Source organism: Sorangium sp. So ce426 (assembly GCF_051475585.1).
Lineage (GTDB): Bacteria > Myxococcota_A > Polyangia > Polyangiales > Polyangiaceae > Sorangium > Sorangium cellulosum_B.
This window is the reverse complement of sequence record NZ_CP150341.1, coordinates 2,532,620-2,588,711: the sequence shown is the minus strand read 5'-3', so window position 1 is coordinate 2,588,711 and position 56,092 is coordinate 2,532,620. Positions and strand designations below refer to the sequence as shown.

48 protein-coding genes and 1 pseudogene (2 of these 49 cut by a window edge) are annotated in these 56,092 nt (G+C 72.2%); 21 read left to right on the top strand and 28 right to left on the bottom strand.

The genetic code is table 11. From position 1 onward, the window contains the following. The 3 genes from WMF44_RS09905 to WMF44_RS09895 all read left to right on the top strand — a co-directional run. Positions 1-641 carry the 3' portion of a LysR family transcriptional regulator gene (locus WMF44_RS09905; RefSeq protein WP_437298875.1) on the top strand. Its footprint begins 280 nt before the window's first position, so only the last 641 of its 921 coding nucleotides appear in the window; the start codon falls outside the window, past its left edge; it ends in the stop codon at positions 639-641. 154 nt (positions 642-795) lie between these two features. Beyond that, on the top strand, positions 796-1,890 hold the full coding sequence (locus tag WMF44_RS09900) for a 2Fe-2S iron-sulfur cluster-binding protein (protein WP_437298874.1): 1,095 nt from the start codon (positions 796-798) through the stop codon (positions 1,888-1,890). 32 nt (positions 1,891-1,922) lie between these two features. After that, positions 1,923-2,825 (top strand): sterol desaturase family protein, encoded by a 903-nt coding sequence (locus tag WMF44_RS09895; RefSeq protein WP_437298873.1) that lies wholly within the window; start codon positions 1,923-1,925, stop codon positions 2,823-2,825. A 34-nt stretch (positions 2,826-2,859) separates the two neighbouring features. Here the strand turns inward: WMF44_RS09895 and WMF44_RS09890 are convergent, their stop codons facing one another. Both WMF44_RS09890 and WMF44_RS09885 read right to left on the bottom strand, forming a co-directional pair. Further along, positions 2,860-6,219, bottom strand: coding sequence for a HEAT repeat domain-containing protein (locus WMF44_RS09890; RefSeq protein ID WP_437298872.1), 3,360 nt, complete (start codon positions 6,217-6,219; stop codon positions 2,860-2,862). Positions 6,220-6,461: 242 nt separating this feature from the next. Further along, on the bottom strand, positions 6,462-7,787 hold the full coding sequence (locus tag WMF44_RS09885) for a glycoside hydrolase family 30 protein (protein ID WP_437298871.1): 1,326 nt from the start codon (positions 7,785-7,787) through the stop codon (positions 6,462-6,464). 643 nt (positions 7,788-8,430) lie between these two features. On the opposite strand from WMF44_RS09885, the gene WMF44_RS09880 reads away from it, so the two are divergent. Then, positions 8,431-9,216 (top strand): hypothetical protein, encoded by a 786-nt coding sequence (locus WMF44_RS09880; protein ID WP_437298870.1) that lies wholly within the window; start codon positions 8,431-8,433, stop codon positions 9,214-9,216. Between the two features lie 47 nt (positions 9,217-9,263). On the opposite strand, the gene WMF44_RS09875 is transcribed toward WMF44_RS09880, so the two are convergent. Next, positions 9,264-10,085, bottom strand: coding sequence for a metallophosphoesterase (locus WMF44_RS09875; protein WP_437298869.1), 822 nt, complete (start codon positions 10,083-10,085; stop codon positions 9,264-9,266). Between the two features lie 18 nt (positions 10,086-10,103). After that, positions 10,104-11,498: a radical SAM protein gene (locus WMF44_RS09870; protein ID WP_437298868.1), complete on the bottom strand. Its 1,395-nt coding sequence runs from the start codon at positions 11,496-11,498 to the stop codon at positions 10,104-10,106. Between the two features lie 201 nt (positions 11,499-11,699). Here WMF44_RS09870 and WMF44_RS09865 point away from each other — a divergent pair, with 201 nt between their 5' ends. Further along, complete coding sequence (locus tag WMF44_RS09865; RefSeq protein WP_437298867.1) at positions 11,700-12,041, top strand: putative metal-binding motif-containing protein; 342 nt, start codon at positions 11,700-11,702, stop codon at positions 12,039-12,041. Positions 12,042-12,292: 251 nt separating this feature from the next. Here the strand turns inward: WMF44_RS09865 and WMF44_RS09860 are convergent, their stop codons facing one another. The 4 genes from WMF44_RS09860 to WMF44_RS09845 form a co-directional block, all read right to left on the bottom strand. Beyond that, positions 12,293-13,714 (bottom strand): hypothetical protein, encoded by a 1,422-nt coding sequence (locus WMF44_RS09860; RefSeq protein ID WP_437298866.1) that lies wholly within the window; start codon positions 13,712-13,714, stop codon positions 12,293-12,295. An 11-nt stretch (positions 13,715-13,725) separates the two neighbouring features. After that, positions 13,726-14,121: a nucleotidyl transferase AbiEii/AbiGii toxin family protein gene (locus WMF44_RS09855; RefSeq protein ID WP_437298865.1), complete on the bottom strand. Its 396-nt coding sequence runs from the start codon at positions 14,119-14,121 to the stop codon at positions 13,726-13,728. Next, positions 14,067-14,372 carry a DUF6922 domain-containing protein gene (locus WMF44_RS09850; RefSeq protein WP_437298864.1) on the bottom strand — a complete coding sequence of 102 codons (306 nt, stop codon included), beginning with the start codon at positions 14,370-14,372 and terminating at the stop codon, positions 14,067-14,069. Before WMF44_RS09850 ends, WMF44_RS09855 begins: the two co-directional genes overlap by 55 nt. Before the next feature lie 154 nt (positions 14,373-14,526). Next, positions 14,527-15,726, bottom strand: coding sequence for an SMP-30/gluconolactonase/LRE family protein (locus WMF44_RS09845; RefSeq protein ID WP_437298863.1), 1,200 nt, complete (start codon positions 15,724-15,726; stop codon positions 14,527-14,529). A 219-nt stretch (positions 15,727-15,945) separates the two neighbouring features. Between WMF44_RS09845 and WMF44_RS09840 the strand changes: the two genes are divergently transcribed. Further along, a complete protein-coding gene (locus WMF44_RS09840; RefSeq protein WP_437298862.1) occupies positions 15,946-16,926 on the top strand; it encodes a 2-dehydropantoate 2-reductase in 981 nt (326 codons plus the stop codon). Positions 16,927-17,044: 118 nt separating this feature from the next. On the opposite strand, the gene WMF44_RS09835 is transcribed toward WMF44_RS09840, so the two are convergent. Next, positions 17,045-17,554: a hypothetical protein gene (locus tag WMF44_RS09835; RefSeq protein WP_437298861.1), complete on the bottom strand. Its 510-nt coding sequence runs from the start codon at positions 17,552-17,554 to the stop codon at positions 17,045-17,047. 387 nt (positions 17,555-17,941) lie between these two features. Between WMF44_RS09835 and WMF44_RS09830 the strand changes: the two genes are divergently transcribed. Both WMF44_RS09830 and WMF44_RS09825 read left to right on the top strand, forming a co-directional pair. Further along, positions 17,942-19,090, top strand: a complete 1,149-nt coding sequence (locus tag WMF44_RS09830; protein ID WP_437298860.1) for a multiheme c-type cytochrome — start codon at positions 17,942-17,944, stop codon at positions 19,088-19,090. A 148-nt stretch (positions 19,091-19,238) separates the two neighbouring features. Then, the gene (locus tag WMF44_RS09825) at positions 19,239-20,870 is read left to right on the top strand and encodes a hypothetical protein (protein ID WP_437298859.1); all 1,632 of its coding nucleotides are present in this window, start codon (positions 19,239-19,241) and stop codon (positions 20,868-20,870) included. A gap of 90 nt (positions 20,871-20,960) precedes the next feature. Here the strand turns inward: WMF44_RS09825 and WMF44_RS09820 are convergent, their stop codons facing one another. Next, entirely contained in the window at positions 20,961-21,365 is a 405-nt protein-coding gene (locus tag WMF44_RS09820; RefSeq protein ID WP_437298858.1) for a GFA family protein, read from the bottom strand. 318 nt (positions 21,366-21,683) lie between these two features. On the opposite strand from WMF44_RS09820, the gene WMF44_RS09815 reads away from it, so the two are divergent. Then, a complete protein-coding gene (locus WMF44_RS09815) occupies positions 21,684-22,253 on the top strand; it encodes a hypothetical protein (RefSeq protein ID WP_437298857.1) in 570 nt (189 codons plus the stop codon). Positions 22,254-22,286: 33 nt separating this feature from the next. Here the strand turns inward: WMF44_RS09815 and WMF44_RS09810 are convergent, their stop codons facing one another. The 9 genes from WMF44_RS09810 to WMF44_RS09770 all read right to left on the bottom strand — a co-directional run bounded on the left by WMF44_RS09810 (position 22,287) and on the right by WMF44_RS09770 (position 32,966). After that, positions 22,287-22,790 carry a hypothetical protein gene (locus tag WMF44_RS09810; protein WP_437298856.1) on the bottom strand — a complete coding sequence of 168 codons (504 nt, stop codon included), beginning with the start codon at positions 22,788-22,790 and terminating at the stop codon, positions 22,287-22,289. A gap of 95 nt (positions 22,791-22,885) precedes the next feature. Next, positions 22,886-23,869: a hypothetical protein gene (locus tag WMF44_RS09805; protein WP_437298855.1), complete on the bottom strand. Its 984-nt coding sequence runs from the start codon at positions 23,867-23,869 to the stop codon at positions 22,886-22,888. 38 nt (positions 23,870-23,907) lie between these two features. Further along, complete coding sequence (locus tag WMF44_RS09800; RefSeq protein WP_437298854.1) at positions 23,908-24,972, bottom strand: hypothetical protein; 1,065 nt, start codon at positions 24,970-24,972, stop codon at positions 23,908-23,910. Beyond that, the gene (locus tag WMF44_RS09795; protein WP_437298853.1) at positions 24,969-25,682 is read right to left on the bottom strand and encodes a hypothetical protein; all 714 of its coding nucleotides are present in this window, start codon (positions 25,680-25,682) and stop codon (positions 24,969-24,971) included. Before WMF44_RS09795 ends, WMF44_RS09800 begins: the two co-directional genes overlap by 4 nt. 410 nt (positions 25,683-26,092) lie before the next feature. After that, the gene (gene purK, locus WMF44_RS09790; protein WP_437298852.1) at positions 26,093-27,304 is read right to left on the bottom strand and encodes a 5-(carboxyamino)imidazole ribonucleotide synthase; all 1,212 of its coding nucleotides are present in this window, start codon (positions 27,302-27,304) and stop codon (positions 26,093-26,095) included. Positions 27,305-27,359: 55 nt separating this feature from the next. After that, complete coding sequence (gene purE, locus WMF44_RS09785) at positions 27,360-27,863, bottom strand: 5-(carboxyamino)imidazole ribonucleotide mutase (RefSeq protein WP_173427451.1); 504 nt, start codon at positions 27,861-27,863, stop codon at positions 27,360-27,362. A gap of 114 nt (positions 27,864-27,977) precedes the next feature. After that, positions 27,978-28,304 carry a TerB family tellurite resistance protein gene (locus WMF44_RS09780; protein ID WP_012234447.1) on the bottom strand — a complete coding sequence of 109 codons (327 nt, stop codon included), beginning with the start codon at positions 28,302-28,304 and terminating at the stop codon, positions 27,978-27,980. Positions 28,305-28,496: 192 nt separating this feature from the next. After that, on the bottom strand, positions 28,497-30,254 hold the full coding sequence (locus WMF44_RS09775; RefSeq protein WP_437298851.1) for a hypothetical protein: 1,758 nt from the start codon (positions 30,252-30,254) through the stop codon (positions 28,497-28,499). A 30-nt stretch (positions 30,255-30,284) separates the two neighbouring features. Next, positions 30,285-32,966 (bottom strand): HEAT repeat domain-containing protein, encoded by a 2,682-nt coding sequence (locus tag WMF44_RS09770; RefSeq protein ID WP_437298850.1) that lies wholly within the window; start codon positions 32,964-32,966, stop codon positions 30,285-30,287. Between the two features lie 208 nt (positions 32,967-33,174). On the opposite strand from WMF44_RS09770, the gene WMF44_RS09765 reads away from it, so the two are divergent. Next, positions 33,175-34,176, top strand: coding sequence for an LLM class flavin-dependent oxidoreductase (locus tag WMF44_RS09765; protein WP_437298849.1), 1,002 nt, complete (start codon positions 33,175-33,177; stop codon positions 34,174-34,176). Positions 34,177-34,763: 587 nt separating this feature from the next. Continuing rightward, complete coding sequence (locus WMF44_RS09760) at positions 34,764-35,339, top strand: hypothetical protein (RefSeq protein WP_437298848.1); 576 nt, start codon at positions 34,764-34,766, stop codon at positions 35,337-35,339. A gap of 18 nt (positions 35,340-35,357) precedes the next feature. On the opposite strand, the gene WMF44_RS09755 is transcribed toward WMF44_RS09760, so the two are convergent. Both WMF44_RS09755 and WMF44_RS09750 read right to left on the bottom strand, forming a co-directional pair. Continuing rightward, complete coding sequence (locus tag WMF44_RS09755) at positions 35,358-36,761, bottom strand: hypothetical protein (RefSeq protein WP_437298847.1); 1,404 nt, start codon at positions 36,759-36,761, stop codon at positions 35,358-35,360. Then, positions 36,758-37,285, bottom strand: coding sequence for a hypothetical protein (locus WMF44_RS09750; RefSeq protein ID WP_437301712.1), 528 nt, complete (start codon positions 37,283-37,285; stop codon positions 36,758-36,760). The genes WMF44_RS09755 and WMF44_RS09750 overlap by 4 nt, the downstream gene beginning before the upstream one ends. Between WMF44_RS09750 and WMF44_RS09745 the strand changes: the two are divergent. Both WMF44_RS09745 and WMF44_RS09740 read left to right on the top strand, forming a co-directional pair. Continuing rightward, a pseudogene (locus WMF44_RS09745) lies at positions 37,233-37,421 on the top strand (LLM class flavin-dependent oxidoreductase); the annotation flags it as partial. The gene WMF44_RS09750 and the pseudogene WMF44_RS09745 overlap by 53 nt on opposite strands. A gap of 46 nt (positions 37,422-37,467) precedes the next feature. Continuing rightward, entirely contained in the window at positions 37,468-37,611 is a 144-nt protein-coding gene (locus tag WMF44_RS09740) for a hypothetical protein (RefSeq protein ID WP_437301711.1), read from the top strand. Positions 37,612-38,040: 429 nt separating this feature from the next. Here the strand turns inward: WMF44_RS09740 and WMF44_RS09735 are convergent, their stop codons facing one another. After that, the gene (locus tag WMF44_RS09735; protein ID WP_437298846.1) at positions 38,041-38,829 is read right to left on the bottom strand and encodes an FkbM family methyltransferase; all 789 of its coding nucleotides are present in this window, start codon (positions 38,827-38,829) and stop codon (positions 38,041-38,043) included. A 466-nt stretch (positions 38,830-39,295) separates the two neighbouring features. On the opposite strand from WMF44_RS09735, the gene WMF44_RS09730 reads away from it, so the two are divergent. Continuing rightward, complete coding sequence (locus WMF44_RS09730) at positions 39,296-40,162, top strand: alpha/beta hydrolase family protein (RefSeq protein ID WP_437298845.1); 867 nt, start codon at positions 39,296-39,298, stop codon at positions 40,160-40,162. A gap of 63 nt (positions 40,163-40,225) precedes the next feature. On the opposite strand, the gene WMF44_RS09725 is transcribed toward WMF44_RS09730, so the two are convergent. Then, positions 40,226-41,659: a PQQ-dependent sugar dehydrogenase gene (locus WMF44_RS09725; RefSeq protein WP_437298844.1), complete on the bottom strand. Its 1,434-nt coding sequence runs from the start codon at positions 41,657-41,659 to the stop codon at positions 40,226-40,228. On the opposite strand from WMF44_RS09725, the gene WMF44_RS09720 reads away from it, so the two are divergent. Together WMF44_RS09720 and WMF44_RS09715 are read left to right on the top strand one after the other, a co-directional pair. Then, positions 41,639-42,886, top strand: coding sequence for a hypothetical protein (locus WMF44_RS09720; protein ID WP_437298843.1), 1,248 nt, complete (start codon positions 41,639-41,641; stop codon positions 42,884-42,886). The genes WMF44_RS09725 and WMF44_RS09720 overlap by 21 nt on opposite strands. Positions 42,887-43,197: 311 nt before the next feature. Next, the gene (locus tag WMF44_RS09715) at positions 43,198-44,511 is read left to right on the top strand and encodes an inositol-3-phosphate synthase (RefSeq protein WP_437298842.1); all 1,314 of its coding nucleotides are present in this window, start codon (positions 43,198-43,200) and stop codon (positions 44,509-44,511) included. 35 nt (positions 44,512-44,546) lie between these two features. Here the strand turns inward: WMF44_RS09715 and WMF44_RS09710 are convergent, their stop codons facing one another. Next, positions 44,547-45,335 carry a calcium-binding protein gene (locus tag WMF44_RS09710; protein WP_437298841.1) on the bottom strand — a complete coding sequence of 263 codons (789 nt, stop codon included), beginning with the start codon at positions 45,333-45,335 and terminating at the stop codon, positions 44,547-44,549. A gap of 222 nt (positions 45,336-45,557) precedes the next feature. Next, positions 45,558-46,676, bottom strand: a complete 1,119-nt coding sequence (locus tag WMF44_RS09705; RefSeq protein ID WP_437298840.1) for a diacylglycerol/lipid kinase family protein — start codon at positions 46,674-46,676, stop codon at positions 45,558-45,560. 473 nt (positions 46,677-47,149) lie between these two features. Between WMF44_RS09705 and WMF44_RS09700 the strand changes: the two genes are divergently transcribed. Beyond that, on the top strand, positions 47,150-47,833 hold the full coding sequence (locus tag WMF44_RS09700; RefSeq protein ID WP_012234436.1) for a hypothetical protein: 684 nt from the start codon (positions 47,150-47,152) through the stop codon (positions 47,831-47,833). Between the two features lie 19 nt (positions 47,834-47,852). Here WMF44_RS09700 and WMF44_RS09695 read toward each other — a convergent pair whose 3' ends face one another. Beyond that, entirely contained in the window at positions 47,853-49,367 is a 1,515-nt protein-coding gene (locus WMF44_RS09695; RefSeq protein ID WP_437298839.1) for an ATP-binding protein, read from the bottom strand. Between the two features lie 99 nt (positions 49,368-49,466). On the opposite strand from WMF44_RS09695, the gene obgE reads away from it, so the two are divergent. Together obgE and WMF44_RS09685 are read left to right on the top strand one after the other, a co-directional pair. Further along, positions 49,467-50,507, top strand: a complete 1,041-nt coding sequence (obgE, locus tag WMF44_RS09690) for a GTPase ObgE (protein ID WP_437298838.1) — start codon at positions 49,467-49,469, stop codon at positions 50,505-50,507. Positions 50,508-51,000: 493 nt separating this feature from the next. Further along, a complete protein-coding gene (locus tag WMF44_RS09685; protein WP_437298837.1) occupies positions 51,001-51,783 on the top strand; it encodes a hypothetical protein in 783 nt (260 codons plus the stop codon). Here WMF44_RS09685 and WMF44_RS09680 read toward each other — a convergent pair. Continuing rightward, entirely contained in the window at positions 51,775-53,868 is a 2,094-nt protein-coding gene (locus tag WMF44_RS09680) for a CotH kinase family protein (protein WP_437298836.1), read from the bottom strand. The two genes, WMF44_RS09685 and WMF44_RS09680, sit on opposite strands and share 9 nt — an antisense overlap. 186 nt (positions 53,869-54,054) lie before the next feature. Between WMF44_RS09680 and WMF44_RS09675 the strand changes: the two genes are divergently transcribed. Then, a complete protein-coding gene (locus WMF44_RS09675) occupies positions 54,055-54,684 on the top strand; it encodes a Uma2 family endonuclease (protein WP_437298835.1) in 630 nt (209 codons plus the stop codon). Positions 54,685-54,742: 58 nt separating this feature from the next. On the opposite strand, the gene WMF44_RS09670 is transcribed toward WMF44_RS09675, so the two are convergent. After that, complete coding sequence (locus WMF44_RS09670; protein WP_437298834.1) at positions 54,743-55,642, bottom strand: NAD-dependent epimerase/dehydratase family protein; 900 nt, start codon at positions 55,640-55,642, stop codon at positions 54,743-54,745. Between the two features lie 233 nt (positions 55,643-55,875). On the opposite strand from WMF44_RS09670, the gene WMF44_RS09665 reads away from it, so the two are divergent. Then, positions 55,876-56,092 carry the 5' end (the start) of a hypothetical protein gene (locus WMF44_RS09665; RefSeq protein ID WP_437298833.1) on the top strand. It continues 455 nt past the right edge of the window, so only the first 217 of its 672 coding nucleotides appear in the window; the start codon lies at positions 55,876-55,878; the stop codon falls past the right edge of the window.

Here is a 56,092-nt window from a genome sequence, read left to right as displayed (position 1 = left end):
GCGCCTTCGATTGCACGGCGAGCCGTACCTTCAGGCTGGGGATCAGCGACATCGGAGAGGCCCTCCTCTTGCCTCGTTTTCTGCAGTGGCTCGAGCAGCTCGGCGCCCGCGTCCGGCTCGATTTCTGTAGCGAGCCCGGGACCTCGCTGCAAAACGAGATGCGGCTCGGCAAGATCGAGCTCGTCCTGGATCACATCGCCATCCCGGGCGAGGAGTTCCGGCGAACACGCGTGCTCGACCTCGAGTTCGTCTCGCTGGTGCGCCAGGATCATCCGACCGTCGGACCCTCGCTGACCCTCGACGAGTACATGGCGCTCGAGCACGTGATCATCGAGCCGCGCGAGGGCCAGACCAACCTGGCAGAGCAGATTCAGGCCGCCGTCGGGCGATCGCGGCGCGTGCGGGTGCAGGTCCCCCGCTATCTCTCGATGCCGTTCATCGTCTCGCAGTCGAACGTCGTCTGCACGTTGCCGCTCCCCCTGGCGCGGCTGTTCGAGCAGCACTTCCCCGTGCGGGTGGTGAGCTGTCCGCTCCCCATCCAGCCGATCCCGCTGTTCATGATGTGGCATGCCTGTCAGGACGGCGACCCGGCCCACGAGTGGCTCCGGCGATCCCTCATCGAGCTCTGCAGCCGCGTCTGACGCGTCCGCTGCGGGCGGGCTCGGCCGGGTCAGAGGCGGGCGGCCGTGGATTCGGCGGAATATTCACGCCGGCAATCTGCCTCATACCATTTGCTGATTGGGCTTTTCGGTGGCCGCCTCCATGAAGCTGCGTGCAACAGGGAGCCATGACATCGTGAAAGCCATCTCATTCGGCGGCCGGACGAGGGGTCGAGCCGGGACCCTTCAACTCCTGGGCAGCGATCGCGCGGTCCGTATCGAGGCAGGAGAAACGCTGCTCAGCGCAGCCGTGCGCGGGAACATCCCGTTTCCACACATGTGCAGGGTGGGCGAGTGCGGCACCTGCAAGTGCCGCCTCATCAAGGGGCATATCCGCCTCAAGAGCGATATCTCGCGCCACGTCGCGCCCGAGGAGATCTCTGCCGGCTTCGTGCTCGCCTGCCAGAGCCTGGCCGTGTCGGAGGAGGTGGCGGTCGAGGTCCCGGGGATGGGCCGCGGGCGCTCGACGGATCGAGCGCCGGTGCGGATCGACGCGCGCGTCGCGCGCGTGACGCGGCTCGCGCCCAGCGTCGTCGCGCTCGAGGTCGACCTCGCCTCGGACGTCCGCTACGTGGCCGGGCAGGTTGCGCAGCTCACGGTTCCCGGCGTCCCGGGGCTCGGCGAGCCGCGCTGTTACTCGTTCGCCGAGGCGCCGGATCGGGCCTCGCCGCGCAGGGCGCTCTTTCATATCCGCCACGTGCCGGGCGGCGCCTTCACCGGTTGGCTCTTCGGGGCCGATCGCACGGGTGCGCGCCTCTGCTTCTCGGGGCCCCACGGCAGCTTCCGCTATCACGAGGCCGATCGGCCGCTCCTCTGCGTGGCAGGAGGCACGGGGCTCTCTCCGATCAAGGCGATCCTGGAGCAGGGGCTCTCGGATGGGCTCGCCCGCGATGTGACGCTGGTCGTCGGCGCGCGCACCCGGCAGGATCTCTATGCGCTCGACGCCATCGCCTCGATCGAGGCGCGATGGCGAGGTCGATTCGTCTTCATCCCCGTGCTCTCGCACGAGCCCGAAGGCTCGAGCTGGACAGGGCGTAAGGGGCACGTCACCGACCACCTCCGCGAGGTCGCCGCGGGCCACGCCGATTGCGCGGCCTACGTGTGCGGGCCGCCCGGGATGATCGACGCCGTGCTCGACGTGCTGCGCGGCGAGATCCCGCCGATGCACTTGCATCACGACAGATTCCTGGACCGCGGCTCGGTGGCTCGCGCCGCCGCTGCGGTCGCCTGAGCCAGGCCACGACGCTCGAAAGGAGAGCCCTCATGCTCCACGGCACGGTGTTCGTCCTCGTGTTCCTCGCGCTCTTTGCCGCCCTCGAGCTCGCGCTCGGCCTGTATCGGCGCACAGGCGCGCTCACCATGCGGGAGCTCGGCGCGAGCCTCGTGTCCGTCGGCGCCTACCTCGTGATCCGCGGCGCGTCCTTCGTCGCCGTGACCTGGGCGCTCGGGGCGCTCTGGCCCGGCTCCGAGGGCGCGCTCGCCGGCGTGAGCTCCCTGGTGGTGTTCCCGATCTACGTGCTCCTCGATGAGTACGGGATCTACTGGGTACACCGCAAGAGCCATGAGCTACCCTGGCTCTGGCGGCTCCACAAGCCGCACCACGTGCCGCGCAACATGAACATCGCGGTCACGTACCGGGAGAACTGGCTATGGCATGTCCTGTTGCCGGGCACGTGGATGGCGCCGCTCGTCGTCTGGCTCGGCCACCCTGGCGCCTATGTCCTCGGACTGGCCATCAGGACGATGATCGTGCTGGCGGAGCACAGCGATCTCCGCTGGGACCTGCACCTGCAGCAGAGCCGCTTCACGCGCCATGCCATGCGGGTCCTCGAGCGCATCGTCTCGCTGCCCGACACGCACCATGTGCACCACGGGGTCGGCCGCTTCGGCAATGCCACGAAGAACTATGGCGCCGCCCTCATCTGCTTCGATTGGATCCATGGCACGCTCATGATCCCGCACGCGCGCCAGGAGGGCTTCGGGCTCCCCGAGGGCGCGCCGGTCGAGCCCTGGGCCGAGCAGCTCTTCTGGCCGTTCGTGCGCTCGACGAAGCACGAGAGGGCGGATCGCCGCCGCCCGATCGAACCGACGCCACCGACGGCCGACCTCGCCATGGCGGAGGCGGTGATTTACACCGCCGATGGCCGCGCTGTCGTCGTGAGGTGAGCCCTGCCAGACGGCGCGCCCGGCGCGCCCCGCCTCACGGCGGCATGACGAACGACGCCGGCCCCGCCACGGCGGGGGACGGGTCCTTCCGGTAGCGCTCCAGCAGCTCGCGCCGCTCCGCGGTCCAGCCGTTCTTCGGCGACGCCGCCTGCACGAGCGCCTCCAGCGCCAGCCGGCGCAGCCGCGGATCCGGGCTCCCCCGGAGCTCCTGCTCCAGCTGCGACGGGTGGACGCAGCCGTGCACAGCGGACATCGCCGCGACCATCGCGTCGTGGTGCAAGAGGTCCCGCCGGCCGAGCTCGACGAGCGCCTGCCCGAGCGCCTTCCAGGGAAGGAGGCGCGCCGCGAGCCCCAGGTACTGGGGCACGGCCAGGGCGTCCGCCTCGAGCGCGGCGAGCAGCCCCTCGCCGACGGCGACGTGGTGCTTCGCGGCATACGAGCCGAGCCGCGCCGAGAGCGCGGGCAGGAACGCCACGAGGTACCGGCGCCTCGGCGAGAGCTCCGCGAGCCGCTGGACGACGGTCGCGACCTCCCCGTGCTGCATCCTGGCGAGCGCCGCGGACAGCGCCTCCGCCGCCTCCTCGGGCGCGGGGGCGGCCATGTGCTCGAGCAGCCGGCGGAAGAGCGACCGCGCCTCGTCCCGGAGCGGCAGGTGCGCCGCGCGCCGCAGCAGGTCGAGCCGCGCCTCCGGCTCCGCCCGCCCCAGGATCGCGGCGAGCAGGTCCACCACGCGCCGCTCGGCCTCGGTCGACAGCCTGCCGAGCGGGATGTCCGCGAGCTTCGAGGCCACGATCCAGTCGGGATCCCGCGCGGCGCGGCCGAAGACGTCCCACGTCTCGGGCTTGTCCAGGTGGTCCCAGAGCGCCCGGAGCAGCGCGATCCGCACGTCGCGGTGCGTCTTCGGGGCGTCCAGCCGGAGCAGGTCCCGGTAGGCGTCGTCGCCGCCCAGCTCGCCGAGCAGGCGCACGACCTCCTTGGCCACGGTCACCTTCGTTGTCGGCACCGCCCGGAGCTCGGCGAGCACCCGCTCCCGGGACATCTCGGAGAAGGCCTTCCGGAGCGCGTAGATCGCCCAGCGCGCGCGATCGTCGCCCAGGCACTCGATCAGGACGGGGACGCCCTGGCCGGCGTCGAGCCACGGCAGGCCCCGGATGGCCATCTCGCGCAGGGGCGGCCTCGGATCCGAGGCGAACGGGGTGATCGCCGACGCGTCGACGTACGCGAGCCGGACCAGCGCGGAGATCGCGAACCGCAGCGTGGGGACATCGCTGGTCTCGTCGCCGAGCAGCGCGCGGAGGCCGGCGGCGTACGTCTCCTGCTGCCTCGCCGTCCAGCGGCCGTGGCCCCCGCCGAAGTCGAGCACCCAGCGCGTCTTGCCCGTCGCGAACCTGCCGGTCATGGGCTGCGCCCGGTCGAGCAGGGGGTCCAGGAGATCCTGACGCTTCTGGCTCACGTGCTGGGCGACAGCGCCGATCAGCACGAAGCTCCTGTCCTCGCGCAGCAGCGCGGGCACGAGCCGCGCGAACCGCGGCCTGTCGTGGGCGCGCAGGAGGCCGAGCGCGCCCGCCGCGACGCCGACGAACGGGAGCTCGCGGGACAGCCGCTCGAGCGCCTCGAGCAGCGGCGTGACCACCTTGAGGCGGATGCCGAGGCTCTGCGCGAGCGAGAGCACCGCCCCTGCCCGCTCGCCGGTGCTCCACGCGCCCGCGAGCTGCGCGAGCGCCGGGCTGAGCCGCTCGGCCTCCGCGCGGGTCAGCCCGTCCCCGAGGCCCGCCGTCGAGACCGAGCCGCGCACCGCGAGGATCTTCGTGAGCCAGCGCGCCCCCCACGCCCCGTCGACGCGGAACAGGCGGACCACGAGCCGCTCCACGGCCGAGGCCGTGGCGTGGGACAGATCCGCGGCGTCGAGCGCGTCCTGCGCCACGGCGCCCGCGGCCTCCAGGTGCTCCTGCGCGAACCGGCCGAGGGGCAGCGCGGCGAGCGCGCCGATCATCGCCCGCCGCACCGGATCCTGCTCGAACTTGCGGGCGCGCACGTTCGCGAGGGCGTCCGCGAGCGCGCCCCGGTCGTGCAGGACGCTCGCGAGGAGCAGCGCCTGCGCCTTCGCCCGCTCGTCGCCCTCCGGGTGCCCGAGGAGCGGCGCGAGCACCTCCTTCGCCTCGGCGAAGGACAGGAGGCGCGCGTAGCTCATCCGCCGGTCCGGCTTCGAGACGAGCGACGGGCAGCTCGAGAGGTGCCGCCTCGCCTCGCGCTCGCGCAGGTCGCGGGGCAGCGCGTCGAGCACCTCGGGCGCGATCGAGCCGTCGGCGGCCTGCGCCGCGCAGGACCAGCGCGCGAAGGCCCGCTCCCGGATCGCCTGCTCCTCGGCCGAGTCGGCCTTCACGTAGCGGAACAGGAAGGCGCCGAAGCCCCCGCGCCCTCCGAGCAGGAAGGCCCGCAGGACGGCCTTCTGGTCGTCGGGGCCGAGCCGCAGGAACCACCGCGGGCCCAGCTTGCCGTCGCTCAGCGCGCCCCAGGCGTGGCGGATGAGGTAATCGAGGCGCTCGGCGCCGAGCGCGCGCGCGCCGTTGTCGAAGCACACCACACCGAAGACGCCGGGCGGCGGCGCGGGTCGTCCGCTCTCGTGGCGCGCCTTGAGGAGGTCGAACGTGGCGGCCGGGCGCGATCGGGCGAGGAGGTGCAGGGAGCCGGCGAGGGACGAGGGCTCCTCGCCGCGCTCGAAGAGGGCCTGGATCAGCGGCAGCGCCGCGTCGGGCGCGCGCCGGGCGAGCGGGACGAGCAGCGGCGCGAGGCGGTAGCGCAGGCGAGCGTCGACGGACTTGGAGCGGGCGATCGCCTCCCCGAACCAGCGCGCCGCGGCCGCGGGGTGCCTCACGCCGAGCCGATCGAGGCAGCTCGGGCCGCCCGCCTCGTCGATGGCGCGCCGGTGCGCCGACACGAGCGCCTCGGAGCCGAACGGGAGCAGATCCACGATCAGGGGGTCGCGCCCCGCCTGCATGCGCGCGCCGAGGAAGGCGTCCACGGCGGCCTGGCGCTTGCGCCGCGCGAGCTGGGCGACGGTGCGCCGGAGGGTGCGGCGCTCGAGGAGGGCGCCGAGCGCCGCGAGCGCCTGCGCGTCGTCGCAGAAGCGGGCGATCATGCGGCCCGCGCGCCGCCGCACGGAGCGGGACGGGTCGGAGACGGCCGCGACGACGCGCGCGCCGTCGCCCGAGCCGTAGACGCTCATGAGGGCGAGGAGGCGCTCGTAGGGCTGAGCGCTGCTCCAGAGCGCACCGAGGAGCGCGCTTGCGCCGGCGTCGCCGCGCGCGGCGGCGCGGCCCAGCTCCACGACGCGGCGGACGCGGTCGTCGTGGGTCAGCGGCTCGATGTCGGCGAGGAAGGAAGCGGCGTCCATGGAGGGCGATCATAGCGCCCCGGGGCCAGAGGCTCGCAAGGCCGAGCGCGGCGACGCTCCGGAGCGTCGAGCCCCTCCGGCCAGAGGTTCATCTCTCCCGGGAGGCTGTCGACACCCTCCGGCCAGAGTTTCAACTCTCCCGGGAGGCTGTCGACACCCTCCGGCCAGAGTTTCAACTCTCCCGGGAGGCTGTCGACAGGTTCAGGCCGCGATGGGTCACCCCGGGCCGGGTCGCGCGCGCCTCACTTCCAGTTGACGGTGGCCCAGCCGCGGGCAGGAACGCTGAACTGGAGCTTCTTGCCGGCCACGCCGAGGGTGGTCGTCTTCGCGGCGCTGCCCGAGTTGTACATGACCGTGACGATGCTGCCGTCCGGGTTCTTGAACGCCAGCGCGTCGCCGCCGGTCGTGTTGACGCGCATCGCTCCAGGATCGACGTACTGCGAGACGTGGCGGAAGACGTAGTAGGCAGGGGTCAGCACCAGCTCCTTCGTGTCGGCTTTCACGTTGAGGAGCGCGTTCTGGGGCCACGGCCGCTGCGAGTCGATGTTCTTCCCCACCGGGTCCAGCACCATGTTCCAGGCGCTGTACGAGTTCACCCCCGCCTTGATCCAGTCGCGGATGAGCCCCCAGCTCTCCTGCCCGTACGCGTGATCGTTCGCTGCCGTGTTCGGGTTGAACGCCGGCACGCCCGGAGGGTTCCAGTTGTAGTTGCCGCACTGGTGCTCCGTTTGCACGATCGGCATATTCCGCGATTTCAAGCCGTTCACGCTGCCCCGCATGTTCCACTGCAGCCCGAAGCCCTTGACGTACTTCATCGCGGTGGCATCCCCGGTCACGGCGCTCAGGATCCCCGGATCCGCCGCTTCGTTGGACATCGTGCCGAGGAAGATCTGCGCCTTGATCCCGCGCTCTTCGAACGTCGGTCCGAGGTAGGTGCCGATGAACTTGGCCATGAGCTGCCCCGTCCACCCGCAGCTCGGATACCTCGTCTCGTAGGTCGGCTCGTTCTGGGGGTGGACCGCCTCGATGGTCATGCCCTCCGCGGCGTACGCCTCCACGAACTTCGCGAAGTACAGCGCATGCGCCTTCAGGGTGTTCGCGTCGTCCTTCATCTTGCCACCGTCGAAGGCGCCGTTGCTCTTCATCCAGGTGGGGGGCGTCCAGGGGCTGGCCCAGAGGTGGAGCCCGGGCCTCACGGCGAGCGCCGCCTTGATGTACGGGATCAATTTCTCCTTGTCCCGCGCGATGGAGAAGCTCTCCATCGTGAAATCATCCTTCTTCTCGTTGAGGCTATAGCGGTCCATCGCATAGTCGCTGGCCCCCATGGGGATGCGCCCGTAGGCGAACCCTGCCCCCTCGTTCTTGTCGAAGAGGAGCTTGATGGCTCGCTGCCGCTCAGCCTCGCTGAGCATCGAGAGCATGTTCCATCCCATCTCGTTGAAGGAGCCGCCGAAGCCATCCCAGCGCTGCTGCGTCGCCGCGTCATCGACGGTCACGTCGGCATTGCCGCTCGTGACCTCCGTCGGCGTCCCGATCTTCCAGTACTCGTTCGCGCCCGAGGTGATCAACGTGGGCTCGACAATGTCGGGCTCACCGCCGCCGGTACCGGAACCGGACGACGAGCCGCCGCCGCCGTCTCCGCCCGGATCGCCGCCCGCACCGTCCGAACCGGTCGAGCCGCCCGTCCCCGCGCCGCTGCCTGCCGTCCCGCTCCCGCTCGCGTTTCCGCTCCCGCTCGCGTTTCCGCTCCCGCTCGCGTTTCCACTCCCACTCCCGCTACTGCCCGCACCCGCACCCGCACCCGGGCCGCCCGAGCTCTCGGGTTCTTCCGGGCCGCTCGAAGAACCACAACCCACCAGGAGAAACGCGAGCAATATGCCGACGGTCGAACCGCGTGCCCTGTTCATCACAAAAATCCTCCATCCCAGGGGTGCAACCCCTTGGCGGTGCCTGCAGCAGGCGTCAGAAAGTGGCCGTCCTATATGCCCAGAAGGCCCCACGGTGATCGGGCGGGTGGGATAAAAGGGGGCAAGCTCCACGTCGATGACCCGGCGCACGCACGAGCCATGTGCTCGCGTCACGCCTCCCGTGCCGAGGGTCCGCGCCGACATCGCGGATGGCACGGCGGCACGCCTTCCAGATCGTGCACAGCAGATCCAACCCGGCCGTACGATTGCTGTGTTTCGATGCGCGTGTTAGCGTCGGCCCCCGATGCGAACCGCGGTTCTCGCCCTCGCCCTGCTGGCCGGTTGCGGGAGCGCATCCGGGGCGGCGCCCGGCTCGGCCCTCTCCCCCTCCTACGCGACGAGCCTGGGCTCCACGTCGGCGAGCATGCCCAGCATGCTGCCCGCGCCGGCGTTGCCCAGCCGGGCTTCGGTCCAGGCCGATCTGGTCGTCCGCCCCGACGTGCTCGTCCTCGGCTTCGCGCTCCAGGAGACCGATGCCGATCCGCAGCGCGCCCTCACCGCGGCGCAGGCCGCGGTGCAGGACCTGGAGCGGCAGTTCAAGGAGGCGACCGGCGGAGCATCCACGGTGAGGATGCTGGGCGCGTCGTTCACGGCGGTCTTCACCGAGAAGGCGGGGAGCGAGGGCGACGCCGTATCGACCACTGTCGACGGCGTGATCGAGGTGCGCCTCGCCCCCGAGCTCGACTTCTGGGCGAGGAGCCGGCAGGCCGCAGCCGTGGCGCAGGTCAGGCGCGAGGTGAGCGCCGCGGTGCAGGCGGCGAAGGACGGGCGGCGCGGGGCCACGTTCGGGCAGCTTCGGGCCGAGGTGAAGGAGCCGGAGGGGCACCGCGCGCTGCTGACCGAGCAATGGCTCCGGAGGGCGCGGTCGTTCGCGGAGGCGGCGCAGGCGGCGTCGGCGCCGCTCCTGCTGGTGGACTGCGCGCCGCCGGGAGCCATCGAGCAGCGGCCCATCTCGCTGCTGGAGGTAGGGCTCTCTCTGTCGGTCGCGTGCCGCCTGAACGCGCTCTCCGCAGGACCGAAGCGCGACTGACGGCCTCCGGGCGGTTCACCCCCGGTCATCCGTCGTCGGGCAGGACGTCACCCGGCGATCAGCCGGAACACGGGGAGCTCTGGCCGACATGTGAACCGCACAGGAAGGACGCTCGTGCCGACACCGCGGCTCACGTACACCCTGCCATGGGCCGTGTCGTACATACCCGAGCGAAATCGGCCCGATCCAGGCGGAACCCACACCGCTGTTCCGAGCGCTCGGATCTGTCCTCCATGCGTATGCCCCGCGAGGCCCAGATCGAAGCGCGGCGCGCCGGGAGGGAGCGTATCGAAGACGCCGGGCGCGTGCGTGAGAAAGAGCCGCGCCGGAGCGGACGGCACGTTCGCCAGGGCGGCGCGCAGATCGGCGTTCCCGCTGCAGAAATCGTCCGTCGCGACGATGGAGACGCCGCGCTTCAGCAGCACCGACTCGTTCCCGAGGAGCCTGGCTCCGGCGCGCGCGTACACCTCGCTCAGCCTTTGCAAGGGGACGTGCCCCCAGTGTTCCCAGTTGCCGACGGTGGCGAGGACCTCACGCCCCGGCGCGGCGAGGCTGCGGCAGAACTCCTCCAGCACGCCGAGCGAGCCCTCGCCCTCGATCGCGTCGCCGGTCAGCACGACGAGATCAGGCGCCAGCCCGCGGATGGCGTCGATCGCCTTCTCGTGGACGCTGCCCAGCGCGCGCAGGTGGATGTCGGAGAGGTGAGCTATCCGAAACCCCTGGAGCGCGGCCGGGAGCCGCGGGATCGGGACATCGTGCTCGGCGACATCGAGCCAGGAAGGTTCGATGGCGATTCCATCGAAGGCGGCAATCCCTGCAGCGCAACAGCTGGCGTGGAGGAAGGCTCGGCGGGTGACCGGTCGGACCATCTCGGAATCTTAGCAAACTCAGCTGGAGGGCCGCGGCTTGCGCGTGAGCTGGACCAGCCGCTCCGGGGAATCATCGTGCCCGGGATCGGGGCCGTCGAGATCTTCCAGCACGAGCTCGAACAGCCCGTTGTCGAACGGCCTCCCCGCGGCCGGCGCGGCGGGGATGAGGCGCTCGCGCTTGCCCTGCGCGGCCAGCGTGCGCGCGCGGAAGTGGCAGTACGGGTTGTTCCCCGGCCGCCCGAAGAGCGCGTGCGCCGTGAAGGTGCACCCGCCCATGCACACCTCCGCGAATGCGCAGCTCCGGCAGAAGCCCCAGAGATCGTCGGCCGTGCGCGCCCGCGCGAACGCGAGGCGCGGGGCCTCGTCCCAGATCTCCTGGAGCGCGCGCCCGCGCAGGTCGCCGCCCACGTAGGCGTCGCTCTGGAGCGACGGGCAGCCCTTCACCGCGCCGTCGGACTCGATCCCCAGCACCAGCTTCCCGGCCTGACAGCCGCGAAAGTGGTCGCGGCCGCCCTCGCGCAGCGAGCGCAGGAGCGCCTCCTCCGGGCCGAAGTAGCCGAGGTTGTTGCCGGGCATCACCGTGATCCCGTCCCGGAAGGCCCGCCGCTTCAGCTCGGCGATGCGCGGGAGCACGTCGAGCAGATCGTAGGGCTGGAGCAGCATCGCCGGCCGGTCGGCCGCGCGGCCGAGCGCCGCGGTGATCTGCACCTGCCACGCCTTGATCCCCTGCTCCCGGAGCAGGTCGTAGAGCGCCTCGAGGTCGCCCTGGTTCACCCGGTTGAGGTTGGTGTTGGCCGCGGTGAGCAGCCCCGCGCCCCGGAGGTGCCCGAGCGCCGAGAGCGCGCTCCGGTGGCTGCCCGGGGCCTTGCGGATGAGGTCGTGGGCGCGCTCCAGGCCGTCGACGCTGACCGAGACGCTGTGCAGGCCGGCCTCCTTCATCCGCGCCGCGATCTCCGCCGTGATCCCGCGCGCTCCGGTCGTCATGGTCGGCCGCACGCCCGCGGCCTTGAGCGCAGCGATGATCTCCAGAAAGCCGTCGTGCAGGTAGGCCTCGCCGCCGATGAGCACCACCTCGCGCGCGCCCATCGCCGCGAGCTGCCGCACCACGCCCAGCGCCTCGTCGGTGCCGAGCTCCGAGTGCCGCGCGGCCCCTGCCCTGGATCCGCAGTGCCGGCAGGGCTGATCGCAGCGGAGCGTCAGCTCCCAGACGACGTACGCCGGGAAGTACTCGCCGGGGACCACATCGAGACGGCGCAGCGCCATGCCGGAGCCTAGCGCGAACGCCGCCGGCGGATCCTGCTCTTCGCCGCCCTTTCTATCGCGCGGGGGGGATGGTGACCTGCGTACGCGCACGCGCACGCGCACGCGCACGCGCACGAACACGAGCACGAGCACGCGGGGCCGCTGCGCCATTCCCCTCCATTTTCCTTGCGCGTCGCCGGGGCGCCTTGCCGTAGAATGGAACGGTTTGACCTCCCTGGCTCGGCCTTCCGAGGCGCACCAGGGCTCGGCCACAGGGCCCCAAAGGCGGAGATCCTCATGCTCACCCTCGGCGCTTGTCCTTGCTGCGATGGTTTCCTGCCTCCCGGCGCTTCCGCCTGCCCGCATTGCGGCGTGACGCCCACGGCCGAGCGCGCCAGCTGCGCGCAGGCGCGCCACGGGATCGCGGGCCGGCTGCTCGCGGTGGCGTCGGGCGGCATGATGGCTGTCACGCTGATGGCCTGCTACGGCATGCCCCCGTGCGACGAGCCCGCGACCGACAGCGACGGCGACGGCTACCAGGCGACATGCGAGGGCTACGGGCCCGAGGAGGACTGCGACGACGGCAATCCTGACATCCACCCCGGCGCGACGGACGTGGCAGGTGACAGCCTCGATCAGGACTGCAGCGGCGACGACACCCCGCTCGGCACCGGCGGCGGGGGCGGCAGCGGCACCGCAGGCGGCGCCTCCTGAGGCTCGGCGACCTCCTCCTCGTGCTCTGGCACGATTCTGCTGAAGCGGTCGGATCCGGGGTTGCCTCTATAGTCCGGTGGCGAGGTACTTACCCCACCTTGCCGAAATGATGGGGCCGCCATAAGACGCCATAAGACGACGCCATAAGACGCCAAGATTATTCATTTTTTGGCGTGTTTTGGCGTGTTTTGGCGTCTTTTGGCGTCCTGGCGGCTCAAAAGACCCCACCCTCGGCCAAAGTATCCAACCACCTACAGTCCGAGGGAATCGTCGTCCCCTTGCGAGGCTGCGGCCCATTCGGACAACACACGGCGGACGCGCTCGAGATATCCCCCCTCGCGCACGATCTCCTGGTATCCCGGCACCGCGCCGACCCACTCCCGCATACGCACGTTCGACGCCTCGGTGAGGTACATCGTGGGAAGCCCCATGAGCGCGGGCCCGTCCATGCCTGCGGTCGTGACGCCGAGCTGGCCGACAACGCCGTGCGTTCGTTTCAGGTGCTCGAAGAACTGAAGCTGCGCCCGGCGCATGTCGAGCTGCCGGAAGGTCGGGTCCTTCCAGAAGAGCGTCATGTCGATCGCGCCCTCGGGGACCCGTGCGTCTCGAAGGGCGTCGCCGGTCAGCACAGGCACGAGCCCCGTGCGTTGAACGAGGTCCGTCAGCTCCAGGAGCTCGGCGAGCGTCGTGTTGCGGTGCGGGTGGTGGGTCCCCTCGCGGATCCAGAGCAGCACCTTCTTCCGGCATGACGCTCCCGCCCGCGCTTCCGCGAGCCTGCGATCGACCCAGGCGATCACCGATCCCGGAATGGGCGCGTCCGCCAGAAACGCCGCGCGGAGCCTCCCCTGGGCGGAGGACGGATCGGCCTTGAAGGCGCGCGCGACGATCTCCGTGGTCTGCTTCACCGCGCGCGGGCGCGAGCGGTACGCCTGAAGGTGATCGCTCAGGCCTGCATCGCGCAGAAACGCCTCGGCTTGCGCCGTCCCCGCTTTGCCTGGCTCGACCTGGATCGCCGCGCCCGCGAGGACGGCGGCCGCGGCGACGTACCACCCCTCGCCGAACGAGAAGCCGCCGTCGGTGTGGAATGTATACGCGTGGTTTCGCTCCTCGATGATCCTGCGCGCCGCGCGGGCGGCGACCGCGGCCTCGTGAGCCGCCGCGCGCGCCGCGCGGGCGACCTTGGACCGCGAAGAGCCGCCCTCGAGCTCGGAGGCGCAGTCCGCGGCCGCGCGGGCCGAGGCCTCTGCGCCGGCCACGATCGCCTCCACGCGCCGCCAGCCGTCGTCGCAGGCGCCGCGCGTCGGCGCGCGCTGCGCGCTCAACGAGAGCTGGCCCGCGCCGTGGAGCGCGTCTTCTGCTCGCGCCGCGTGGGCCCTTGCCAGCGTCGAACGGGCGCCCATCGCCGTAGCGAGGATTCGCTCTCTTCCAGCGGCGACCTCATGTTCCTGGAGGGCGGCGCGCTCCTGCTCGGCGGTGGCCAGCGCGCGATCCGCCTGCTCGATCGCGCAGTCGAGCAGACGCCGGTAGCGCTCGCGCTGCCCCGGCGTGTGCAGCGTGGTCGCCAGGGCGAGCGCGGCGTCGAGGCTGCTTTCGGCGTCGCGCTCGATCTGCTGTGCGGCGAGCGCCTCGGCGACAACCACTCCCATGCACACCGGATCGAGTCCCTCGATCATCGTCCTGTCGGTCACCCGCCGCTCGCAGCGCTGCCGGCAATAGCGGTTTGTTGGTCCCGCACCCCTGCCATGGGAAATGCTTCCGGTCCGGGCTTTGGCGCATCGAGCAGCCCATAAGGATACCTTACGATATCCACTGGGATGCCACCCACCATTACCCGCAACGCCGCATCGGTCATGCTTATCACCTGCAGATCGGGCACCACAACCCGAACCTCCTGGGCGAGCATCGTCAGATCGACGTCCGCGGAAATGCTGAACAAGTCGAGGTCCAGCGACCGACGGTGGCGTAGATGCACTGCGATGGCCGTCCCCCCGGCCAGATAGAACCGCTCGATCCCTGGGATGATCTTCAGTCGACCCAGAGCGCGGCTCTGCTCCTTCGCCAATCCGGTGGACTTGCCCACACTTCACCCTCCGCTTTTAGTACTGCCCGCCAGAACGCAAGCGTCCGCCCACTCAATTCGGGGTGCCCGAGTTCCCGCAAAAACCGGTAAATCCCGTTCATTCCGTACGTCCGGATGAGCCAGCGCACCTCCTCCAGCCGACCGAACTCGAGAACTCGCGGGATGATGTAGTCCTGGCCCGTCACTGTATCGAGTGCCTTCGCGTCGACGTCCCAGAATACCCAGCGGAATCTCTCCGGCACCTTCGCCATGCCCGAGTCTACCGCACCTGGAGCCCCGCGAGGAAGCCGCTGCCGCCCGGCTTTCGCCCGGGCAGCCGGAATCCGCCCGCCTCTGTCCGCCGCCGGGAGCTCGCTGCTGGAACGCCGGCGCGGCCGAGCACCGGCGGTCTGCGTCCAGCGAGGTTCAGTAGGGGTATCCGGGGATGTTCATCTCCATCGCATAGAGCGACGCGCCCGCCGTGATGTAAAGGGTCTTTCTATCGGCCCCGCCGAACGCGACGTTCGACACCTCGCCCATCCCCGTGATCTTGCCGAGCCTCGCGCCGCTCGGCGCGACGATCTCGATGCCCTCACGCCACGCGATGTAGACATTGCCCGCGCAGTCGACGCCCATTCCGTCGGCCTTCGGCAGGTTCGCGGCGAAATCGGACGAGGCGCCGGGCGCTCCGTCGGCGCTCAGCGTATAGCGACGGATCCGGCCGGGGGTGAACTCGGTCACGTACAGCACGCTCTCGTCCGGCGAGAGCGCGACGCCGTTGGGGGTCTCCAGCGTGCCGATGAGGCTCACCGCGCCGGACGGAGACACGCGGTACGCTGCTGTCGGCAGCTCCGGCCTGCCGCCGCTGAGCTGAAAATCGGGATCGCTGAAGTAGACGTTGCCGTCGCTCCGCACGACGACATCGTTCGGGGAGCTGAACCGCTTGCCCATGTACGATCCGGCGATCTCGCGCCGCGCCTTCGTGCCGAGATCGAACACGGAGATGCTGCGCGTGTCGTGGGTACATGCGACGAGGTTTCCGTCGCTGTGGAGGCCCAGCCCGTTCGTCCCGCTGTTCTCGAGGAACACCTCGAACGCGCCCGGCGGCGTGAGCCTGTGGATCTTCGCCTTTGGACCGTTGAGGGGCGGAGCGTTCTGCGCCTGCATGTTGATCTCCGAGAAGAACAGCGCCCCGAGCTCGGCGACCCAGACCGGGCCCTCGACGTACGTGAACCCCCCTCTCACCAGCTGCGGCCTGCCGTTCGCCGGCACCGGATCGGCCGCGTACGGGCCGCCCGGGCAGACGGCCGACACGTCTTCACCGCCACCCGCCCCGGCGCCGCCCTCCCCGGCGCCGCCGCTGCCGCTCCCGCTCCCCGTCGCGTCGCCCCCGCTGCCGCTCGTCACCGCAGCGCTGCCCGCGCCCGCGCCCGCGCTGCTTGTGCTGGCGGCGCTGGAGCTCGTGGCGCCCACGCTGCCCGTGGAGCCGCTCGACCCGCCAGCCCCAGCGCCGCTGGAGGCTCCGCCCCCGCCCTCCGACTCGAGCGGGTCGTCGTCGCCGCCGCCACAGCCAGCCGCCGCAACGAGCACGATCCAAGAAACGACGAGCGAGTACCTGACCTTCATAAGCAAGTGCCTCCAAGCGCCCCCGGATGGTGTGCCGATCGGGCACGCTCATCATCGTCAGCTCGCCTCGCGCCGCAAGGGCCGAGGTGACGGAGCGGCACAGCGCCTCCGACGCGCGCTCCGCGCAGTCCGAGGACCGGTGCGACGCGGTGCGCCGTGAACGGCGGCGGCGGGCGAGGAGGCAACCGGCGGTCCGCGACGATAGGATGCAGGGACATCATGAAAATTGCTGTTTACGGCTTCGGATCCATCGGCGGTTTGCTCGGCGCCCGGCTGGCCACGGCCGGCTGCGACGTCAGCGCCGTCGCGCGCGGAGAGAACCTCGCCGCCTTGCAGAAGCGCGGCCTGCTGCTGCAGGTCGATGGAGAGATCACCCGCGTGCCGATCCGCGCCGCAGAGGATCCGGCCGCGCTCGGCGCGCAGGACGTCGTGATCATCGCGGTCAAGGCCACCGCGCTGGCCGACGTCGCCGCGCGCATCGCGCCGCTGCTCCGCGAGGACACGATCGTCGTCCCCGCGATGAACGGCGTGCCGTGGTGGTTCTTCGCGCCCGAGAACGTGCCGTATGCCGGCGCTCGGCTCCGCTCGCTCGACCCGGGCGACGTCGTGCCGCGCGCCATCCGGCTCCGCCAGGTGGTCGGCTGCGTCGTGCATCTGTCGGGCTCCAGCCCGGAACCGGGGCTGGTGCGCGTCGGCCTCGGCAACCGCCTGCTCCTCGGCGAGCCGGCCGGCGGACCGTCGGGCCGGGTGGGCGCGCTGGTCGAGCTGCTGCGGCGCGCCGGCTTCGAGGCCGAGGCCAGCGCCGATATCCGGACCGACATCTGGTACAAGCTGTGGGGCAACATGACGATGAACCCGGTGTCGGTGCTCACCGGTGCGACGTGCGATCGGATACTGGACGATCCGCTGGTGCGCGGCTTCTGTCTCCAGGCGATGCAGGAAGCGGCGGCGATCGGCGAGAGGATCGGTTGCCCGATCGCGCAGAGCGGAGAAGACCGGATGGAGGTCACGCGCAGGCTCGGCGCGTTCAAGACCTCGATGCTGCAGGACGCGGAAGCGGGCAAGTCGCTGGAGATCGACGCGCTGGTGACCGTGGTCCACGAGATCGGCGAGCTGACCGGCGTGCCGACGCCGACCATCGACGGCTTGCTCGGCCTCGTGCGCCTGTGCGGCCGCGCGCGCGGCCTGTACGCCGGATGATCCGCTGCCCCTGCGTCGCCGACGCCGCCGCGGCGCCGCCCGGGCAGCGGCGGCGCTCGCCGCGCGGCGCCCGCGGAGACCTGCCGCCGCCGCCACGGCGGCCCGGGTGACGGGCGCGTCAGAGCGCGTCGCATGTAATGCCGAGCCGCACCAGCGACACGGGCACGAGCGTGGCTCCGATGGAGACGAGCCGAGGCTCGCCCATGGATTCGGGGTCATGAATTGAGGAGTAGGGGACTCGCTCCTTCGTCACGTCGTGCTCGACGGCGACGGCGAGGCCGAGCTCGAAGTGCACGGGACCTGGACCGAAGATCCAGCTCGCCCCGGCGCGAGCCCCGACGAAGATCGTGTCGCCGTCGACGCCGGGGCCGCTGTCCCAGCCGGGAGCCCCCACCCCCGTGTAGGAGTGTCTCCCGAAGGAGCCCGCGAGCGAGAGTCGAAGCCCGGCTGGCGATCTCCACGCGACGCCCGCTGTCGCGCCGACGCCGCTGAAGCTCTCCCCGAGCGGCTCCCCCCCTGTCTCGGCGAAGCCACCTACCTCGATGACGCCGATGCGGTACGTGAGCGCGAGATCGAAGCGCAGCCCATCGCTGTCCGAGCCCGAGTAGAGGCCGGCGCCCGCTAGCACGTTGAAATCCATGCTCGGCGCGGACCGACGCGCAGGAGCGACGTCAGGGGCGCTGCCCTCCTGCGCGCGGGCCGCCCCGGCGCAAAGAAAGAGGGCTGTCGCGAACCATCGAGACACGTTCGATCGAAGTGAGCGCATGTCGCGCCCTGGAGCATCGCGTGTACCAGGTGCGTCGTATTCATGCGGCCCGCCGCCGGGCGCCGCCGCGCTGGCCTGTCCGACGCGAGATCACGAGTCCTCCATCGCTCCCCTGGGCCGCCGGCCGCTCTGGCTCGCCTGCGGGCGCGCGCTGGCGCTCGCGCGGCCCGTGACAACCTGGTCGCGGTGTCGCTCGAGCAGCACAGGAGGTGACGCAGCGCCGGGGGTGTTGTAACTGCAATCTTCGCTGTGCGGCGCTGTGCACCTGGCCTCGGCTTGCTTGTCGCGGGCGCCCTCGCGGGCGCGTGCGCTGCCGCGCCGGACGCGCCCGCGCGGCCCGCGGGTGACGTCGAGGCGCCGGCCGGCGGCGCCCTGCCCGGGGCCGCGGAGGCGGCGCGGGTGCCCATGCCGGGGCCGGCGCGGGCGCGGCTCGGGGCGGCGGTGATCGCGAACCGGGCCTGCGAGGGGTGCCACGAGGAGGTGGCGCGGGAGTGGCGCGCGTCGCTCCACCACCGGGCGAACACCGAGCCGGCCTACCGGCGGGCGTTCGCGATCGAGCCGATGCCGTTCTGCCGGGCGTGCCACGCGCCCGAGGCGAGGCCGGAGGAGCCAGAGCCGGAGGCGCTCGGGGCGCTCGGCGTGGCGTGCGTGACGTGCCACGTGACGACCGACGGCGAGGGCGAGCTCGCGGGGCAGGCGGTGGCGCCGGTGCTCGCGGCGCCGTGGGCGGGGCGCGGGGCGCCGCCGGCGGCGCCGCACGCGGTGATCCGGGACGCGCGGTTCGGGGGCGCGGACGCGTGCGCTGCCTGCCACGAGTTCGCGTTCCCCACGGCGCGAGGGCGGTCGGCCGCGGAGCTGATGCAGTCGACCGTCATCGAGCACCGCGCATCGCCGGCCGCGGACCAGCCCTGCGCGGCGTGCCACATGCCCCGCGGGCCGGGGGGGCGGCGCGGCCACGGGTTCGCGGGATCCCGGGACGAGGCGCTCGTGCGGAGCGCCGTGGCGGTGACGGCGCGGCGGCTCTCGGCGACGCGCGTGGCGGTGACGCTCGCGCCCGCGAACGCGGGGCACGCGTTCCCGACGGGAGATCTGTTCCGGAGGCTCGAGGTGTCGGCCGAGGCGCTCGGGCCCGACGAGCTGGTGCTGGGGCAGGAGACGCGCTACCTGGCGCGGCACTTCGCGCTGCGGCCCGGGGCGATCGGGCGGAAGCTCGTGGCCGACGACCGGGTGCACGCGGAGCCCGTGACGGTGGAGCTCGATGTCGGGGCCGCCGGCGAGGGGCGCGCGATCGCGTGGCAGGTGGCCTACCAGCGGGTGGCGCACCCGAACGGGGTGGACCTGCGCGACGCGGAGATCGAGGGCGAGATCCGGGTCGCGTCGGGGAGGCTCGCGCCATGAGCGGACGAGGGATCGGCGCGAGGGGGAGCAGGCCGGCATGGCGAGCGGTCCGGGGTGGTGGGCTGCCGGGCAGCCGGCGGGTCGAGGACGAGAGCATGAGAGCGCGGCGCGGCAGTCCGGCGCGGCCGTGCCTGGAGGAGGACGAGCGATGATCGGGCGAAGGGCGTGCTGGGGGCTGGGCGGGCTCGTGATGGCCATGGCAGGGTGCGGCCCTGCGCCTGCGCCGCAGGCCGCGGATAAGCCGCGCGCGGAGGCCGCGGCGCAGGCGACGGGCGCGCCCGGTACGGCAGGCGCGGCAGGCCCATCGAGCACCGGAGGCGCCTCGAGCGCGGCGGGCGGGGTGAAGGCGGATGAGGCGACGAAGCCGGCGCCGCCGCCGGAGTCGGCGTTCACGCCGGTGGCGCAGATCCCGGAGGACCTCGAGATTCGGCTGCACCCGGTGGAGGGAGCGCTGCTCGTGTCGACCCCCAACCTGACGGTCGTGGAGGGGGAGCAGACGAACGTGGCCACCGCCGTCGGCGTGCTGAAGGACGGGAAGATCGATTTCCCGGAGCGGCTGCGCGTGCCGGGGTGGATGGTGACCGTGAGCGGCGTCCACGGACGCTATCCCGACCAGCTCGACCTGATCGCGACGGGCACCACGGGCCGCACCGGCGTCGCCGAGCACTACGCGCTGGGGGCGAAGGGCTGGGATCAGCGCGTGGGCGACGCGGGGCAGTGGTTCACCGGCGTGGCGAGGATGGGCAGCTCGCTCGTGGGGCTGACCGGGCCGACGATGATCGGACGCTCGAGGTTCGTCACGCTGCGCGGGCCCAGGGTGGGGCTGACGATCACGCCGGCGCCCAGGAAGGGGGAGTGCCGCGGGTTCGACGCCGAAGCGGCATCGCGTTACTCGGAGGCCGAGGTCCGCCCGGAGGCATTCGGGGCGACGCGCGACGGGACCGCGCTGAGCTACGGGCGCAACTGCAACGGGGACAACGCCGTCGAGGTATGGAAGCCGGGCGAGAAACGGTCGACCATCCTGCCCGTCCCGGCGCCGTCCGAGGAACAGACGACCGACGAGGTGCGCACGCTGATCCTGCCGGGCCCCGGCGACGGCGAGGCGTGGATCGTGGACCGAGGCGTGCTCCGCTACCAGGGCGGGGAGGCGAAGAAGATCGACCCGCCGGCGAAGGGCGCGCGCGTGCTCACCGCGTCGGCGGCGCCGGACGGGACGCTGTGGGCGCTCACGGACGACGCGCTGTTCACGCGCAAGGGAGACGCCTGGGAGCAGGCGCCGCTGCCCGACGGGGTGAAGGCCCGCGACGTGGCCGTGGGGAGCGACGGGGCGGTGTGGGTCGCGGCCGGCGGGGCGATCCTGAAGCACGGCGGCGCCAGCGAGGCCGCGGGCGCGGCGCCCGGGACCATCCAGCTCCAGAAGGGGCCGCCGCCGAAGCCCAGGGAGAACCGGACCTTGCCCAGGCCCGGCGGGCCGAAGTGCCCGCAGAACCTCGTGGTGCTCTACACGTTCAGCAAGACGGCGCCGGACGACTACGACTTCCCGCTGACGCGCAAGGCGCTCAAGGGACGCACGGAGTTCTCCCCGGCGCGCTTCGTTGTGACGCGCGACATGGGGCAGCGCTTCCTCGCCGCGTTCGTGCCGACCTGGGATCTCGCCAAGAAACTGGAGGAGCGGATCAAGACCGATGTGCGGGGCTCGACGCCGCAGATCGTGTGCGCCACCCCGGAGGTGGTGCGGGAGCTCAAGCTGGATCTGAAGACGGGAGAGGTCGCGAAGTAAGACGGGTGAAGACGGCGCGGCGGGGGCGCCGGCGTGCGGCGGCGCCCCCGTCGATGGGCCTCCGTCCGCCGCAGCCAGCGGCGGCGACGGTCACAGGTGCCGGGTCTCTCCCGGCGGCGCGCCCCAGTTGTTGTTGCGTCCGTCGGCGTACCGGATCGGCGCGGAGATGAGCTCCGCGAGATCCACGTCGTCCAGCGAACCGAGCTGGACCGCCACATAGTCGCCGCCGATCGCCTCGACATACCCGCGCCCGAACGAGCGCACGCCGCAGTGTCGACAGAACAGGTGGTGCCCGACCTTCATGCCGAACTGGTAGTCGCTCAGCGCGTCCTCACCCGCGAGCAACCGGAACGCGTCCGGCTTGAGGATCACGTTCCAGTTTCTCGTCTTGGTGCAGATCGAGCAGTTGCACTTGTTGGTTCCAGCGCTCAGGTCGATGTCGGCCTCGAAGCGGACCGCGCCGCAGTGACAGCTCCCCGTATAGGTCTTCTTCATGTGCAAACCTCCTGGCAGGACGGGCGTTCGCGTTCGAACGCGCGACCACCTGAAGGCCTGACGGTACCCGAATCCGCACCGGCGGGGGCCCCTTCGAAGCGCCGCCGCGCGGCCTGGAGGCGCGCTGCGCCGGCTGGGCCGGGGCGTCCGCCAGCCGAGCCGCGGGTTCGTTGCCCTGACACACCTGTCATGCCGCTCGGCGGGCGCCTGGCACAAGGCGTCAGGAGCGCCGGCTTCTCGCGCCCGCGCAGGCGGCCTGCCCATTGCTACGCCAGCGCGTCCATCAACGGCGGTTCCGCCGTAGAGAGGATGCCCCCCATGACCTTATCTCTTTTTTCCCTCGTCCCACTCGGCTCTTTCGCGCGCAAGGCCGCCGCGCTCGCCGCCGGATTCACCGTGGCCTCCGCCATGCCCGGCTGCATCATGAACCAGAAGCAATGCAACGAGATGGCCTGTAGCGACACCTTCACCATCACCGCCACGACGGCGAACAGGAGCTGGGCAGCGGGAGAGTACACGCTGGAGCTCGCGGTGGACGGCAACGCGGTGTCGTGCGCCTACAGCTGGACGAACACACCGAACGTCGGCGGCAGCGGCGTGTTCGTCCAGTGCAGCCCGACCGTCAGTGTCTCGGTCAATGCGGTGGAAATCTGCACGGAGACGAGGCGCGGCGACGGCGTCTCCCAGAGCTGCGTCCCGGCCCCCGGGCAGTTCACCCAGCAGCTCGCGATTCGTGGCACGCCGGCGCGCGTCGACGTCGTCGTCCGGCGGGACGGCGCGCTCCTCGGAGAGCGGAGCTTCACCCCCGCGTACCGGACATGGTACCCGAACGGCGAAGACTGCGGGCCTGGGTGCCGACAGGACGCGCAGGACTGGGCGCTCCCGTAGCCGTCGGCGCCCAAGGGGCGCCGAGGCGCTTGCCTAATCCCAGCGCGCGGAGAGCACGCTTCTCATCCTGTCGATCCGCAGCGCCCTCTCCAGGGCGCGTCCCTCGTAGGCGCTCAGGAGCGCGGGGAGCGCCTGCCGGGCCAGCGCCAGCAGCGCGCGGCGGCGGACCTCCGGATCGAGCCTGCCCTCGACGACGATCTGGCTGAAGGCCAGGGCGAGGATCGCCTCGTCGCGGGTGAGCAGGCCGTACTCGTCCTCTTCGCCGAGCGCCTCGACCTCGGCCGCGCCCACGGCGTCCCAGCCGGCATTGCCGACCTCCCAGCGCTCGAGGAGCGCGTCGAGGAGCTCGATCGGGCTCTTCTTCGGGTGCTCGTCGCGGAAGTCGCGGAAGGCGGTGAGGGTCTCGTGCGCGGTCTCGTTGCCGAACGGAGCGGTCTCGTCGGTGAGCGACCAGAAGAACGGGTCGGTGAGGGCAGCGGCGGCCCGGGGGTGGCAGTCGTCGGGGGAGAGGTCGGGGAGCTCGGGCGCTTCGGTCATGGGAGAGGGCTTTCCGTCGGGTGAGGCGCGGGCGCGCCGCGCCGCACCTTACCGCGTCGGCGCGCCCCATCCGAGCGCGGCGCCCTCCTCCCCCTTCATTTCCAGTGCCCCTTCCCCTTGTGCTTGTGCCTGTGCTTGTGTTTGTGCTTGTGGATGACGAGGACCCGGCCGTCGTCATCGTCGTCGTGCACCACCACGGTCGGCTTGACGTCGACCTTCACGGCCCACGTGGTCGCCACCAGGATGCCGATCACGGGCGCGCTCGGGCCGACCACGATCACCGCGCCTGGACGGTAACCACAGAGGACCACGTGCGTGTGCCCGCCTTCCTTGAGCACCACCGTGATCTTGGTCGGATTGACCTTCACGCCGAGCTTGCCGGTGAAGTAGAGCCGATCGGGCCCGGGCGCGAGCACGATGACGTCAGGCCCCGACGCCGTCTGGATGGCGAGCTTGATCTCGCGCTCGCCGATCGGCACCGGCTTGAGGTTGAGATCCAGCACGTACACGCGCAGATCGCCGCTCTCCTTGTCGGCGACGATCTCCACGATGTCGTCTCCGACCGGCTGGAGCACGCCCCCGTTCGGCCCCTTGGTCCCGTCGAGCTGGGTTGTCTGGTGCTCCCTGGCGCTCTCCTGGAGCTCCCGGGTCCCGCCGCGCGGCACGTGCAGCACCCCCTTGAACGGCTCGCCCTTCACCTTGAGCTCGTAGCTGACCTCCGTCAGGTCGTCCTCGAGCGGCGGGAGCTTGGCGAGCAGCACGCCCCCCGACTTGGGCTCCGGCACGAGCGCCGCGCTCATGGGGGCTCCGCCCTTGCCAGGCACCTTGACCGAGACGCTGCCCGACACGTCCGCCGCGATGGGCTTGCCGTCGCGATCCTTCACGAGCGCCGTCACCTGCCCGTCCTGGGCCACCGTCATGACGACGGACCCGGGCTCGTGCTGCTCCGTCAGCGCCCAGTTGTCCTCCATGCTCTCCGCCGTGATCTGCGGCGACTTGCTGCAAGCAGACGAGGCGAGCGCCGCGGAGGCGACCCCGAGCGCGACGACCATGGACCGGAGACAACGTTGGATTCGCATACACCCCTCTCTGGTGACATCTCGAAGGCGCGATCGCCTCATACCTGCTTGCGCGTCACGGACCAGATGAAGCCGTCGTACCAGAAGTGCATCAGCGCGACGGTCTGCGTGATCGACCACAGCGCGCGGTCGTCCGCCGGCGCGAGCTCGGCCAAGACCCCGTACACGAGGACACCCCCGAGGAAGACCGCCGCCGCGATCGGCGCCCCGGCCCGGAGCGCGTCGAGGCGCAGCCGGCGGCGGAGGCGGCCGCCCTCCGACCACCAGACGAGCGCCAGGTACTGCACGGCGTGGAACAGGTTCATGATGAAGAAGGCCTGTCCCCAGGGGTTGAAACCCCACGTGTAGATCGAGCAGAGGCCCGTGCTGACGAGCAGCCACACCTTGGGGAACGACACCCGATAGCCCCGCCGGATTATCGCGCGGTAAGCGAGCGCGTAATAGACCAGGTACGACGTGCCCGCGGCGATGACGGCCCAGCTGATGACGCGGTGGCTCGACGTCATCAGCGCGGGGACGGCGGTGAAGAAGGCGGGGCCCACGCCCTCGAAGGCGTCGAAGCTCTGGAAGTGGAGGAGCATCGTCGCGCCGCCCAGGATGGGGCCGGCATAGAGGACGAGGTTGAGCCAGAGATCCAGCCGGCGGCCGAGCGCCGGCGCATTCCCCGCGCGCGCGTCGTAGATGCGCCCGAGGCCGAACGTCTGGAGCGCCGAGTGGTAGACGTCCCAGAACACCACGAGGACCGACACGCAGGCGACGGCCCACATGGACAGCATCATCGCGGCGAACAGGGCGACCGGCGCCACGAGGAAGCGGAGCCGGTGCCGCCGGAAGATGTCCGCGTTGCCGTGGCTCCGGAGGAGCACCGCGGCGAGGTGGCCGTGGATGAGCGTGCCGATGAAGAGCCCCGCCCACGTGACCTTCTCCCCATGAAGCCTGAACGGCGCGTCGGCGAACGGCGTCCCCGCGATCAGGGCGCCCGCGGCGAGCGCGAAGAGCGGCGGGAGCAGGAAGAAGGCCCAGTCGTACAACGGGCCGACGATGTACGCGGCCCGGCCCACACCGAGCAGCGCGGCGGACGCGGGCTCGGCCCGTGCGCTCATGCGGGCCGCGGGGCCGCCGCGGGCCGCGGCTCCGGTGCTTCTGGCGAGAAGCCGATCGTCCATCCCTGCACGGCGAGGAGATCGACGAGCGACAGCAGGAAGAGATTCACGCCGACCATCTCCATCGACTCTTCCACGAAGTCGATGAGCGCGTAGATCAGGTTGTCGCTCCCGGCCCGCTCGGTCCAGTACCCGAGCGGCAGCTCCAGGACGAGCGCGCCGGTGACATAGATCCCGCCCGAGAGGAGGAATCGATTCCGCATATCTCGCGGGAGGTGCGAGAGGAACTGGAGGTAGGCGACCGCGAACACCGCCACCGCGGCGGCCGCCGGGATCACCCAGCTGAAGTACAGGACCCCGCCCAGATCGAGCCAGGAGCTCGCCGCTTCATGGATCTCGACCACCTCGTCGAGCGAGATGTAGAGGAACGCCGCGGAGAGCCCCCACCAGTGCTTCACGAACTTGCCCGTGCGCCGGGCGCCGACGGCAATGACAGCGAGCGTGAGTGAGCACACGAACAGCAGGGACGAGGTGTACCACGTGGGCACATTCTGTTCGTAGCTCAGCGAGAACAACGGGACGACGCCGCTCTGGCTCCTCAGGTGGAGGAGCGGCTTGAGCACCTCGACGCCGAGCCCGGCGCCCGCGATCACCGCCATCACGGCGAGCAGCGCGACCTGGAGCCGGGCCCGCGACAGGGTGATCTGCATCGAACGAGAAGAACTACGCCAGGACGCCGGACACGGTCAATGCGCAAAGCAGCCGACACCGGCGCAGCGAGGCGGCGCGGCGCGCCCCGGCGAGCGGGCTCGGGAGCGCTCGCCAGGGCGCGCTCTCGAGCCAGCGGCGCCTCTGTGCGAGATAGGTGTTGAAGTCCAGGGCGTGTGTTCAGATCCAACGCATCGAATATCGATGCTTCGTCCTGATAGCCAGCGCGCGTGATTCCGCCCTGGCCAACGCGCGCTGCCCCTGTGGACGAAGACACCGTGAGATGTCTCCGCACGAGCGCTCAAGACCATTGAATCCGCCGAGATCGCCGCGCGCGGCCGCGGCGCGCGCCGCGCCACCCTGGGCGGCAGTGGAGAGCGTCGTGCGCCGGCGGAGGCCCGCCGGCGGCGCGTCAGCGCCCGGGGAGCGGCAGCCCGGCGTGCGCCGAGAGCCGGGCCATCGCGAGCTTCGCGGCGACGAGCGCCTCCTCCGGCGTGCGGCCCGTGGCGGAGAGGTGGCCCATCTTGCGGCCGGGGCGGGCGACCCGCTTTCCGTAAAGGTGGAGCCGGACGCCCGGGATCTCCAGCGCGGCCTCGAACGGCGGCGGCGCGCCGCCGAGCCACACGTCGCCGAGCAGGTTGAGGATCGCCGCGGGGCGGACGATCTCGACCGAGCCGAGCGGCAGGTCGCACACGGCGCGGACCGCCTGCTCGAACTGGCTCGTCGCGCAGGCGACCTCGGAGGCGTGGTAGCTGTTGTGGGGCCGCGGGGCGAGCTCGTTGATGAGCAGGCGGCCGTCCTTGAGCAGGAAGAGCTCGACGACGAGCAGCCCCTCGACGCGCAGGCCGACCGCGAGGTCGAGCGCGATCTGGACCGCCTGCCCCGTCACCGCGGCCGAGAGCGGGCCCGGCAGCAGCGACCAGTCGAGGATCTGGTCGACGTGGTGGTTCAGCGCCGGCGGGTAGACCGCGAGCTTGCCGCTCGGGCTCCGCGCGACGAGCACCGAGAGCTCGGCCTCTAGGTCGAGCGCCTGCTCGACAACGCAGCGCTGGCCGCCGAGCGACGCGAAGAGCGACGCGGCCTCGCGCTCGAGGTCGCCGGTACCGCCGGCGCCGCCGCCGCCGTCGTCCAGGCGCGCGTCCCCCGAGAGCCGCAGCTGGCCGCGGCCGTCGTACCCGCCGACGCACGACTTCACGAAGCACGCGCCGCCCATGGCGCGCGTCGCCTCGAGGAGCTGCTCGCTCGTCGCGACCTCGCGGAAGGGCCCCACCGGGAAGCCGTTGCGCGAGAGCCAGCCCTTCTGGACGCCGCGGTCCTGCACCAGGGTCAGCACGTCGGCCGACGGGCGCACCGGCGCGAACCGGGCGGCGGCGACGAGGCCGTCCGTGGCGACCTTCTCGATCTCGAGCGTCACCACGTCGCACTGCGACGCGAGCTCGGCCGCCTGCGCCACGTCGTCGAACGAGGCGACGATGCAGTGATCGAGCACCGAACGGGCCGGGCAGTCCGGGTCAGGATCGAGGGCGTGGACCTTGTACCCGAGCGTGCGGGCGGCCAGCGCCGTCATGCGGCCGAGCTGGCCGCCACCGAGGATACCGAGCGTGGAGCCGGGAGCGATGGGCATTTCCGGAGGACCTGGTCGAGGGGGAGCGAAACGAGGCCTGGCGAGGCCTGACGAGCTAGACGATGACCGAGTCGCGTAGCACCGCCGCCTCCTGGGCGCCGCGGAAGGCGGCGAGGCGCTCGCGGAGCTCCGGGTGCTTGCCCGACAGGACCGCCGCCGCGAACAGGGCCGCGTTGGCCGCCCCGGGCTTGCCGATCGCCATCGTGGCGACGGGGACGCCCTTCGGCATCTGGACGATCGAGAGCAGCGCGTCCATCCCGTTCAGCGCCGTGGCGGGGATGGGCACGCCGATGACGGGCAGCACCGTCTTCGCGGCGACCATCCCGGGCAGGTGGGCGGCGCCCCCGGCGGCGGCGATGATCACCTCGATCCCGCGCTCCGCGGCCGTGCTCGCGTACTCGAACATCCGGTCCGGCGTGCGGTGCGCCGAGACGACGCGCACCTCGTGCGGGATGCCGAGCTGCGTGAGCAGCTCGCTCGTGACGGCGAGGTGCTCGTAATCGCTCTTGCCGCCCATGATCACGCCGACCCAGGGCTTCTCGGCCGAGCTCGCTCCCATTTCCGCTGGGGTCCGGCCCTCGCCGGCCCCTCCCTCCGCCATCGTGCTCATCGTTCCACCGCTCACCGGCTCATCGGCCGTCCGTCGTCCGTCATCCGTCGCCCCCCGCCCGCTTCAGCGCGTGAGCTGATCCAGGAGGCTCAGGCTCTCGCGCTCTTCCTCGCCGATCTCGCCGTCGGACGAGATCATCTCGCGCGCGGCGTTCAGGAAGAGCTGCCGGTGCGCGCGCGGGATCTTCATCGGATCCACGTCGTCGGCCGCGGGCGGCACCTCGAGCCAGCCGCGCACCTGCTTGGCTTCCTCCGCGTCCAGGTGGAGCCGCAGGATCATCTTGCGCACGAACGCGCGCTCCTGGTCGCGCACCTGGAGGTCGGCCCAGGCGAACGAACAGATGAACCGCATCAGCTGGAGGCGTTCTTCGCGAGAAAGCTTGTCGAGCATGGGCGGGGACTCTAGCCCGGATCCGCCAGCGTTTTGTGTGGAAATCGGCGAGCCGCACGCCGCGTCAGGGGATTCCCGGTTCCGCGCTTTCGCCTTCCCGCGCTCGCGTTCCGACCTGCGCGTCCTCTCTGATGGGCCGCACGCTCCAGCGCGGTCGCCGCAGCCCCCGCCCGGGCGCCCGCTCCTCGCCGCTCAGCGGTACGGGCGGGCGACGCGCGGGCCGCGCAGGAGCGCCGCCACGTGCAGCTGCTCGCCGAGCAGATCGCGCAGGGTGGCGGGGTCCTCGAGCGGGGCCGGCAGCGTGATCACGATGGCGCGCGGGGCGATCCGGAGCGCGCGCGCGCGGGCCCGAAGGCCCTTGACCGCCTCGCGCGCCCTCGGCGACGCGGCGCGCAGCTGCTCGGGATCGTCGGGATCGAGCGCCGCGTCGAGGGGCGGATCGACCACCAGCGTGATCTCGGAGCGCTCGGGGTGGGGGCCGCGCTCGAAGCAGGTGTCGACGTGAAACGTCGCGCCGTCGACCTGCGCGTCCCGGATGCGCATGCGGCCCACCTCGAAGCGGCCGTGGACCTCGGCCGCGAACCGCTCCCAGGCCGCGCGCATCCCCGCCATCGGCGTGGGCGGCGGGATGCGCGCGTTCGCGGCGCCGATCTCGGCCGCCAGCGCGGCGAGGTGCTCCAGGAACGCGCCGAGCCAGGGCTGATCGTGGCCCGGCGTCCGCGACCGGACCGACACGTGCTCGTCGTCCAGCCGGACGTCGTCGAAGGCGAGCAGCGCCCGGCGCAGCGGCCCCGCGACAACGGCGCGCACCTGGCCGGGATCGCGCCCGCGCACGCGGTAACGGCGGCCGAAGCCCTCGTCGTCCTCGGACGACAGCGCGAGCAGGAAGCGCTTCACGCCGACCTCCAGGTCGAGCCCCCACGACGGCCAGCGCAGCTCGCCCACGAGCGCGCCGCTCGACGAGGAGCCCGCGTCGATCCACACCGACGCCGCGGCGCCGGAGAGCGTGCCCGAGAGGCGGAGCTCCAGCGCGTCGAGGGACAGGCCGTGGCGCGCGCCGACCGCCTCCCAGACGGCGCGCCACCTCCCGGAGCCGATCTGCCGCCGCATCGCGCCGAGGCCGGGCGGGCTGTCGAAGACGCCGAGCACGAGCGGCGTCGTGTGGACGACCCCGTCCGCGCGCGCGAGCTCGACGCGCACCTCGAGCCCCCAGACGAGGGCGACCCAGCCGGCGTCGAACGACGGCGCGACCGAGCGGGGGATCCTGAACCGGAACGGCAGCTCCCGCCCCTCGTCGCGGCTGTCCGCGCGGCGGAAGGCGGTGAAGCGGTGCGCCTCGGTCGCGCGGTTCGGCGCGGAGCGGTCGGCGCTGAGGAGGCGCTCGACGCCGACCAGCGAGATCTCGATCCCGCGCACGCCGCGGCCCTGCACGTTGCCGAGGGCCACCGCCCCCGAGATCTCGTCGCCCGGCGCGAAGACGCGATCGTCGAGCGAGACCTCGACGAAGGGGCTGTCGCCGCGCGCCGTGGTCCCCGCGGCCGGCGACCGGGCCGGGCGGGTGACGGGGCGGGGCGTGACGAGCACCTCGTAGGACTCCTGGACGTCGAGCCACCACGGGATCGCGATGGAGAGCGTGATGCCGTAGCGGATCTCGGCGCGCGTGCCGAGGTAGGAGCAGGGCGCGTCGTCGGGGAGCGGGAAGCTCGCGCGGTAGCGCTGCTCGCCCTCCGGCAGCGTCGTCGGCCCCGAGACGCGGGCGACCAGCGAGAGGAAGTGGGGCGGCACGAGGACGCGCTCCTCGACGCGGGCGACCTGCATGCCCTCCAGGTGGAGCTCGATCGCGTCGACCGGCGTCCTCCCGCGGCAGCGGAGCACCAGCTCGACGAGGACGACGTCGCCCGGGTGCACGGTCCTGGACATCCGGAGCTCGACGTCGGGTCGGGTTCGCATGGTGTCCGGCTCAGCGCGGCGGGCGCGGGCTCACTTCACGAGCGGGGCCGGGACGGTGAGGCGGATCGGCCCTCGGGGAGCGCCGCGCTCGAAGAGCTCTCCGCGCCGGTCCGCGACGCCGAGGCGCATGAGCCCGTCCGCGCGCACGAGCGCGAAGGGCGCGCGCGGGGCCGGCGCGTCGCGGCCCGAGCCGCCCCGGCCCGCGTCGAACGGGACGACGAAGACCACGACGTCCTCGGCGCCGGCGGCCGGCGCGCGGGGCGGCGCGGGGCGGGCGCAGCGCCCGGCGACCGCGGCGTTCCTGTCCTCGGCGGCGCAGCGGGCGAGCGCGCGGCGATCGTCGTCGGCGCCGCTCCGCGCGAGGTGGTCGGCGGCCGCGAGGCGGACCGCCTCCGCGGGGTCGCGCGCGAGCAGGTCCCGGGCCGCGTCGCCGTCGCAGCGGGCGCCGGCCACGGTGAGGGCCGCGAGCGCGTTGGCCCGCACGTAGGGGCGCGCGTCGGGGAGCGCCGCGCAGAGCGCCGCGGCCGCGCGGGCCGCCTGCCGGAAGCGGCCGGCGGCGCGCCCGATCGCGCCCGCCGCGTTGCCCGCCACGGCGACGTCGGGGTCCTTGAGGAGCGGCAGGAGCAGCGGCAGCGCGTCCTTGTCCCCCGCCGCGCCCAGCGACCAGACCGCGTTGGCGCGGACGCCAGGATCCGGATCGCCCGCGAGCTTGCGGAGCGCGGCCGCGGCCTCCGGGTGCCCCGCGAGCGCCTCGGCGATCTTGCGGCGATCGTCGATGGGCGCCGCCGAGGCCATCCGCGCGAGCGCGGCGCCCGCGGCCTGCCCCGGCATGCGGCCGAGCCCCTCGATCAGCGCGTCGCGCGCGGCGTCCGGCGCGCTCGCGATCGCGGCCGCGACCTCGTGGACGAGGCCCTTGCCGCCCGCGTCGTTCGCGGCCTTTGCGGCCTTCGCGTCCGTTGCGCCGCCCCCGCCGCCGGCGTCGTCCGCGCGCGACAGGGCGCCCGAGAGGGCGATGCCGAGCGCGCCGCGGTCCTGCTCCGCCGCGACCGTGAGGCGCTGGAGCAGCGGCCGGGCGCTCCCTGGGCCGGCGACGCGGGAGAGCGCGATCGCCGCCCGGAGCCGCACGTCGGCCGACTCGTCGTCGAGCGCCGCGAGCAGGGCGGCGTCCACGGCCGCGCCGAGCGTCCCGGCCGCGCGCGCGGCCCCGAGCGCCTCGATCACGGCGAGGCGGAGCGGCGTGGAGCGCGCCTTGGCGAGCGGCAGCAGCGCCGCCTGCGCGCGCGGCGACCCGGTGCGCCCGAGCAGCTGGACGAGGGCGAGCTTCTCGTCGGGCGCGGTCGCCGGGTCGACCAGCAGGGCGCGCGCCGGGTCCACCGCGCGCCCGTCGGGCCGCGCTGGATCGAGCAGCGCCGTCGCGGCGCGGATGGCCTCCGCGCGGACCGCGGGGTCGCCGTCGCCGAGCAGCTCCAGCACGCCGGGCAGCGCCGCGGGATCGCCGAGCGCGCCGAGGGCGCGCAGCCCGTGCCGGAGCGGGACGACGCCCCGCTGCATCCCCCGCGCGAGCGCGGGCAGCGCTTCCCTGGCCTTGAGCTCGCCGAGCACGAGGGCGGCGCCCGCCGCGGCGTTGGCCGACGGCGCGGCCGCGAGCGCCGCGACGAGCGCGGGGACGGCCGCGGCGCCGGCGCTGACGAGGGCGTCGCGGACCGCGGAGCGCGGCGCCGCGGGGTTGTCCTTCGCGAGCGCCGCGAGCAGCGCCTTCACGGCCGCGTCGGAGCCGATGCGGCCGAGCGCCCGGAGCGCCGCCTCCCGCACGTCGTTGCTCGAGGTGGCGCTGTCGGACGGCCGCGCCCCCGGGAACGCGCCCGCGGCCCCCGGCGACGCCGTGACGAGATCGGCGATCGCCGACGTCGCGTCGTCCGAGCGCAGCCGGCCGAGGGCGGTCACCGCCTCGACGCGCACGTCCTGGGATGCGTCCTGGAGGGCGAGCAAGAGCGCGCTGACCGCGCGCGGGTCTCCGAGCTCTCCGAGCGCGCGCGCCGTGGCCTTGCGGACCTCCGGCACCGAGTCCTGCACCTTGCCGATCAGCGGCACGACGGCGCGCGCGTCGCCGATCCGGCCGAGCGCGCGCGCGACCTCCGCGCGCACCTCCGGCGCGGTGTCGTCGAGGTGGCCGAGCAGCGGCGAGACCGCGTCCGGGAGCCCCGCCGCGCCCATCGCGGTCGCGGCGGCGAGGCGGACGTGCGGGTCGGGATCGCCGAGCACCCGCCCGAGCGCGACGACGGAGCGGTCCGTGGGCGCCGCGCGGATCACGTCGCAGGCCGCGAGCCGCAGGCGCGCGTCGCCCTCGCCGAGCCACTCGATCACGAGGTCCCCCGCGCGCGGCATCCGGAGGCGCACGGCCGCCCCGGCGAGGTGCAGCCGCACCTCGATGTCCGGGTCGCTCATGCCCCGCTGGATCAGCCTGATCGCCGTCTCCGGGGCGAGCTCGCCCACGCGGGTCGCGGCCAGGCGCCGCTCCAGGGCGTCGCCCGACGTGAGCGCGCGCGCGATCTGCTCCGGCACGTTGGGCCAGAGGGTCGCGGCCGCTCCCCCGGGCGACGCGATCGCGGCGGCCGAGGCGGCGACGACGAGCAGGACCTGCGACAGGCGGCGCAGCGGCAAGGACGAACGGCGCACGAGCCGAGCGTAATACAGCGGGCGCGGCCTCGTCATGGCGTTCCAGACGGCACGAGCGCCGCGGGGCGCGCCGGCAGGGGCACGCTGGCCGGGGCGCGCCGGCAGGGGCGCGCCGGCGGGGGCGCGCGCCGGCGGGGGCGCCTCTTCGCCGCGATCCCGCGTCGAGACCGCGCACGAGCCGCGCCGATCCCCGGGCGCTGCCGCAACCGTCCGTGGCGTGCAACAGTCTGGCGAGGTGTCCAACATGATTCCCTTCTCCGTTCTCGACCTCGCCCCGATCGTCCAGGGCGGAGACGCCGCCCAGGCGCTCCGCAACTCGCTCGATCTCGCGCGCCACGCCGAGCGGCTCGGCTATCACCGCTACTGGCTGGCCGAGCACCACAACATGGCCGGCGTGGCCAGCGCCGCGACGTCGATCGTGATCGCGCACGTGGCCGCCGGCACCTCGACGATCCGGGTCGGTGCGGGCGGGATCATGCTGCCGAACCACGCGCCGCTCGTGATCGCCGAGCAGTTCGGCACGCTGGCGTCGCTCTTTCCCGGGCGCATCGATCTGGGCCTCGGGCGCGCTCCGGGCTCCGACCCGGTCACCGCCCGCGCGCTCAGGCGCCACCTGGCTGGCGACGCGGACGGCTTCCCCCAAGACGTCCTGGAGCTGATGGGCTACTTCCGCCCGGCGGAGCCTGGCCAGCTGGTTCAGGCCGTGCCCGGCGCCGGGCTCCGCGTGCCGATCTGGATCCTCGGCTCCAGCCTCTTCGGCGCGCAGCTCGCCGCGGCGCTCGGCCTCCCCTACGCCTTCGCCTCGCACTTCGCGCCGGGCCAGATGACGCAGGCGATCGCGCTGTACCGCAGGGAGTTCCGCCCCTCGGACGAGCTCGCAGAGCCCCGCGTCATGCTGGGGATCAACGTGGTCGCGGCCGGCACCGACGAGGAGGCGCGCCGGCTGTGGACGTCGCTCCAGCAGGCCTTCGTCAACCTGCGCCGTGGCCGGCCGGGGCCCTTTCCTCCGCCGGTCGACGATTTCGAGCGCGACCTGAGCCCCCTGGATCGCGCCGGCCTCGAGCAGGCGCTGTCCTGCTCGGTCGCCGGCTCGCCCGAGACCGTGCGGCGTTGGCTGGACGCCTTCATCACTCGCACCCGCGCCGACGAGCTCATCGTGAGCTCGCCGATCTTCGATCACGCCGCACGCGTGCGCTCGCTCGAGCTCACGGCAGCGGTGCGCGACGAGCTCGCCCGCGCCGGGTGAAGCGCCTTGCCGAAGGCGCCTCGGCGTGCAGCCCGGCTCGTTCACGGGGCGGTGCTCGACCACCTCCGGCCAAGCCCACCGGGCTCCCGCGACGGTGCTCGAGCACGCTCACGCTCGGACCGGACCGAGGCGGGCGTACGCGTCGTCGGTGCGGCAGTTGCGCAGGTGGTCCCAAGTGCGAAACCGGCAAATTGCGCCGCGGACCGGCGCGATCATGGAGGGCACGTGAGGCCGACCGACGTCTGAGCGCCGAGGCCGATCACGTGGACCACGCGCGCACCCACGCTGCTCACCGTAAGACCTCCTTTGCATGCAGGACCTGACCTGCCCCCGCGCTATACCCTGCGTCCGACATGCACCGAACCGCTTGCTTCCTCCTCGCGTTCACCACCCGCCTGTTCGCCGCGTCGAGCCTAATCGCGTGCGACCTATCGTCGCCGGTGCCGCCGAACGCATCCACCACCGGCCCACCGCCGTCTGGGACGTCTCCGCTTTCCTCGTCCAGCGTCACTCCAACCGCATCCGGTGGCGCCGCGATATCTGCCGGCGTTCTCGCTCCGCCGTCCGCTGTCGCGCCGATCCCCGCGATGACGGGTGGGCGTCCAAAGGTCGATGCAGCCACGCCGTTCGACGTTGATGACTGGCTCACGGCCCGCGGCGTGCGGTGGCGGCCCGACGCTGCCTGCTGGTCGACGCTCGCCGTCAGCCCACCTCAGCCGGTCAACGACTGCAGTTGCAGCGGGACGCTCGTTCTGCCCGATGCCGAGCTGCTTGTCTGCTGGCGCGGGCGCGAGCAGAAGGCCGCGCTCGTCCCCTTTGTCGCACACACGGTGCTCTACGTCGCGGAGGGCAGCGCCCTCCGGCCAGTACTCGACGTGCCCTCCTCGGCGGCACTTGATGATTGCGCTCCCCAGAACCCGGCCATCTGCAGGGTCGCGATCGTGCCGCGGGTCGAGGAGGGCGTGCTCCGGTTCTCGGACTCGGCCGCCGCTGCCGCCGGCTCGTCCTGCGATGATGCCCTCAACGCCGTCGACGCGGCCCACCGCGGCGCCGCGCCTGAAAGCCGTGCGGCATGGCAATCGGCGCGCGACGTGTACCGGCGCGTCTGCAGCGGCCGCGGTCGTTATACCTGGCAAGGCCGTGCCCTCCGGCGCGCCCCCTGAGAGGCGCATTCAGCGCACTCAAGGGACCATGAACAGCGATTCCTTGAGGAACCGTAGCAGGAACGTCAGCGCGAACGGTCCGGGCAGGGCTATGTAGCCGCCGAAAATCGCAAATTGATGCCGTGTATCGGGATGGCTTCGCAGGTCCTCCCGCTCCTTGAGGACGTGATCCCAGAGCGGGTTGACCCTGGGCGCATACCCCTCGTTGCTCTCGGGGATCGCTGTCACGTGCGTGAGCGGCCCCGTCACCCCGTTCGTAGTTTGAATCGTTCGGTAGATGGCTTGGTGCTTCGCGACGTTGTACGCGCCACCCACCATCCGGAGCCGCGCTTCGGGACGACTATTGTACCATTGCACGATCGTTCCGGCGCTCGTGTCCGTGCCGACGCAATCGAAGGCGTACACCTCATCGACCCGACCAATGTTAGAGGTCAGCGCGGGCCACAGGCTACCGCCACCCCGGCTGAAGCCGGAGATACCGAGACGGCCGAGTCGAACATTGGCTGTCCCCCGGAAGATGTGCTGATCGGCCCAGAGCAGGCGAAGCGCGCCGGAGCAGAGAGCTGGCAGCTCGCTGCCCGCTGCGCCGCCGAAAGCCGTGCCGCTCGGCCAGGGGTGAAGCATCACCACAGCGCGCTGGCTCCGTGCGAGCGCATCCTCGAACCCGCAGCGGATGAGGTTGTATCCGTCGCCGGCAATGTAGTCGCGTTCCCACGACTGGGCCGTTGCATCGTCCGCCTCCTTGGGTTTAAGGAGATACCGGGCCAGTGCGGCCATCTGGTGTGGCTGGTTCACCTGGGTATAGATATAGTTTTCCGGGCGAAAGAATACAAGACACGAGGCGAAGCCGTTGGTGCAATGAAGGCAGGCGTCCGGGATGCTCGCGAACCAGATGATCGGTGTCGCGCCCGTCGCGCCGAGCACCAGGAGCCTGGTACCCGGCTTATGCTCGGTCTCGTAATAGCTCCAGACCGCCGCGTAGACTTTCCAGAACGGCGTGATGTCGACGAACTCCGTGCGAAGCTTGATGGAGACAGCGGCATGAAGATTAGCCGCTCCGACCATGTGAACGAGCGGATGCGGGCCTGCGTACGCCGGTTGATTCACCGGCCGTAGCCGCGTTCCGCCGTCGACTACATCGAACTCCTGCTGGGCTCGGAGCACGACATGGGTCATCGCTCCGACGTCGCTCAGCACATCCGGGTTCTTGGCCGTGCCCTTGACCGGGCCGAACGCAACCGAAAAACTCGCCTTCAGCGAGAGCTTCGCCGCACCGTCCGGGATCTCGTACTCCCGCCGCCCGGGCGCAGTCTGCTTTGGCGTGAGCGGTGTGCCTCCGGCTTCCAATCTCACGTCAGCGAGATTGTCCGGGAGAAGCGGGCTGTTTGCGTTTGGCCAGGTGACCGCGATGTGCAGGGTCATCCCTCCTCCGACGCCGAGTAGGGCGAATCGACCTGCCCCTCGAAGGCCAGGTGGGTCAAGTGAGCTCGAAAAATAAGCTCTTCGAGGATGGGCGCTGGTGCCTGCGCTGGGGGCGGCGAGGGCTCGATGGGCAGGCTCTCCAGGAGGGAGATGACCGTGTCGAAGTCCTTGTCAAACAGCGCTTCATGAATCCAGTCCACGGCGATGCTGAGCCATTCCGGCGCCGTCCGAGATGTCGGCCAGGATCCTGCGCCGCCCGCCGCATGGGCAGGCGAGCACGTCTCGCAGGTAGATTCGGCGCAGCAGGGAAGGCTGCTAGGAAGCGCGAGAGCGTTGCTGCCGGCCACGCCGTGCCCGGCGCCCGTCCTCCGGACGTCGAAGGTTCGGCGCAGAAGAAGATGCCAGTCGATGCGGCGCGATCCGGCGAAGAGCTCGCCCTCGCTCGAGCGCCCCCGATGCGCGACGGTGATGCTCGTGATCGCCGAGCAGTTCGGCACGCTGGCGTCGCTCTTTCCCGGGCGCATCGATCTGGGCCTCGGGCGCGCTCCGGGCTCCGACCCGGTCACCGCCCGCGCGCTCCGGCGCAACCTGACCGGCGACGCCGACGGCGTCCCGCAGGACGTCTTGGAGCTGATGGGCGACTTCCGTCCGGCGGAGCCTGACTGGAGCAGGCGCTGGCCGCTCGGTCGCCGGCTCGCCCGAGACCGTGCGGCGTTGGCTGGACGCCTTCATCACCCGCACCCGCGCCGACGAGCTCATCGTGAGCTCGCCGATCTTCGATCACGCCGCGCGCGTGCGCTCGCTCGAGCTCACGGCCGCGGCGCGGGATGAGCTCGCCCGCGCCGGCTGAAGCGCCTGGCCCGGAGGCGCAGGCTCGCGCCGGGCGGGGCGCCGACTCGGCACGCAGCGCTCTCCGTCCGGCTCGTTCGCGGGACGGTGCTCGACCACCTCCGGGCAAGCCCGCCGCACTTCCCCGACGGTGCTCCACCACCTCCGGGCAAGCCCGCCGCACTTCCCCGACGGTGCTCCACCACCTCCGGGCAAGCCCGCCGCACTTCCCCGACGGTGCTCCACCACCTCCGGGCAAGCCTGCCGCACTTCCACCGAGGTCCTCCACCACCTCCGGGCAAGCCCGCCGCACTTCCCCGACGGTGCTCGACCACCTCCGGGCAAGCCCGCCGCACTTCCACCGAGGTCCTTCATCACCTCCGGCACCTCCGGACAGCCGCCGGGCGTGCTGGTCATGAAGGATGTCGACGCTGCTCGAAGCTCGGCGAGCTCACGATGAGCTCGTCGGCGCGGGTGCGGGTGATGAAGGCGCCGAGCCCCCGAGGCGGGCGTAGACGTCGCCCGATCCCGATCCGAGGGTCAGCGACGCGAGGAAGCGGCGGATGCCATCCGCGTCGAGCCACGCCGCTTCGCCGAGGACGAGGCTCTCTCCGCGGGACCAGTTGTAGCGGTAATCCCCCAGCGAGGTGAGCCGCTCGACGCACTCGAGCGCGGTCTCCCGCGCGGCGGGCAGGTATTCGAACGAGAGCGCGGGCAGCGACCTCGAGAGGCCCGAGAGCACCTCGGCCTCGAAGCCTTCGACGTCGATCTTCACGAAGGCGGGAACGCCGAGCTCGTCGATCAGCGCGTCGAGCGTGCGCACCTCGACCTCTGCGCCCTCGGACCATCTCACGCCCCGGAACGACGGATCCCTCCGTACCTTGTCGATCCAGGCGCGCGACAGCGTCGTGACCGTCGGCGCGCGCTCGCTGACGAAGAGGCGCGCTCGTCCCGGCGCTCGACCGAGCGCGGCGTGCAGGATGACGACGTCCCCGTCGCGTCCATAGAAGCCACGAAGCAGGCGGACGAACGCGGCCTGGGGCTCGACGGCGACGACACGCGCGCCGAGGCGGCGGAACGCGCCGATGCGATCCCCCGCGTGCGCGCCGACGTCGAAGCAGAGCGAGCCCGGCGTCACGAACTGCCCGTAAAGACGAGCCATCCGGCCGCCGCGGCGCGGCACGCCGTAGTACATCGCGAGCGAACGCGCGATGCCGAACCAGCTCTCCACGCGCGTCATCGCGCTCCTTCCGCCCCGCGGGTCGAGCCCGGAGCGTCGAAGGCCCCCCGGGGCCGCCTGGCGTACCTCGTGTCGTCCTTCGGCGGCGCAGCTCCGATCGTGAGCCGCCGCGAGCGACGGTAGCACGGCGCCCGCTCACCCGCCGCTCCACGGGGAGCGGTTCGATTCCACGTTACCGAGCGGCCGTTACGTCCACTTCCGGCGCGTCCGTCCGCTCGGCGAAGGCGACATCAACGGCTTCACTCGAAGCCGGGGAGGATGCGCGGCGAGGCGGATGGATCCGCAGCGGCGCGTGACGGATCTTGGCCGCCGGCGTCACCGGCCGTGGTTGCGGGTCCACGGGGCGTCGGTGTCATCTCACCGTCGGTCACCAAGGTCGGGGTGGTCGTGCCGGTGAGCTCCTGATAAACGGACGCGCACCCCCCGTGGTCTTCCCGTCACCCCGATGCCCTCTGGAGAAGCCAGCATGAGTCGATTCGTCGGCAGCCGCAGCCTGACCGTTCGAGATCCGGTGAACGACCTCTCGTTCCCGGTCCTCGTGATGTACCCGACGCACGTCCCTGCCGAGGTCGTATCGATGGGGCCTTACTCGCTGGAGGTCGCCAGGAACGCGCCCGTGCACGGCGGCCCTCTCCCCTTCGTGCTCCTCTCGCATGGCGGCGGCGGGACGCCCCTCGCGTATCGGACGCTCGCGTCCCACCTCGCGCAGAGCGGCTATGTCGTCGCGATGCCCGAGCACCCCGGGGACAACCGCAACGATCGGTCGCTGACCGAGGCGGTCGAGAACCTGGAGCGCCGGCCGCGGCACGCCCGGCTGGCGGTGGACGCTGTCTTCTCCGACGCGGAGCTCGGGCCTCACCTGCTGGGCGACGACATCGCCGTCATCGGGCACTCGATGGGTGGCTACACAGCGCTCGCCCTCGCGGGCGGGCAGCCCTGGACGGGGCCGGGGCAGAGGGTCGCGGTCACGAAGGACCCGCGCGTCAAGGCGCTGGTCTTGATGGCCCCCGCGGCGTGCTGGTTCGTGCCCAACGACGCCTTGAAGGACGTCGAGGCGCCCATCCTCCTGCTCGTGGCGGAGCACGACCGCATCGCGCCGAGATGGCAGGGGCAGCTCGTCCTCGACCTCGTCCCCGACCCGGCCCGGGTCACGTTCCAGGTCGTCGAGAACGCGAACCATTACTCGTTCCTGAGCCCGTTTCCTCCCCAGATGCGGCGCCCGGACTTCTTGCCCGCCATCGATCGCGAAGGGTTCGATCGCGAGGCGTTCCACCGTCGGCTCGAGCGCGACGTGCGCGAGTTCCTCGACGCGGCGCTGCGGCAGAGCCCTTAGAGCGCCACGCCGGCAGCCCGTCCCGGAGAGAGCAGGCGACGCGCCGGCGGCCGTGGAGGCACCTCAGCCCGGATCGAGCCGGTAGATGCGCCCCGTGTTGAACATCACCACGTAAACCTCCCCGGCCGCGTCCTCGCCGAACGAGGACGGCAGTCCATTCGGGTTCAACGCCGAGGTCAGCTCGACGGGATCGGTCGCTGCCTTGCCGTCCCACACGAACGAGAAGAAGCGACCCGTCACGTAGTCGGCGTACAGGTAACGGCCGCGCAGGCACGGGATCTTCGCCCCGCGGTAGACATAGCCGCCGACGATGGAGCCCGCCTCGCTCCGCGGGTGCTCGACCGCGGGCGGGAGGCCGCGCGGCTTGCACGTCGTGCCAGGAGGGTAGCAATGGGCGCCCTCCATCGTTTCCCAGCCGTAATCGTTCCTGCCCTGGCCAGGGCGCTCCACCAGGATCTCCTCCCAGCTCTTCTGGCCGACGTCGCCGATGTACATGTCCCCGGTGAGCCGGTCGAAGCTGAACCGCCACGGGTTCCGGAGCCCGTAGTCCCAGATCATCGGATCACCGCTCGTCATGTTGCCCGCCGGCGCCTTGCCCGGCTGATCGACGTCGATGCGGAGGATCTTGCCGAGCTTCGAGGTGAGATCGGCCGCGGGGCTCGGCGATCGCGCGGAGTCGCCGATCGCGGCGTAGAGATGGCCGTCCTTGCCGAAGGCGAGCATCCCGCCGACGTGGTTCCACGCGCCGTGCTTCACGTCGACAAGCGACCTGACCGGCTCGGGATGGGCGGAGTCGCCGCCCTGCGCCGCGCGCTTCCACTCCTCGATCACCACGTTGCCGCGCGGGGCCGACGAGTAGTGGAGCCAGAAGCGCCCGTTCTTCTCGTAGTCCGGGTGGAACGCGAGCCCGAGCAGGCCGCCCTCCGCGTTCGGCGCCGGAAAGAACACGCGCGAGCGCACGTCGAGGAACGGCGCCTGCTGGACGGCGCCGCCCTTGATGAGCCGGACGACCCCCGTCTTTTCGAGCACGAGGAGGCGCGACGGATCGCCGGGCGACCCGGCGACATACGTCGGCTGATCGAGCCCGCTCGCCACCAGGGTGAGCTTGAGCTGCGGGACGCCCCCGCACTTCGCCGGGCGAGCGAGCTCCGCGGCGCTCGCGGGCGCCCCCTGCGCCCCCTGCGCCCCCTGCGCCCCCTGCGCCGCGGGGGCGCCTTGCGCGGCGGGCGCCCCCTGCGCAGCCGGCGTGTCTTGCGCGGCGAGCGCCGCGCCAGGCGCCCCCGAGCCCCCCTGAGCCGCCTGGACCGGGCTCCCCGCCGCGGCCTGGCCGGGAGGGCCGCCCTCGCGAGGCTCCTCGGGCGGCCCCGCGACCTGCACGCGCCTGTCGCAGGCGGCTACACTGCCGGCGAGCAGGAGGCACCAGGCGGTCCGATGGCACGCTCTCATCAGATAGGCAGCGCGCCCCACGACGCGCCGGTGGCTCGGTCTCTCGGGCAAGCGGGCACCTCCCTCTCCACCTTCACCACGAGAGGCCGCGCCTGGCAAGCCGTGGCCGCGTCGCTGCTGCTGGCCGGCTGCGGCGGCTGCGGCGCGCAGGAGACGCCCGGGCCCGAACCGCTCCCCACCGCACCGGACCAGACCGCCCCGGCGGCCGCGACCACCACGCGCGCGGCCGGCACAGGCGATCTCCCCGGCCAGGGCGCGGCCCAGGCGCGCGGAGGCCTGCCGCCGTGCAAGGACGGCGACACCGATCCTCACGATCTCCGCTGCACCGGGCTTTACAGCGACCCCGGCGCGCGCACGATCGCGGCGGGTGTCCGCGAGTTCACGCCGGCCTTCGAGCTCTGGAGCGACGGCGCCGAGAAGACGCGCTGGATCTACCTCCCTCTGGGCGCGACAATCGATGTCTCCCGGATGAACGACTGGATCTTTCCTGTCGGCACAAAGCTGTGGAAGGAGTTCCGTCTGCCCGTCGCCGGCGCGAGCCGCCGTATCGAGACGAGGTTCCTGTGGAAGACCGCGGAGGATGGCTGGACGCGCGCCACCTACGTCTGGTCGGAGGACGGAGCGAGCGCCACGCAGGTGAAGGCCGGTGTCCCCCACGTCCCCGGCGCCCCCGACTATGCGATCCCGGCGCAGGTCGACTGCATCCGTTGCCACGCTGGCAAGACCGACAACCCGCTTGGATTCGAGGCGATCCAGCTCGCCGCGCGGGGCGCCGGCGGCCTGACGTATGCCGAGCTCGTCGAGCGCGGCCTCCTGTCGACGACAGCCGGCGGCCCGCTCCCCGGCGCGGCCGCGCTCGAGGTGCCCGGGACCGCGACGGAGCGGCGCGCCCTCGGCCTGCTGCACGTCAACTGCGGCGTCTCGTGCCACCACCCGCGCGGCGTCGCGACGCACTTCGAGATGCGCCTCGACGTCGACGCCGCCGGCCGGGTGGGCGACGTGCGCGGCACGCGCGTCTACCAGACGGCGATCAACCAGCCCGCGAAGGTCCGCCCGCCCGGAGCGCCGCCGGGAGCCCGCTATGACCGGCTGAGGCCCCTCGATCCGGATCGCAGCGCCGTGCTCCGCAGCATGTCCCGGCGCGACGCGCCCGGCGCGCCGCCCGAGCAGATGCCGCCGCTCGCGACCCGGCGCGTCGACGAGGAGGCCGTCGCCGCGATTCGCGCCTGGATCGAGGCGATGACCCCTGCCGCCGGCTACCCGCGCCCCTCCCCTTGATCGCCCGCCGGGGTAGCCCGGCGCGTCGCGAACACCCCGCCTCGTGGCAGCACCTCACGCCGCCGTCCGAGGCGCCGGGAGGAAGGGAGCGCCGGAAACGCGCGAAGGGCGCCCGCGGGAAACGCTGTTGCTCGCGCGCCGGCCCGTGGTGATCGCGGCCGTCGAGCTTCATGCTCCCGGCGGGTCGCAGCGCCGCGCGGCCTCGACCGCGCGGCCTCGACCGACCTCGCGCTCGCCGCGCCCACGGCGCCGGCGGATGCCCCGCCTTGCCCGGCGAGCGCCCACGACCACGACCGGGGGGAACACGTCACGTGAAGCAGCCGAAAGAGATCAAGACCGCGGAGGGCAAGCTCGGGGTCCTGCTGCCGGGGCTGGGCGCCGTCTCCACGACGACCATCGCGGGCGCCCTGCTCGCGCGGCGCGGGCTCGCGGCGCCCATCGGGTCGCTCACCCAGATGGGCACGATCCGGCTCGGCCGGCGCACCGACGAGCGCGCGCCCAGGATCAAGGATTTCTTGCCGATCGCGGCGCTCGATCAGCTGGTGTTCGGCGCGTGGGACATCTTCCCCGACAACGCCTACGAGTCGGCGCGGCACGCGGACGTGCTCGAGCACCGCCACCTCGACGCCGTCCGCGAGGAGCTCGAGCGGATCCGCCCGATGCCCGCGGTGTTCTACCCGCAGTACGTCCGGCGGCTCCACGGCAACCACGTGAAGAAGGGCGCGAGCAAGGCCGCGATGGTCGAGCAGGTCCGGCAGGATATCCGCGACTTCCTGCGCGACAGCGGCGCTGCGCGCGCCGTCGCCGTCTGGTGCGGATCGACCGAGGTCTACATCGCGCCGGCGGAGGTCCACTCCTCCGTCGCGCGCTTCGAGGCGGGCCTCGCCGAGGACCACCCGGCGATCTCGAGCTCCCAGATCTACGCGTGGGCCTGCCTGAAGGAGCGCGTCCCGTTCGCGAACGGCGCCCCGAACCTGACGGTCGATTTCCCGGCCGCGTGGGAGCTCGCGAGCAAGCAGGAGGTCCCCATCGCCGGCAAGGACTTCAAGACCGGCCAGACCCTGATGAAGACGGTGATCGCCCCGGGGCTCAAGGCGAGGATGCTCGGCGTCGCGGGGTGGTTCTCGACGAACATCCTCGGCAACCGCGACGGTGAGGTGCTCGACGACCCGGACTCGTTCCGATCGAAGGAGGTCTCGAAGCTCGGGGTGCTCGAGCACATCCTCCAGCCGCACGTGTACGACGAGCTCTATGGCAAGCTCTTCCACAAGGTGCGGATCGAGTACTACCCCCCTCGGGGCGACGCCAAGGAGGGGTGGGACAACATCGATCTCGTCGGCTGGCTCGGCTACCCGATGCAGGTGAAGCTCAACTTCCTCTGCCGCGACTCGATCCTCGCCGCGCCGCTCGTGCTCGACCTGGCGCTCCTCCTCGATCTCGCGCAGCGCGCCGGGCTGCGCGGCACGCAGGAGTGGCTCAGCTTCTACTTCAAGAGCCCCATGACCGCGCCGGCCCTGTACCCGGAGCACGATCTCTTCATCCAGTCGATGAAGCTCAAGAACACGATGCGCTGGCTCATGGGGGAGGACCTCATCACCCACCTGGGCAACGAGTACTACGACTGATCGCCCGCGGCTCCGCGCCGCCCCCCGCGGCGGCGTCACTGCCAGCGCAGGTGCACGTCGACGACCGCGCCCGTCCGCGTCGAGGCGCCCTCCGAGAACGTGAACGAGGCCCGCTCGATCTCGCAGTTGCCGCGCGTGTCACAGCGCCGATCGCGCCCGTAAGAGAGCTCGATCGCGACGAGCCCGCGCGACGCGAGCGGCTCGAGCTCGCCGGCGCTCGACGCGCGGTTCGCGTCGCGGTCGCTCCAGAGCACGAGCCGCGACCACGCCTCGTCCCGCGCCGTGATCCGGCCGTCTCCGTCGGTGTCGAGCTCGCGGAGCGCGGTGAACCCGTTGTCCGCGCGGGCGCCGCTCGAGAGCACCGTCGCCGAGCCGAACAGCTCCTCGCCGCCGTCGATCGCCCCGTTGCCGTCCCGATCGAGCGCGAGCCACGGCGTCGCCGCGGTCGGCCAGTCGGTGGCGATCGTGGCCCCGAGCCCGCTCAGATCGAAGGCGCCGCTCATCGCGGTCACGTACTCGACAGGCCGTTGCTCGAACGAGAGCACGAGCGGCGTGCTGGCGGCGCCGCCGCCCGCCTGGCACCCGGTCCAGGTCGCCACCCCGTCGATGTCCTCGCACTGCTCGAAGCCCTGCGTCCCGTTGACGGTGCAGCTCCGGGACTCGCCGATCTCACACGCGGCCTCGGCCTCGTCGCCTTCGAGCTCCTCGCCTTCGAGCGCGCCCTCGTCGGTCCCCTCACCGCTTTCCCCATCTGTCACCTGCGCGGCGCATCCAGCGCCGATCGACGCCACGCCGAGGAGGAGCGCAAGCGAGGCAATTCCCATCGAACCGGAGCGAAGAATGGTCAGCTTGATGTTCATGGCACAGACCCGGAGCAAGCGTTGCGCCAGCCCCTCGCCGCCCGTTCATCCCGCGAAATCCCGGGGAGTCATGGCACCAGGAGCCCCGAAGCGCCCCAACGTGCCACCCTGCGCCATGAGCACGACACGAGTCGTGCCACTCTGGTCCAATCCGTGTCGTCTCGCGCCCTGCCGGACGGGTGAGCCTCATCCGCGCGGCGGCGCGTAGAAATCCACGATCCGGATCGGCTCGGTCAGGCGCACGCGCACCCGCGATCGCTCCCCGCGGACGTCGCCGCCGATCTGGAAGCTCGTCACCGGGTCCATCTCGATCGTGACCTCGTCCACGAAGTAATCGAACACCGTCTCCAGGTCGTCGTACTCGCCGCTCCAGATGCTCGAGAAATTCCGCACGAACGTGAACGGCGAGACCACCGACACGCGCAGTTGCATCCGGTCCTGGCGATCGTCCGCATAGGGGAACATCCGGAAGCCGAAGCCGTAATAGGGGATCGTCGACAGCGCCGCGATCTTCGCCGGCCCCTCGTAGATGACGCCGCCCTTCTTGATGGGCGCCCCCAGCATCGCCCCCTTCTCGCCGACGCGGATCGCGTCGTTGCCCTCGTTGATGATGCGGCAGTGCGGTGTTCGCCGCACGAGGTAGCTCGGGATCGTCCGCGTCGTCGCGGCGACGGCGTACGCCACCGGCCCCGGCGCGAGCCGCTTCAGCGGGCCCCGCGCGAGCGCCGACTTCACCGCGTTGTAGTCGCGGAGCATCACCGCATCGATCCCGAAGCCGCAGAACGGCGACAGGATGTCCTCGGCCTCCACCAGCCGCAGGTTCCGGCTCCCGGCCTCGGCGCGCAGCCGCTGGAGGTCGACCGCGAGCCCGGGCTTCGCGCCCGCGCCGCCGGACGCGCCGAGCACCCACGCCAGCGAGTTGCCCGTCCCCAGGCGCAGCAGCCCGAACCGCGGCAGCGGCAGCCCGCGCCGCTTCGCCTCGTTCACCACGGCCGTCACCACCACCGTGAACGTCCCGTCGCCGCCGCCCGTGAGGATCGTGCCGTAACCCCGGTCGACGAGGATCCGCGCGATGCCCTCGCTCTCCTCCACCCGCCGCGAGACGAACAGATCCCCGGTGTCAAGGATCTGATCGAGCGTCTCGATCACCTCCGCCGTCACGCTCTTGGCGTTGCCGTTCACCACCACGGCAATCCGGCTGCTCGCCGCGCCTCGCGGTATGTCGCTCGCACGACGCGGCGCATCAGCGACCACGGCCTTGGGGACGTCATCGGCGGGGCTGCGACCGGCGGGCGGAGAGGTCATACACCGCGATCTACCACGACCCACCCCTGCGCTTGGAGCGCGGGATGACGCGGGATCGCGCGGGATGGAGGATGGATGACCAACCGCCCGGCCGGGCGGCCGGCGCGCGACAGGCGTCGCGGGCGCGGCCTTCGCCGAACCGCAGCGCCGAGCCCGCCGAGGCCGGCGATTGTGGACCGATGTGGCCAGCGCGACCCAGCGGCCCCGCCCGACGACCGGCTTTCGGGGAGGCCCGATAGCGTGCGATGCTCGCTGGTTTTGGCTCCGAGACCGATCTTGGGTCATGCTGCCCTTCGGGAAAGCGAGGAGCCTCCCCGAAACTTAGTGGACGGGGTGGTCGATTTTTTGGTAAGGCGACGACCTGGTGAGCCAATTGGGCTTGACAGCCGTGCGGGTCTTTACCGCCGCGCGGGCGGCGCGCGCTTGAGGCGAAGGGCCGCGACGATCTCGTACCCAGCGGGGGACGCAGCGACATGCCGAAGATCACAAAGCAGGGCAGCTCCGAGAAGGCGACGGGTATGAAGAAGAAGGCCTCTTCGAGCAGCAAGGGGGGCGCAGAAGCTCAGCTTGCGAAGCCCGTGAATCCGGTAATCAAGGAAGATTCGAAATCGGCGTCGAGCGCGTCGAAGCGTAAGCTCGGCCTCCGTGGCGCTGCGCCCTGGGCTGCGCGGCACGCCGCGAAGCACGCCGCCGAGGCGCGGGCCCGGGCCGCGGAGCCGGCGCCCCCTGGCAGCGCCCGGGCGACCATCCGCGTGCCGAGCGGCGCCGAGGAGATCAAGGCGAAGATCGCCGAGCTCCACAACCAGACCCAGAAGATCCGCACGCTCCGCAAGCGGCTCGACAAGGGGTTCTTCGATATCGGGGTGGTGCTCGCCGAGATCCAGCAGCAGGAGCTGTATCAGGCGAAGGGCTACGGCTCGTTCGAGGCGTTCCTCGAGCGCGAGATCGACCTCGGCAAGCAGACGTCGTTGCGCCTCATCAAGGTCGCCCACGTCTTCCAGCGCGAGGTGGCCCTCGACTACGGCATGGACCGGCTGTTCGTCGCGCTCGCCGCCCTCGAGGGCGAGGTGCCCAAGCCCGCCCCCTCCGCGATCCCCTCCGCCCCCGGCTCCAAGCCCCCTCTCCCCCTGAAGCCCCCCATGCGCATCGTCGGCTGAGCGGCGCTCACCCGCCCCGTCAGGCGCCAGCGCCGCGGGGGGGTGACGAGCCGATCGGGCGCTCGACAGGCTCGGGGACGAAGCGGGGGAGCCTCACCCGGACCGTCGTGCCGTCGGCGGCGTGCGCGTCGACATCCACGCGGCCCGCGTGCTGGTCGACGATCTTCCGGACGATCGCGAGCCCGAGGCCCGTGCCCGCCGCCTTCGTGGTGAAGAACGGATCGAAGATCTCGGCGAGGATCGTCGGCGCGATCCCCGGCCCCGTGTCCCCGATCGACAGCCACACCTCGTGCGCGTCCCCCGACGCGCACGCCCGCAAGACCCCGCCGTCGGGCATCACGTCGAGCGCGTTGACGACGAGGTTCAAGACCACCTGCTTGAGCTTCTCGACGTCGCCCAGCGCGAAGCAGTCGTCCGCGAGATCGCGGACGACCTCGACGTGGTGGCTCGCGAACGCCTCCTCCTCGAGGTCGAGCACGTCGCGCACGACGCGGGCCAGATCGACGGGCTCCCGGTGGGGCGCGCGCGGCCGGGCGAGCTCGAGGAACTCGCCGAGGAGCCGGCCCAGGCGGGCGATCTCCGCCTCGACGATGCCGACGCGCCGCTTCATGGGCTCGCGGATCGCCTCGTCGGAGAGGCGGTCGATGCCGCGGCTGAGCAGGTGGAGCTCCAGGACCGCGGCGTTCAGCGGGTTCCTGATCTCGTGGGCGAGCCCGAGGGCGAGCGGGGCCATGGCGTTCAGGGCCTCGGCGTCGGCGGCCCGCCGCTCGAGGGCGCGCCGCTCGGTCACGTCGATGCCGATGCCGTAGACGAGGTCGGTCCTGCCGCCGCGCCCGCCGCCGCGGACGCCGGAGAGGTGCCAGCGCACGCGGCGGATCGCGCCCACCGCGTCTCTGAGGCCGACCTCGACCTCGGCGGCGGCGTCGCCCTCGACCACGCTCAGGAACGACTGGTTGAACCGGCGCTGTTCGGGCTCGTCGACGAGCGCCTCGCAGAACGCCATGCCGAGCGCGGCGTCGCAGGACACGCCGGTCAGCGCGGACAGGCGCGGGTTGAAGAGCGCGACGCTGCCGCCGGCGTTCAGGCCGAGGATGAGCACGTCCGCCGCGTCGATGATCGCCCGGTACCGGCGCTCGAGCTCCTCCCGCTCCCGCTTCAGCGAGATCTTCTCGATCGCCTGGGCCACGGTGGAGATGAGCTCCTCGGGGCGGAACGACTTGAGGATGAAGGCGAAGGCGCCGGCGCGGAGCGCGGCCATGGCGGCGTCGACGGTCGCGAAGCCGGTCACGAGGACGATCTCGCCGTGGGGGGCGGCGGCGCGGAGCGGGGCGATGAGCTCGAGGCCGCTCGCGTCCGGGAGCTTGACGTCGACGACCGCGACGTCGAACCCATCGCGCCGGGCGGCCGCGAGCCCCTGCTTGCCGTCGGGCGCGAGGGCGACCTCCACGTCGAGCTCGCGCGCGCCCTCGAGGACCTCGCGGAGGTTTCCGGCGAGGCTCGTGTTGTCGTCCACGATCAGGATTCGAGCGGGCACCTGGGGTCTCCTGGGCGAGCGGTCCGGCGGGCGGCCCGATGCGCGGGGCGCCCTTCCGCTTTGGGGTCTTTCCTAAATTGTATGCTATGAGCCGCCGTCATGCGGTTCGTCGATCGGTGCCGTCTGAAGGTGATCGCCGGGGATGGCGGCAATGGAGCGATCGCATTCCGTCGTGAGAAGTACATCCCGTTCGGCGGCCCCGCGGGTGGAGACGGCGGCCGCGGCGGGGACGTCGTCTTCGTGGGCGACGGAGGCCTGTCCACGCTACTCGACTTCACCTACGCGCGCACGCTCGAGGCCGACCGGGGCGAGCACGGGATGGGGAGCGACTGCCACGGGCGCGCCGGCGCCGACCGGGTCGAGAAGCTCCCCGTGGGGACGCAGATCTTCGACGCGGAGAGCGGCGACCTGATCGCCGACGTGACCGAGCACGGCCAGCGGGTCATCGTCGCCCGCGGCGGCAAGGGGGGCCGCGGCAACCTGCACTTCAAGTCGCCGCACGACAGGGCTCCGCGGCGCGCCGAGCCGGGCGAGCCAGGCGAGGCCCGCGAGCTCCGCCTCGAGCTGAAGGTGCTCGCCGACATCGGCCTGCTCGGCTTCCCCAACGCCGGCAAGAGCACCTTCGTCGCGGCCGTCTCGGCGGCCCGGCCCAAGATCGGCGACTACCCGTTCACGACGCTCACCCCGATCCTGGGCATGGTCGAGATCGGCGGCGGCGTCCGGGCGGGCGGGTCGAGCTTCGTCATCGCCGACATCCCCGGCCTGGTCCCGGGCGCGAGCGAGGGGGTCGGGCTCGGCATCCAGTTTCTGAGGCACGTCGAGCGGACGCGGGCGCTCCTCCACCTCGTGACGCTCGACCCGGGCGAGGGCCGCGAGCCGCTCGCCGACTACCGGGCGCTCCGCAAGGAGCTCAAGAAGTTCAGCCCGGAGATCGCGGAGCGCCCGGAGATCGTCGTCCTGACGAAGGCCGATCTGACCGAGGTGCGCGAGGCCTACCCGAAGCTCAAGGCGCGGTTCGCGAAGGCGAAGGTGAAGCTCCACCTCGTCAGCGCCGCGACGGGCGAGGGGGTGCCGGAGCTCGTCCGCGAGCTCGCGGCGCTCGCGCGCAAGCGGGAAGAGCCGGCAGAGCAGGAAGGCTGAGCGCCTCGGCCCGGACGGCCGGCGCGGCGCGCACCGACGGCGCGGCGTGAGCGCCGCCGCCGTCGGCGCACCGTGACACGGCGGAGCCTGCTGGCCCGCCGGCTCGCTCGGACGCTGGCTCGCGGAACGCGAAGGCGCTGAAGGACGCTGACGGCATCGCAGAGCCGGCGCCGTGCGCCGCCTCGTCATCACATCACCCGTCATCCAGCGCACTGGAAAAAGGGGATTGCCCGTCTTCGTGCGTACAGACACGAAGTGTTCTCACGTGGGCTGGTCCTCCACATCCGTCGTTATTTGGTTCGAGCGGCCGCGCGCGTCGCCTGGACAGGAGAGCAAAACTCGCGTCCAATTTACGATCCGGACGCACGTGTCCTGTCGGAAGGAGAAGCCCTAGCCCATCGTCGAGCCTGGCAGCCAGACCGAGCAGTGCGACGGCATCGACAACGACTGCGACGACATCGTCGACGAGGAGGCGCCCTGTCCGGAGGACCAGGTGTGCAGCCGCGGCCGCTGCGTGAACCGCTGCGGCTCGGCCGAGTTCCCGTGCGAGCCGGGGCTCGTGTGCGTGGAGGGCCTGTGCGTCGAGCAGGCGTGCGTCGACGCGAAGTGCGATGTCGGCGAGGTGTGCCATGACGGCGTGTGCCGCGCCCCGTGCGACGGCGTGGTGTGCCCGCACGGCCAGATCTGTCGCGGCGACCGCTGCCAGGATCCGTGCGACGGCGTGACGTGCGGCGCGGGCGAGGTGTGCGAGAGCGGCGTCTGCGTGGTCCAGTGCGGCTGCCGGGGCTGCCCGTCGGAGGACCGCTGCGCGGCGGACACCGGGCGGTGCGTCGAGGCCGCGTGCGCCGACGTCGCGTGCGGCGCGGGCACCACGTGCCGTGGCGGGGCGTGCGTCGACCTCTGCGACGGCGTCGTGTGCCCCGCGGGCGAGCGGTGCGTGGCCGGCATGTGCGCCGAGGAGCCGCCGGCTCCTGCCACCACGACGGCGGCGGGTCCGACGCTCGACGTGGCCGCCTCGGTCGGCGCGGGCGACGCCGGATCGGGCGCGGGCGGGGACGCCGCTTCAGGCTCGGGAGGGGCTCCCTCCACCGGCGCGGGCGGGGACGCGAGCGGGAGCGGGGAGTCGGCGGGCTGCAGCTGCAGCCTCGGCGGCGACGCGCCCTCCGCCGGCGGCGTCGCCGCGTTGCTCCTCGCCGTGAGCCTCGGGCTCCGCCGCAGGAGGGGCGGAGACCCGGGGCGCTCGGCTCCGGGCCTCCGTATCCGTCGTTCAGGGTGACTCGGACGTCGGCCCGAAGAACTCGACATCGTCGATCTCGATGGTGCCCGAGTCGACCTTGTCCTTGCCGAGGAAGCCGTTCGCGCGGACGCCGTTCATCTCCGCGCTGAAGGAGAGGCCGACGATCGACCGGAGCACGTCGTTCACGTCGTCGCCCGGGTCGCGCCCCTGATCGATGGCCCAGCCGGGCAGCGCCATCTCGGCGAACCTGAGCTCGATCAGCGTCGGCTCCGCGGTGAGCCGCACGTCCCATCCGTGGCGAACGCCCGTGAGCCCTTCGCTCTGCGCCGGGCTCTCGACGTCGAAGCGCATCCCGCGCGCCGCCTCCGCCCGCGCCCAGAAGCGGACCCCCTCGAGCGCCGTCGCGTCGATCATGCCCTCGGCGAGGGGCACCCCGAAGTAGACGTACTGCCCCCAGGGAGACGCCTCGTCGCGGAAGTCGAAGCGGAGGAGCATGCTCTGCGCGCCGTTCAGCGGATCTTCCTGCGAGAGGCCCTGCACGGCGCTCGAGGCGTTGTTGGTGGACAGCACCGTCCCGACGTACAGCCCGAGCGTGTCCGCGGCCTCGAAGTCGTTGATCCCCGTCGCGGTGAACGAGAAGGGCGCGAGCGGCGTGCCGCCGGCGAAGCGGCCCAGGCGCTCTCGCAGGATCGGCAGCTCGTTCCTGAGGCGCTCGACCGCGGGCTCCCACCCGGCGAGCCCGGGCCCGAGCGGGTCCTCCTCGACGGCGGTGCGGATCAGCGCCGCGTACTTGTCGACCTGCTCCTCGAGCCGCCCCTCGCTGAACGGGCCCTCATGGAGCGCCTGCAGCGCGGCCTTGTAGCCCGCGGCGTCCTGGTTCAAGGCGGCGAACAGGGCGTCGCAGCCCGGCGGGCGCACGTGCTCGGAGCCCATGAACACCGGGACCACGGCGCTGCAGTCCGCCGGCGTCTCCGTCCATCGCGGCACGTGGCCGAAGTAGGTGCTGGGGCCGAGGGTCTGATCGAGATCCCACGGGATGAGGTGGAACTTGCCCGAGGACGGCTCGTCGTAGAAGTAGAAGTTGTGGTTGAACGCGGCGCCCGCCTCGTTGGCGTAGTAGGTCGTGACGCCGTCCCAGTTCACGATCGCCTCGTCGACGGCCATGTAGCGCTGCAGCTGCTCGATGTCCGCCCACTCCGACAGCGCGGTGAGCCGCTCCGCGCCCTCGGCGGACGCGACGGCGGTCGAGAACGCGATGAATCGCTCGTGCGTGGCCACGTCTTCGTTCGTCTCGATCCGCTCCGCGTAGTAGCCGGCGTCGTCCGAGACCGGCCACGCTTCCTTGTAGAGATCGCCGTCCGGAGCCTCGGAGAAGTGGTGTTCCAGGAAGCGGCCGTCCACGTCCTCGACCATCGAGAAGAGCCCTTGCGACTCGCCGTTCACGCGCAGCGTCGCCCACGCGCTCCGCGGGGCGGCGACGCCCATCTCCCGGAACAGGCCATAGGCGATCCGCTCGTGGAGCCTCGTCGGGTCCCAGATCATGGAGTGGAAGTTCAGGCGCTTCTGCGCGTAGAAGCGCTGTCCGCCGACGTACTCGTCGAACTTCACCTTCATGCTGAGCTTCGGACAGGTGAGGTTCCCCTCCCCGTCGAAGCACATGTCGAGGGTGCCGTAACCGCCCTTGAACCGCAGGCCGACCACGCCCAGGCTCTTGCCCTTGTAGCAGGCCTCGGCCTCGACATACCGCTCGTCGCGGGCGTTCTCCTTGAGCTCCGCCCAGCGCTCTTCCGGAAGGTAGAAGTCGAAGCGCGGGACCTCCTCCGCCGCGTACAGCTCGTCCGCGTCGCGGTCGGCCAGCGCGGGGTCGGACGGCTCGCACCGCGGCGTCGGGGGCTGCCCGCCGCTCCCGCCGTCGCTCGTGCCGCCCTCTCCGCCGGCGCCTCCGCCTCCAGCGCCTCCGCCTCCAGCGCCTCCGCCTCCGGCGCCTCCGCCTCCGGCGCCTCCAGCGCCCGCCCCGCCCGAGCCGCCTGGCCCGACGCCGCTGCTCGCGCCTTCGTCATCACCGCAGCCCGCGCCCACCGCGGCAGCCGCCAATGCAAGCACCATCCAATACCCAAGCTTCATCCAACGATCCTCCAAGATCCTCGACCCTAGTCGCGGCCCCCCCGTCCGTCGATGCCTGATTTTCACGGCAGGCATGGACGCCTCGCTGGACGTCGTGCATCGCCGCGCCGAGCAGGCGCGCCGCGTGAGCCCGCGACCCCGCTCATGACCCGGCACGAGGCGCGCCGTGATGGTAGCTTTCCAGGCGTGAGCCAGCGCCCGTATCCCGAGCCCCAGGCAGCCCGCCTCTTGTCCGTCGCGGAGTGGGCAGCGCTGCCGGAAGACGAGGCCGGTGAGCTCATCGATGGCCGCCTGGTCGAGGAAGAGATGCCCGATTGCGTCCACGAGCTGGCCGTCGCCTGGCTCATCCACACCCTGCGGGCCTGGCTCATCCCGCGCGGCGGCTTCGTCTTCGGCTCCGAGGTGAAGTACGCGCTCAAGCCGCGGCGCGGTCGCAAATCCGACGTGTCGGCGTTCCTCCCGACCTCACGGAGGCCCCCGGCCCGCGGCGCTGTCGGCGTCCCGCCTGACATCATGGTCGAGATCGTCTCCCCCTCGCCGCGGGACAGCCGGCGCGATCGCGTCGAGAAGCTCGAGGAGTACGCCGCGTTCGGCGTGCGCTGGTACTGGTTGCTCGATCCGCAGCTCCGCACGCTGGAGATCCACGAGCTCGCGCGCGGCGGGCTCTACCAGCGCCGCCTCACCGCGCCCGGAGGGGTGCTCCGGGAGGTTCCGGGCTGCGAGGGGCTGACGCTCGATCTGGACGCGCTCTTCGGCGAGCTCGACCGGCTCGACGCGACGGAGCCGCCGCAAGGCACCGCGGACGACGAGGCGTGACAGCGCGGGCGGCGAACGGCGCGGCCGCGCGGCGGTTCACCCGCGATGTCAACGCGGCTCACCCGCGGTGCCGCGGCGCGCGCTCACCCGCGGCGGGGGCCGGCGCCTCGGCCTCGACAGCCAGGCACGCCTCGAACCCCTCGATGTAGCTCGGGTAGAGCAGCGCCATCCCGAGGGCGCGCTTGATCTTCGCGTTGTCCACGGCGCGATCGTGGCGGAGCGTCTCGTGTAGATCCTCCCGCGGCGCCCCGGCCGGCAGCGCTAGGCCGAGCCGCGCGCAGAGCCAGCGGACGACCTCGATCTGCGGCACGGGCGCGTCGTCCGCGACCAGGAAGGCCTCGCCAGGGGCGGCGCTCGCGGCGCTCGCGGCGCGCTCCAGCGCCGCGAGCGCGAGGCGCGCGAGGTCCTCGACGTGGATGCGCGAGACGACGTTCCTGCCCTGCCGATCGCCCTCGCCGGTCATGCGGAAGTCGCCGCGCAAGAGCCGCTGGTGCAGGCCGCGGCCCGGGCCGTAGATCCCCGCGGCGCGCAGCACCACGGCGCCGCGCGCGCGGTACACGTCCTCGGCCGCGAGGCGCGCCGCCGCGCGGGGGCCGTCGGCCGACGTGGGCGTCGCCTCGTCGATGCGCCCCGTCGCGTCGCCGTACACGGCGGTCGACGAGACGTACGCGATCGCGCGCGCGCGGCGGAGCGAAGGCGCGATCGCGGCGTCGGTCGCGCCGTCGGGCGGGAAGGCGACGAGCACGTCGGCGCCGTCCGTGACGAGCCGGTCGACGGCCTCGGCGGTGAGCGCCGGGAGGACGCTCACCTCGATGCCCGCCTGCGCGAGCTCCGCGGCGCGCTCCGGCGAGCGCGTCGTCGCGACGACGCGGCCGCCGGACGCCCTCCGCAGGCCGGCGACCACCGCGCCGGTGAAGCCGCAGCCGAGGACGATGAGCGGAGGGGAGGTGTTGAGCATGGGTGCTGGGCGACGCTTCTACCAGCAAGCGCGAGAGGACGCCTCCGCGGCGCGAGAGCGCTGCCGGCCGCGCCCGAGGTGCACGGATGAGGTCGCGTCGTCGTCGTCTTCGTGCGAGCGGGTCGCCAGGTCGGCGCACCGCTGCCTAGGATGGTCATGGTAGGGCTGGCGGCGACGCTGCGATCGCCGGCATGGCGGGGGAGCGGCGCACCGAAGGCAGGAAGGACAGGGAGATGGGCAATAGGGAGAGAGCGAAGACGCTGCTGCTCGTGGTCGCGACGGCGGGGCTCACCGCGTGTGAGGAGGACGGCTCGACCAACCCCCCGTCTCCGCCGCTCGTGTGCGAAGAGCTCACCCACAACTCCTGGACAGGGCTCTTTGCGACGGCGAGGTTCAACAAGGATCCCCAGGATCCACAGGCTCTCCTCTTCATCGAGCTGCACATCAACA

What these genes read in the sequence shown, in the direction of transcription:
- WMF44_RS09895 (WP_437298873.1), top strand. Translation starts at nt 1,923, where the DNA reads ATGCTCCACGGCACGGTGTTCGTCCTCGTGTTCCTCGCGCTCTTTGCC.
- obgE (WP_437298838.1), top strand. Translation starts at nt 49,467, where the DNA reads ATGCGGTTCGTCGATCGGTGCCGTCTGAAGGTGATCGCCGGGGATGGC.
- WMF44_RS09735 (WP_437298846.1), bottom strand. Translation starts at nt 38,829, where the DNA reads ATGACGCGCGTGGAGAGCTGGTTCGGCATCGCGCGTTCGCTCGCGATG.
- WMF44_RS09880 (WP_437298870.1), top strand. Translation starts at nt 8,431, where the DNA reads ATGCGAACCGCGGTTCTCGCCCTCGCCCTGCTGGCCGGTTGCGGGAGC.
- WMF44_RS09820 (WP_437298858.1), bottom strand. Translation starts at nt 21,365, where the DNA reads ATGAAGAAGACCTATACGGGGAGCTGTCACTGCGGCGCGGTCCGCTTC.
- WMF44_RS09805 (WP_437298855.1), bottom strand. Translation starts at nt 23,869, where the DNA reads ATGCGAATCCAACGTTGTCTCCGGTCCATGGTCGTCGCGCTCGGGGTC.
- WMF44_RS09670 (WP_437298834.1), bottom strand. Translation starts at nt 55,642, where the DNA reads ATGCTCAACACCTCCCCTCCGCTCATCGTCCTCGGCTGCGGCTTCACC.
- WMF44_RS09890 (WP_437298872.1), bottom strand. Translation starts at nt 6,219, where the DNA reads ATGGACGCCGCTTCCTTCCTCGCCGACATCGAGCCGCTGACCCACGAC.
- WMF44_RS09710 (WP_437298841.1), bottom strand. Translation starts at nt 45,335, where the DNA reads ATGGGAATTGCCTCGCTTGCGCTCCTCCTCGGCGTGGCGTCGATCGGC.
- WMF44_RS09755 (WP_437298847.1), bottom strand. Translation starts at nt 36,761, where the DNA reads ATGACCCTGCACATCGCGGTCACCTGGCCAAACGCAAACAGCCCGCTT.
- WMF44_RS09810 (WP_437298856.1), bottom strand. Translation starts at nt 22,790, where the DNA reads ATGACCGAAGCGCCCGAGCTCCCCGACCTCTCCCCCGACGACTGCCAC.
- WMF44_RS09680 (WP_437298836.1), bottom strand. Translation starts at nt 53,868, where the DNA reads ATGAAGCTTGGGTATTGGATGGTGCTTGCATTGGCGGCTGCCGCGGTG.
- WMF44_RS09845 (WP_437298863.1), bottom strand. Translation starts at nt 15,726, where the DNA reads ATGAAGGTCAGGTACTCGCTCGTCGTTTCTTGGATCGTGCTCGTTGCG.
- WMF44_RS09730 (WP_437298845.1), top strand. Translation starts at nt 39,296, where the DNA reads ATGAGTCGATTCGTCGGCAGCCGCAGCCTGACCGTTCGAGATCCGGTG.
- WMF44_RS09770 (WP_437298850.1), bottom strand. Translation starts at nt 32,966, where the DNA reads ATGACGAGGCCGCGCCCGCTGTATTACGCTCGGCTCGTGCGCCGTTCG.
- WMF44_RS09875 (WP_437298869.1), bottom strand. Translation starts at nt 10,085, where the DNA reads ATGGTCCGACCGGTCACCCGCCGAGCCTTCCTCCACGCCAGCTGTTGC.
- WMF44_RS09840 (WP_437298862.1), top strand. Translation starts at nt 15,946, where the DNA reads ATGAAAATTGCTGTTTACGGCTTCGGATCCATCGGCGGTTTGCTCGGC.
- WMF44_RS09700 (WP_012234436.1), top strand. Translation starts at nt 47,150, where the DNA reads ATGCCGAAGATCACAAAGCAGGGCAGCTCCGAGAAGGCGACGGGTATG.
- purE (WP_173427451.1), bottom strand. Translation starts at nt 27,863, where the DNA reads ATGGGAGCGAGCTCGGCCGAGAAGCCCTGGGTCGGCGTGATCATGGGC.
- WMF44_RS09750 (WP_437301712.1), bottom strand. Translation starts at nt 37,285, where the DNA reads ATGCGCCCGGGAAAGAGCGACGCCAGCGTGCCGAACTGCTCGGCGATC.
- WMF44_RS09705 (WP_437298840.1), bottom strand. Translation starts at nt 46,676, where the DNA reads ATGACCTCTCCGCCCGCCGGTCGCAGCCCCGCCGATGACGTCCCCAAG.
- WMF44_RS09870 (WP_437298868.1), bottom strand. Translation starts at nt 11,498, where the DNA reads ATGGCGCAGCGGCCCCGCGTGCTCGTGCTCGTGTTCGTGCGCGTGCGC.
- purK (WP_437298852.1), bottom strand. Translation starts at nt 27,304, where the DNA reads ATGCCCATCGCTCCCGGCTCCACGCTCGGTATCCTCGGTGGCGGCCAG.
- WMF44_RS09815 (WP_437298857.1), top strand. Translation starts at nt 21,684, where the DNA reads ATGACCTTATCTCTTTTTTCCCTCGTCCCACTCGGCTCTTTCGCGCGC.
- WMF44_RS09760 (WP_437298848.1), top strand. Translation starts at nt 34,764, where the DNA reads ATGACGGGTGGGCGTCCAAAGGTCGATGCAGCCACGCCGTTCGACGTT.
- WMF44_RS09775 (WP_437298851.1), bottom strand. Translation starts at nt 30,254, where the DNA reads ATGCGAACCCGACCCGACGTCGAGCTCCGGATGTCCAGGACCGTGCAC.
- WMF44_RS09795 (WP_437298853.1), bottom strand. Translation starts at nt 25,682, where the DNA reads ATGCAGATCACCCTGTCGCGGGCCCGGCTCCAGGTCGCGCTGCTCGCC.
- WMF44_RS09825 (WP_437298859.1), top strand. Translation starts at nt 19,239, where the DNA reads ATGATCGGGCGAAGGGCGTGCTGGGGGCTGGGCGGGCTCGTGATGGCC.
- WMF44_RS09860 (WP_437298866.1), bottom strand. Translation starts at nt 13,714, where the DNA reads ATGATCGAGGGACTCGATCCGGTGTGCATGGGAGTGGTTGTCGCCGAG.
- WMF44_RS09850 (WP_437298864.1), bottom strand. Translation starts at nt 14,372, where the DNA reads ATGGCGAAGGTGCCGGAGAGATTCCGCTGGGTATTCTGGGACGTCGAC.
- WMF44_RS09800 (WP_437298854.1), bottom strand. Translation starts at nt 24,972, where the DNA reads ATGAGCGCACGGGCCGAGCCCGCGTCCGCCGCGCTGCTCGGTGTGGGC.
- WMF44_RS09765 (WP_437298849.1), top strand. Translation starts at nt 33,175, where the DNA reads ATGATTCCCTTCTCCGTTCTCGACCTCGCCCCGATCGTCCAGGGCGGA.
- WMF44_RS09780 (WP_012234447.1), bottom strand. Translation starts at nt 28,304, where the DNA reads ATGCTCGACAAGCTTTCTCGCGAAGAACGCCTCCAGCTGATGCGGTTC.